The 57671-nt window shown below is 59.0% G+C and carries 49 protein-coding genes, 1 tRNA gene and 1 pseudogene (1 of these 51 running past the window's edge); 18 read left to right on the forward strand and 33 right to left on the reverse strand.

Translation table 11 applies throughout. The features are described from left to right. The 3 genes and pseudogenes from IT444_00005 to IT444_00015 form a co-directional block, all read left to right on the forward strand. Positions 1-247 (forward strand): hypothetical protein (locus tag IT444_00005; GenBank protein MCC7191136.1); only part of this gene is annotated, 247 nt, incomplete at its 5' end. A 3-nt stretch (positions 248-250) separates the two neighbouring features. Next, positions 251-439, forward strand: a complete 189-nt coding sequence (locus IT444_00010; GenBank protein ID MCC7191137.1) for a helix-turn-helix domain-containing protein — start codon at positions 251-253, stop codon at positions 437-439. Continuing rightward, positions 439-1467 (forward strand): annotated as a pseudogene (locus IT444_00015) (site-specific integrase). The gene IT444_00010 and the pseudogene IT444_00015 overlap by 1 nt, the downstream one beginning before the upstream one ends. 224 nt (positions 1468-1691) lie before the next feature. On the opposite strand, the gene IT444_00020 reads toward IT444_00015, so the two are convergent. Beyond that, positions 1692-1765 (reverse strand) — tRNA-Asp (locus IT444_00020). Positions 1766-2129: 364 nt separating this feature from the next. Here IT444_00020 and IT444_00025 point away from each other — a divergent pair. Beyond that, positions 2130-3125: an amidohydrolase family protein gene (locus tag IT444_00025; GenBank protein MCC7191138.1), complete on the forward strand. Its 996-nt coding sequence runs from the start codon at positions 2130-2132 to the stop codon at positions 3123-3125. 20 nt (positions 3126-3145) lie between these two features. Here the strand turns inward: IT444_00025 and IT444_00030 are convergent, their stop codons facing one another. The 14 genes from IT444_00030 to IT444_00095 form a co-directional block, all read right to left on the reverse strand. After that, positions 3146-4345: a Gfo/Idh/MocA family oxidoreductase gene (locus IT444_00030; GenBank protein MCC7191139.1), complete on the reverse strand. Its 1200-nt coding sequence runs from the start codon at positions 4343-4345 to the stop codon at positions 3146-3148. Between the two features lie 151 nt (positions 4346-4496). Beyond that, a complete protein-coding gene (locus IT444_00035) occupies positions 4497-4868 on the reverse strand; it encodes a hypothetical protein (protein ID MCC7191140.1) in 372 nt (123 codons plus the stop codon). A gap of 174 nt (positions 4869-5042) precedes the next feature. Beyond that, positions 5043-5429 carry a regulator gene (locus IT444_00040; protein ID MCC7191141.1) on the reverse strand — a complete coding sequence of 129 codons (387 nt, stop codon included), beginning with the start codon at positions 5427-5429 and terminating at the stop codon, positions 5043-5045. A 111-nt stretch (positions 5430-5540) separates the two neighbouring features. Next, positions 5541-6338, reverse strand: a complete 798-nt coding sequence (locus tag IT444_00045; GenBank protein MCC7191142.1) for a sugar phosphate isomerase/epimerase — start codon at positions 6336-6338, stop codon at positions 5541-5543. Positions 6339-6387: 49 nt separating this feature from the next. After that, positions 6388-7389 carry a Gfo/Idh/MocA family oxidoreductase gene (locus IT444_00050; GenBank protein MCC7191143.1) on the reverse strand — a complete coding sequence of 334 codons (1002 nt, stop codon included), beginning with the start codon at positions 7387-7389 and terminating at the stop codon, positions 6388-6390. A gap of 62 nt (positions 7390-7451) precedes the next feature. Continuing rightward, positions 7452-7907: a hypothetical protein gene (locus tag IT444_00055; GenBank protein MCC7191144.1), complete on the reverse strand. Its 456-nt coding sequence runs from the start codon at positions 7905-7907 to the stop codon at positions 7452-7454. A 20-nt stretch (positions 7908-7927) separates the two neighbouring features. Beyond that, positions 7928-9583, reverse strand: coding sequence for an NADH-quinone oxidoreductase subunit N (locus tag IT444_00060; protein MCC7191145.1), 1656 nt, complete (start codon positions 9581-9583; stop codon positions 7928-7930). Positions 9584-9669: 86 nt separating this feature from the next. Continuing rightward, positions 9670-11235: an NADH-quinone oxidoreductase subunit M gene (locus tag IT444_00065; GenBank protein ID MCC7191146.1), complete on the reverse strand. Its 1566-nt coding sequence runs from the start codon at positions 11233-11235 to the stop codon at positions 9670-9672. A gap of 168 nt (positions 11236-11403) precedes the next feature. Beyond that, the gene (gene nuoL, locus IT444_00070) at positions 11404-13548 is read right to left on the reverse strand and encodes an NADH-quinone oxidoreductase subunit L (GenBank protein ID MCC7191147.1); all 2145 of its coding nucleotides are present in this window, start codon (positions 13546-13548) and stop codon (positions 11404-11406) included. A 101-nt stretch (positions 13549-13649) separates the two neighbouring features. Beyond that, positions 13650-14000 carry an NADH-quinone oxidoreductase subunit NuoK gene (nuoK, locus tag IT444_00075; GenBank protein ID MCC7191148.1) on the reverse strand — a complete coding sequence of 117 codons (351 nt, stop codon included), beginning with the start codon at positions 13998-14000 and terminating at the stop codon, positions 13650-13652. A 63-nt stretch (positions 14001-14063) separates the two neighbouring features. Further along, entirely contained in the window at positions 14064-14630 is a 567-nt protein-coding gene (locus IT444_00080) for an NADH-quinone oxidoreductase subunit J (GenBank protein MCC7191149.1), read from the reverse strand. A 216-nt stretch (positions 14631-14846) separates the two neighbouring features. Next, positions 14847-15320, reverse strand: coding sequence for a beta-hydroxyacyl-ACP dehydratase (locus IT444_00085; protein MCC7191150.1), 474 nt, complete (start codon positions 15318-15320; stop codon positions 14847-14849). Between the two features lie 131 nt (positions 15321-15451). Beyond that, positions 15452-15649: a hypothetical protein gene (locus IT444_00090; protein ID MCC7191151.1), complete on the reverse strand. Its 198-nt coding sequence runs from the start codon at positions 15647-15649 to the stop codon at positions 15452-15454. 157 nt (positions 15650-15806) lie between these two features. After that, positions 15807-16358 (reverse strand): isochorismatase family protein, encoded by a 552-nt coding sequence (locus tag IT444_00095; protein MCC7191152.1) that lies wholly within the window; start codon positions 16356-16358, stop codon positions 15807-15809. A gap of 111 nt (positions 16359-16469) precedes the next feature. On the opposite strand from IT444_00095, the gene IT444_00100 reads away from it, so the two are divergent. From IT444_00100 to IT444_00120, 5 genes are all read left to right on the forward strand, one after another. Beyond that, positions 16470-17057 (forward strand): sigma-70 family RNA polymerase sigma factor, encoded by a 588-nt coding sequence (locus IT444_00100; protein ID MCC7191153.1) that lies wholly within the window; start codon positions 16470-16472, stop codon positions 17055-17057. Between the two features lie 29 nt (positions 17058-17086). Then, positions 17087-17260, forward strand: a complete 174-nt coding sequence (locus IT444_00105; GenBank protein MCC7191154.1) for a hypothetical protein — start codon at positions 17087-17089, stop codon at positions 17258-17260. A gap of 3 nt (positions 17261-17263) precedes the next feature. Next, positions 17264-19297 carry an alkaline phosphatase family protein gene (locus IT444_00110; GenBank protein MCC7191155.1) on the forward strand — a complete coding sequence of 678 codons (2034 nt, stop codon included), beginning with the start codon at positions 17264-17266 and terminating at the stop codon, positions 19295-19297. A 13-nt stretch (positions 19298-19310) separates the two neighbouring features. Then, positions 19311-21098, forward strand: a complete 1788-nt coding sequence (locus tag IT444_00115; GenBank protein ID MCC7191156.1) for a sulfatase — start codon at positions 19311-19313, stop codon at positions 21096-21098. A gap of 152 nt (positions 21099-21250) precedes the next feature. Further along, on the forward strand, positions 21251-25108 hold the full coding sequence (locus IT444_00120; protein MCC7191157.1) for a hypothetical protein: 3858 nt from the start codon (positions 21251-21253) through the stop codon (positions 25106-25108). A 157-nt stretch (positions 25109-25265) separates the two neighbouring features. Here IT444_00120 and IT444_00125 read toward each other — a convergent pair whose 3' ends face one another. From IT444_00125 to IT444_00155, 7 genes are all read right to left on the reverse strand, one after another. Then, positions 25266-26570: a DegT/DnrJ/EryC1/StrS family aminotransferase gene (locus tag IT444_00125; protein MCC7191158.1), complete on the reverse strand. Its 1305-nt coding sequence runs from the start codon at positions 26568-26570 to the stop codon at positions 25266-25268. A 155-nt stretch (positions 26571-26725) separates the two neighbouring features. Continuing rightward, positions 26726-29365, reverse strand: coding sequence for a heparinase II/III family protein (locus IT444_00130; protein MCC7191159.1), 2640 nt, complete (start codon positions 29363-29365; stop codon positions 26726-26728). A gap of 162 nt (positions 29366-29527) precedes the next feature. Further along, on the reverse strand, positions 29528-30457 hold the full coding sequence (locus IT444_00135) for a carbohydrate-binding family 9-like protein (protein ID MCC7191160.1): 930 nt from the start codon (positions 30455-30457) through the stop codon (positions 29528-29530). Between the two features lie 57 nt (positions 30458-30514). Then, positions 30515-31735, reverse strand: coding sequence for a DegT/DnrJ/EryC1/StrS family aminotransferase (locus tag IT444_00140; GenBank protein MCC7191161.1), 1221 nt, complete (start codon positions 31733-31735; stop codon positions 30515-30517). Positions 31736-31834: 99 nt separating this feature from the next. Beyond that, entirely contained in the window at positions 31835-32662 is an 828-nt protein-coding gene (locus tag IT444_00145; GenBank protein MCC7191162.1) for a M55 family metallopeptidase, read from the reverse strand. A gap of 41 nt (positions 32663-32703) precedes the next feature. Continuing rightward, positions 32704-33603 (reverse strand): hypothetical protein, encoded by a 900-nt coding sequence (locus IT444_00150; protein ID MCC7191163.1) that lies wholly within the window; start codon positions 33601-33603, stop codon positions 32704-32706. A gap of 49 nt (positions 33604-33652) precedes the next feature. Then, entirely contained in the window at positions 33653-34534 is an 882-nt protein-coding gene (locus IT444_00155; GenBank protein MCC7191164.1) for an amidohydrolase family protein, read from the reverse strand. Positions 34535-34724: 190 nt separating this feature from the next. Here IT444_00155 and purU point away from each other — a divergent pair, with 190 nt between their 5' ends. After that, positions 34725-35582 carry a formyltetrahydrofolate deformylase gene (gene purU / locus IT444_00160; protein ID MCC7191165.1) on the forward strand — a complete coding sequence of 286 codons (858 nt, stop codon included), beginning with the start codon at positions 34725-34727 and terminating at the stop codon, positions 35580-35582. Positions 35583-35615: 33 nt separating this feature from the next. Here purU and rmuC read toward each other — a convergent pair whose 3' ends face one another. Genes rmuC through IT444_00175 form a run of 3 tightly spaced genes read right to left on the reverse strand, consistent with a single transcriptional unit; the run spans position 35616 to position 38578 of the window. After that, positions 35616-37127 carry a DNA recombination protein RmuC gene (gene rmuC / locus IT444_00165; protein ID MCC7191166.1) on the reverse strand — a complete coding sequence of 504 codons (1512 nt, stop codon included), beginning with the start codon at positions 37125-37127 and terminating at the stop codon, positions 35616-35618. A gap of 53 nt (positions 37128-37180) precedes the next feature. Then, positions 37181-37888, reverse strand: a complete 708-nt coding sequence (locus tag IT444_00170) for a hypothetical protein (GenBank protein ID MCC7191167.1) — start codon at positions 37886-37888, stop codon at positions 37181-37183. Positions 37889-37897: 9 nt separating this feature from the next. Next, positions 37898-38578 (reverse strand): hypothetical protein, encoded by a 681-nt coding sequence (locus tag IT444_00175; protein ID MCC7191168.1) that lies wholly within the window; start codon positions 38576-38578, stop codon positions 37898-37900. A 69-nt stretch (positions 38579-38647) separates the two neighbouring features. Here IT444_00175 and IT444_00180 point away from each other — a divergent pair, with 69 nt between their 5' ends. Continuing rightward, the gene (locus IT444_00180) at positions 38648-39982 is read left to right on the forward strand and encodes a hypothetical protein (GenBank protein MCC7191169.1); all 1335 of its coding nucleotides are present in this window, start codon (positions 38648-38650) and stop codon (positions 39980-39982) included. A 4-nt stretch (positions 39983-39986) separates the two neighbouring features. Here IT444_00180 and IT444_00185 read toward each other — a convergent pair whose 3' ends face one another. Both IT444_00185 and IT444_00190 read right to left on the reverse strand, forming a co-directional pair. Next, positions 39987-41006, reverse strand: a complete 1020-nt coding sequence (locus IT444_00185) for a diguanylate cyclase (protein MCC7191170.1) — start codon at positions 41004-41006, stop codon at positions 39987-39989. A 31-nt stretch (positions 41007-41037) separates the two neighbouring features. Then, positions 41038-42687 (reverse strand): HAMP domain-containing histidine kinase, encoded by a 1650-nt coding sequence (locus IT444_00190; GenBank protein ID MCC7191171.1) that lies wholly within the window; start codon positions 42685-42687, stop codon positions 41038-41040. A 162-nt stretch (positions 42688-42849) separates the two neighbouring features. Between IT444_00190 and IT444_00195 the strand changes: the two genes are divergently transcribed. The 3 genes from IT444_00195 (at position 42850) to IT444_00205 (ending at position 45097) form a co-directional block, all read left to right on the forward strand. Then, the gene (locus IT444_00195) at positions 42850-43476 is read left to right on the forward strand and encodes a hypothetical protein (GenBank protein ID MCC7191172.1); all 627 of its coding nucleotides are present in this window, start codon (positions 42850-42852) and stop codon (positions 43474-43476) included. A 135-nt stretch (positions 43477-43611) separates the two neighbouring features. After that, the gene (locus IT444_00200; GenBank protein ID MCC7191173.1) at positions 43612-44544 is read left to right on the forward strand and encodes an ABC transporter substrate-binding protein; all 933 of its coding nucleotides are present in this window, start codon (positions 43612-43614) and stop codon (positions 44542-44544) included. Between the two features lie 112 nt (positions 44545-44656). After that, entirely contained in the window at positions 44657-45097 is a 441-nt protein-coding gene (locus IT444_00205) for an Rrf2 family transcriptional regulator (protein MCC7191174.1), read from the forward strand. 46 nt (positions 45098-45143) lie between these two features. On the opposite strand, the gene IT444_00210 is transcribed toward IT444_00205, so the two are convergent. The 3 genes from IT444_00210 to IT444_00220 form a co-directional block, all read right to left on the reverse strand. Then, complete coding sequence (locus tag IT444_00210) at positions 45144-46565, reverse strand: cobalamin-dependent protein (protein ID MCC7191175.1); 1422 nt, start codon at positions 46563-46565, stop codon at positions 45144-45146. A gap of 93 nt (positions 46566-46658) precedes the next feature. Beyond that, positions 46659-47777, reverse strand: a complete 1119-nt coding sequence (locus IT444_00215) for a hypothetical protein (protein ID MCC7191176.1) — start codon at positions 47775-47777, stop codon at positions 46659-46661. 33 nt (positions 47778-47810) lie between these two features. Next, on the reverse strand, positions 47811-48956 hold the full coding sequence (locus tag IT444_00220) for a hypothetical protein (GenBank protein ID MCC7191177.1): 1146 nt from the start codon (positions 48954-48956) through the stop codon (positions 47811-47813). Between the two features lie 232 nt (positions 48957-49188). Between IT444_00220 and IT444_00225 the strand changes: the two genes are divergently transcribed. The 4 genes from IT444_00225 (at position 49189) to IT444_00240 (ending at position 54879) form a co-directional block, all read left to right on the forward strand. Then, positions 49189-50262 carry a hypothetical protein gene (locus tag IT444_00225; GenBank protein MCC7191178.1) on the forward strand — a complete coding sequence of 358 codons (1074 nt, stop codon included), beginning with the start codon at positions 49189-49191 and terminating at the stop codon, positions 50260-50262. Positions 50263-50473: 211 nt separating this feature from the next. Continuing rightward, on the forward strand, positions 50474-52369 hold the full coding sequence (locus IT444_00230; GenBank protein MCC7191179.1) for a DUF1858 domain-containing protein: 1896 nt from the start codon (positions 50474-50476) through the stop codon (positions 52367-52369). A gap of 262 nt (positions 52370-52631) precedes the next feature. Further along, entirely contained in the window at positions 52632-53351 is a 720-nt protein-coding gene (ric, locus tag IT444_00235; GenBank protein ID MCC7191180.1) for an iron-sulfur cluster repair di-iron protein, read from the forward strand. Positions 53352-53385: 34 nt separating this feature from the next. After that, positions 53386-54879 (forward strand): hypothetical protein, encoded by a 1494-nt coding sequence (locus IT444_00240; protein MCC7191181.1) that lies wholly within the window; start codon positions 53386-53388, stop codon positions 54877-54879. A 28-nt stretch (positions 54880-54907) separates the two neighbouring features. On the opposite strand, the gene pdxH is transcribed toward IT444_00240, so the two are convergent. From pdxH to IT444_00255, 3 genes are all read right to left on the reverse strand, one after another. After that, a complete protein-coding gene (gene pdxH, locus IT444_00245) occupies positions 54908-55555 on the reverse strand; it encodes a pyridoxamine 5'-phosphate oxidase (protein ID MCC7191182.1) in 648 nt (215 codons plus the stop codon). 123 nt (positions 55556-55678) lie between these two features. Next, on the reverse strand, positions 55679-57451 hold the full coding sequence (locus IT444_00250; protein ID MCC7191183.1) for a cobalamin-dependent protein: 1773 nt from the start codon (positions 57449-57451) through the stop codon (positions 55679-55681). A 163-nt stretch (positions 57452-57614) separates the two neighbouring features. Next, positions 57615-57671: the 3' portion of a hemerythrin domain-containing protein gene (locus IT444_00255; GenBank protein ID MCC7191184.1), read on the reverse strand. 573 nt of this gene lie beyond the right edge of the window; only the last 57 of its 630 coding nucleotides appear in the window; its start codon lies beyond the right edge, outside the window; it ends in the stop codon at positions 57615-57617.

A 57671-nucleotide genomic window follows, 5' to 3' on the forward strand; every position in this document is an offset into this window, starting at 1 on the left:
AGCCAACGAAATAGGGGCAGAGGAAGCGTTTGTTGCGAGCATGGAGAATCCGATTTGGCGTGGGCTGATTAGTACGCTTGCGGCTTCACCCAAGGTTCTGGAGGTCCTGGCGGCCGTGGCGGGAGAGCAGATACCAGAGGAGGAGTTGCGACAGATTCGGGAGAACGTGCCAGAGTTGGCAAAGCTGGGGCGTGAGCGTCAGCAGGCGAAGCGTGAAAAGAAAGTGCCTCGAACATTAGGAGGTTGAGCTGTGGTTCTTGGCGGATTTTTGGGATACACAAAAAAAGAGGTGGCGTCGTGGTTGCGCATCTGCATACGCTCGGTAGAGCGGTTGATAGCGGCTGGTGAGTTGGTGCCGGTGCGGGTTCGTGGCAAAGTTTTTATCACGGTCGAGTCCTTTGAAGCGTACCGCGATCGCCTCTACCGGGGGAGTCGGTAATGATCCAGTACGTCTATCAGCCGTGCCGTGGTAAGTCGTCATTCCGACGATCCGTAGAGAACTATCGCGGGCGGTTCAAGCTGCCCGGTGGAAGGTTGGAGGATGTCACGCTTGGGACTCCCGATAAGCGCATTGCTGAGCAACGCCTTGCTGGACTCGTGCGTGAGCGGATGGATGAAGCAGCGGGCATCCTCGCACCAAAGACAATGCGGGATGCTGCGGTAAAACCGCTGACGGCTCACCTCGATGATTACATTGCCGATCTACGGGCCAAGAATCGGGCGAAGCGGTATTACGAACTGGTCGAAGTGCGGGTCAAGACGCTCATCGCTGAGTGTCGTTGGGAGTTGCCTAAGGACGTTACGCCTGATTCCTTCGTCTCCTGGCGGGCGATCCAGACGAAGGCGGCCAAGACGCTAAACGACTACCTCGACGCTGCTATGGTGCTGCTGAACTGGATGCGGCGGCAAGGGCGGATCGCGGCGAATCCCCTTTCATGCGTCGGTAAGGTGCAGACGGTTGGCCGGGAAGTCGTCAAGCGGCGGGCGTTGACTGATGCGGAGTTCGAGCGGTTGTTGTCGGTATCGGGCGGTCGGAGTGTGGTCTATCTGACAGCCGTGTTAACGGGCTTGCGTCGTGGTGAGCTCCGGGCGTTGCAGTGGGGTGACGTGCATCTCGATGCCCCTAAGCCCTTCATGAGCGTCAGGGCAGCGACAACGAAGAATCGCAAGGGTGCCGTAATCCTTCTCCGCGACGATCTCGTGACAGAACTCCGTGGCCTCTTGGATCGCGGCTATCCGTCACTTCCAGGAGGCCGCGTGTTTCGTGTGCCCAAGCCCGAGACCTTTCGCCGGGACCTGCAGGAGGCTGGTATTCCGATCTATGACGAGCAAGGCCGCAAGGTCGATATGCACGCTCTGCGTCACACGCTGGCCACGAACCTGGCTCGAGGTGGGGTTGCTCCTCGCGTGGCGATGGAGATTATGCGGCATAGCGATATTAAGCTCACCGCCAAGACGTACACCGATGCGGGGCTCCTGCCGATGGCTGATGCGATGGACAAATTGCCTAGGTATGAGGTGTCAAAAAAGCGCTCACAAAAGCGCTCACAATCTGGGGTCGTAGGTGGTCGTGATCTGTCGCAGCTAGTCGCGGTTGGTGGTGGGGCTGAAAGTGAAAAAGCCCTGTATTTACAGGGAAAAAGTCGTGATTTGTCGCAGGCTGTCGCTACCTGTCGAGAGGGTCAGGCAAGCGAGGGCGACGGGGCTCGAACCCGCAACCTCCGGATCGACAGTCCGGTGCTCTAACCAATTGAGCTACGCCCCCAGCCTCGTACAACCCCTTGCGAGGCTGCACGATTCCGAGTCACTAAGTCTAATAGCGCACTGGGCTATGTCAAACCCCCGGAACGTGAGCCGCAGCCACGGATTTAACCGCGGAAGGAGTGTCGAACCGTCTCCCTCAGTGCGATCCAAGGCGCCCTCTCGCTGAAAGCTGAGGCGTCCCCATCCTTGACACAAAGTAATGCCATGACCGGCACAGCGCGATAAACCACTCGCTGCAAGCAGCATCGCAACTTCAGAGCGATAACATCGCCAGCGGTGGGTTTCGGATCTCGGAATTTCAGGATGAAAAGTCGAGAGGCTGCACTTTGCAGAATCACATCGGCTGGTGACACTTATCATCATTGATGCGTATCGACTGCCACGTTCACATTTCCGCCAACACTCCCGGCCGGGGAAAAATGTCCAGTCGGCTGCAGCGCAGTCTCCCCTTTCGCTACATGCGATGGCATTTTGGTTTACGTGGTGATGATCGGGAAACCGAGCAGGCTATCGAACGAATCCTGATCCGAACCGTTGAGGAAACCACGGAACTCGATGGCGTGGTGCTGCTTGCGTTCGATGCGGTTCACACGGATACGGGCAAGATCGATGATGCGAACACTCATTTTTACGTCACCAACGATTACGTCGCAGAACTGGCGACGAGCCATCCCAAGCTCCTGTTTGGAGCGTCGATACACCCCTATCGCAAGGACGCGCCCGCGGAGGTTGAGCGATGCGTCAAGACTGGTGCGGTACTGTGTAAGTGGCTGCCGATCGTCCAGGGTTTCAATCCGGCCGATGCACGATGCCTGCCGCTGTATGAGGCGTTGGCACATTTCGGCCTGCCGCTGCTTTCGCACACCGGCGGCGAGCAATGCCTGCCAAACATCGACAAGACGGTCGCCAGCCCGGTTCTTCTGGAACCCGCGCTGAAGCGCGGCGTGAAAGTCATTGCGGCGCATTGCGGGACGCGCGCCAAGCCGTTCGAGCCTACGTACATCGCCGACTTTGTCCGCATGACCAGGGAATACGAGCATTTTTATGGTGATACCAGTGCCCTGAACCTGCCGATGCGCTGGCACGCATTCGATTATGTCCTGTCCGATCCGGAAATCCGTGCGAAACTCGTCCATGGCAGCGATTGGCCGGTCATCGTGCTGCCATCCCCCACGCGAATCGGCTGGCGGAAGGCGTACGGATTTCTGCGTGACCGCAACTGGCTCCGCCGTGACGTGGCGATTAAACGAAGCATGGGATTTGATGACGACTACTTCCGGCGCGCAGCAAAGGTGCTGCTGCTGCCGAGTGGTAAGGCTGGCAGCGGCACCCGTGATAGTCGCGGAGACACGCCACGTTGAGGCGGGCCGCTCCGGGGAAATCACTTGATCTGGCTCAGTTTGACCGGCGTGCGTTCGCGTGCGGAGACGATCGCGGCGTGCAGGACTTTCTGGGTTTCGTAGGCGTCGGCGAAATCGGGCAGCGGCACGACCGGCTTTTTCCCGGCGATGACATTGAACATGTCGGCGGCCTGGTTAATGAACCCGTGCTCGTAACCGATGATGTGCGCGTCCGGCCACCACGCAGAGGCATAGGGATGTCCGCTCCCGCCGCTGGTCACGTTGATCGAGGTCCAGCCTTGAAGTTTGGGTTCGGCGGTGGCGTCGTAGAATTCCAGCTCATTCATGCGGGGGAAGTGGAATTTAATCGCGCCTTTCTCGCCGTGGATTTCAATGCGGTTGCCGTTCTTGTCGCCGGTGGAAAGTCGAGTCGCCTCAAAGCTGGCGACGGCACCACCCTTGAAGCGAGCAAGGAAAAGCACAGCGTCATCCACGGTGGATTTGCCCTTTTTGCCGCCCTTGCGTGCGCCTTTGCCGGAGATTTCACCGCCCGCTGAGGGGTTTTCGATGATGTCGCGTTCCTTGATGAATGTCTCTTCAATCGCACCGACGACTTCACTGATCTCATCGCCGGTGATGAATCGAGCCATGTCGATGATGTGGGCGTTGAGGTCGCCGTGCGCACCGGAGCCGGCCAGATTTCCCTGGAAACGCCAGAGCAGAGGCGTGCCGGGACCACCCCAGTCCTGGAGATACGCGGCGCGGACGTGATAGATTTTTCCGAGACGCCCTTCCTTGACGAGTTGATGCGCCAGCGCGACGGCAGGCACACGCCGGTAGTTGTACCAGACGAAGGTGAGTGACTTTTTAGCGCGTTTGGCGGCATTCACCATCTCACGGGCGTCGTCGAGCGTGCCCGCCAGCGGCTTTTCGCAGGCAACATGTTTGCCAGCTTCAAGTGCCGCAATCGCCTGATCGCGGTGGACATAGTTAGGCGTGCTGACATCCACGAGCGTGATATCCGGATTGGTCACTACCTCGCGCCAGTCCGTCGTGTAATGCTTCCAACCCCAGCGCGGCGCAAATTTCGCCAAGTCCGCTGCATCTCGCGCCGCGATCGTGTGCATCACCGGCTCCACTGGCAGGTCGAAGAACTTCGCCACCTTCAAATATGCGTTGGAGTGTGTCCGACCCATGAACTTCGAGCCGATGAGTGCGACATTGATCTGTTGACCCGCCATGTGTGTCTCCTGAGTGTGGTGGTATGGACAAGATATCACGGGTGACTCGGAGTGACGAACCAGCCGCGATATTTGGAATTTTCCGTATAAAAAACCGCCGGCGTGGAAGCCGGCGGCTGTTGATCATTTCGCTTGTGGAACGCTGCCTCAATCAGGCAATCGAGTAGCGGCTGCCGCGTTCATCGGCAACTTCGATTCGCTTAAGCTTCTTTTGTTTCACCAGTTTGGTCAGCGCATTGTCAGCGCGACCGCCGCGCCCCTCGTCGGCCCAGTGCTTGTTAACTTCTGCAGCATTCGGCCTGCCGTGCTTGGCTATGAAAGCCAGCACCGACGCCTCGCCGCTCATGCTGAACGAGCCACGTGTACGCCGACCTCGCAGACCGCCTGCCGCGCCGCCAGCTGCCAAATTCAGCGAAGAAAATACCTGATCAATGGCTGCGAGTCGCGCTTCCAATCGCCTCCGCTCGCTGCGCAAGTCGTTGATCATTTTTGACAGTGTTTTAGGATTAACCGTTCGCGCCATAGCCGGATTCCTTATATGTGATTGACAACCCTATCCGTCGCAGGATGTTTTTACCACAATAAAAGTATTGCTCAAACTCCTCCGTTGAGTTATTCAACTATAGTAACACGCCAGCTTGATATCAAGGTAATTACTGTAGTTGTACTCTCATCATACGAAAGAAGGTAGTAACTTTTACGAGTTAGGAACTTTGGCGATGGCGTCGATTTCTATCTTCATATTGGGCGGGAGGACAGATTGCACAGTCGTGCGCGCGGGGCGTACTCCCGTGAAGAATTCGCCATAAACCTGATTGAACCGCTGAAAATCGTTGATATCCGCGAGGTGAACGGTGCATTTAATCACGTCCTCGCGTGTGCAGCCGCCAGCTTTGAGGACTGTCTCAATATGAGAGAGTGTCATTCTGGTTTGCTCTTCGATCGTGCCCGGAATGATCTTTCCTGTTACCAAGTCAATGCCTGCCTGGCCGCTGACATAAAGGAACCCGCCCGCGATAATTCCATCTGAATATGCGCCGGTTGCGGTTTTACGATTCGGATTCACGACCTGTTGCTTGGACATGGCAATCCTTCACTTTCCTAAATTACTATCAGTCCGAGTATCAATCTTTCAATACTATTCCGTATCTCTCATCAGATACGTTGTTATTGTGCATACCTCTGCCGGTAGGTTCTACTTCATCGCTTCAATCTTTTTCATGGCTTGCAGTGTCTTTTCATATGTTGCGAGGTCAACCTCCACCTCGCTGGTTAATGGACCCTGATAGTCGATCGCGTTCAATTCCCGCATGACCGCGGGGAAATCGACCTCCCCTTCGAGCAGCGCGGTCCACTTGCCATTGAGCGGCCCGCCCTTCCAGTCCTTGAGATGGACGAGCTTGGTATGCCGACCGAGTATCCGTACCCAGTGCTGGGGGAACTGGAACACCGCCATATTGCCGGGGTCGAAGTAGAAGCCCACGCGCGAATGGCCGACATCATCCAGAAATCGCTTCATCTCCATCGGGCTAAACAGAAAACCGTTCCACACAAACTCCACTGCGATATCGATACCAAGCTCGTGGGCGGTTTGGGCAGCCTCGCGCAGCGAGGCGACGCCGTTGGCGTAAGCCTCATCGTAATAGAGGTCGGGGCGCAGCCTGCCGAGGGTCAGCAACACGGAGCCGGCGCCAAGTTTCCCGGCCACCCGCAGCCCGCTGCGGATTTCCTTGACTGCCTCCAGCCGTGCCGCGCCGCGGTCCAACGGAGTATTTCCCAGGTGCAGCAGAGCCGCGCTGAAAATATGTACGTTGAGACTGTCGGCACGACGACGAATCGAGTCGAGATCCGCATCGGATGTCGCCGACGAAAGTTCTCCCTCTTTGCGCAACATCACCTCGACGACTTCGTAACCCGCGCGACTTGCTGCGGGAAGAAACTCCTCGAGTCTGGAGTTCCACATGCTGCACTGAGTGACGCCGAGTTTTCGCATGATTGAGCTACTTTGTGGACCTGTGCTTTGCGGCTGCCTGCCCGACGATTTACCACTTCACCTTGGCGATGCCGTTACCCCTGGCCGCCTTGAGGATCGCCTCAGCAACGGCGATGCCTTTAATCGCCTCCGTCGCGGGTGTAATGCACTTGGCCTTGCCTTTGAGGCAATCCAGAAAATGTCTGGCCTGCGTCACGTACATATCGGTGCGTTTGAACTTCCAGAGTTTTTTCTTCGCCCGGCTCGGATCAGCGGTGACGTAGTAGCCAAAGTCGCTGGTGTTGAGCTTGTCATTGGCGAATTCGCCGGGGCCAAAGTTGATGGAACCTTTGGGGCCGAGCAGGTCATGGCAACCGATACTTGCGATGCCCCAGGTCCAGCAGACCATGATCTGATCGCCTGACTTGTATTGGACGACAGCCGTCGCGGTGTCCATCGCTGTATTCGTTGTCAGCTTGATGGATCGGGCGACCACGCTTTCGGGATCGCCGAACATCATGTTTCCAAAGTCGTAGTTATGAACCGCCCCGTCAAAGAGAGGCCCGCCGCTGAGCTTGTCATCGAGAAACCAGGGACCGCCGAACCGGAAGAGTGACGCGATCGCATGACGCCAGAGGATCGGTCGGCCGATCGTCCCGGCCTGCACGATCCTGGCAAGCGTACCCCAGTCGGTATCGAACCGGCGACAGTGCGCGACCATGAGCAGCTTGCGCGTCTTGTGCGCTGCTTCGATCATCTGTCGGCCGTGCGCTACTGAGCGGGCGAGCGGCTTTTCCGTCAGTACATCCCGACCGGACTTCATCGCATCAATCACGACATCGCGGTGGTAGAGCGTCGGCGTGACGCAGACAAGGGCGTCCACCTTCTTGTTTCGCAAGAGCTGTTTGTAATTGCTGTAAACCTCTGCGTCGGGAAACTTTTTCTTGAACCCCTCCTGAGCGCCGGGAGAGGGATCGGCACCGGCGACCACACGACAGGCTCCGGTAGCTGCGAAGGCGTTGACTTGCCCCATGCCCATGCCGCCCAGACCGACGAACCCGATGTTAATCATGATGAAAAGTTCCCCATGAGGATGAGGGTGGAAGGAGAGACGGCGAGCCGCCGTCGTTCATTCTAAGAGCGTGAACCTGCCGCCGCCGTATGGCCGACGACTTCGCGCAGCGATTCGAGTTTGGCAAGCTGCGCCTGATTTTCCGTGAGCATCGCCGCCAGATCGTCGTCGATTTCACTGATCCCCGTGGAATGACTCACCACCCGCTGATACGCGGCGACCTGCCGACTTTTTTCGTTGATCAACAGCGGCATGAGCGACGGCAGCGACAAGTAGTGGTAGTTCGTCACCTCCGGCTGGAATGAGATCGGCTTCTGAGGCAGCTCAAGCCGATTGAGAATTTCCACGATCCGCTCGCCATGCTCGCTGGAAGTATGACTCATGGCTGTGATTTCACGCCATGCGGGAAAGCTCCGAGCCGTAAGGTAGGGTTTGGCTTCGTCGAGATGGCGAAACAGACTGCGCGTCTCGGTCGCCAGCAGGAGATTCAACTCATCGGCAAGCGCGGGGTTATTCATGGTCGTGCAACTATTCCAATTCACCGGCTCGCGGCAACCGATGTCGTCGATGACGCAGCGGACTCAGGTACGGTCGGCACGGAAGCATGCGGTTGATGCAAGGGTGCTCGGTAGATCACCGCCTGCTCACGCGCCATCTGGCCGGGGGCACCGGGGAGGATGCCGGTCCAGAACACCGCTGCCGCGCAGACGGTCATCACCAGCACGCCGCCGAGTCCGGGCAGGAATGCCGGACGGTTTTCACGATCAGGAACAAAGGCCATGTAATAGACCGGCCGGAGATAAAAGTAGAGGCTCAGCAGTGTGTTGATCAGGAGAACGGCGATGAGCACCAGCCCCGCGGAGCCGGCCGCTTTCATAGAGGTGGCCAGATAAATCTTGCCCATGAACCCGCCGAGCGCGGGCATGCCGAACAGAGACAACATGAAAATCGTCATGAACACCACGAGGATGGGCGAGCGACGAATCATGCCGGCATATTCGCGGATGTCTTCGTTGCCGCCGGTATGACGTGCGATCACCGCCGCCGCAGTGAAGGCTCCGAGATTCATGAACAGGTAAACCAGCAGGTAGAAGAGAATCGCGCCGACCACTTGATCCTGAGAGCTGCCGTGCTCACCGGCGGTGAACACCACGAGGCTGCCCGCCATGAGCATGTAGCCGGCATGAGCGATGGAGCTGTAGGCGAGGAGACGTTTGATATTGGTCTGATGGAGGGCGACGAGATTTCCCCACGTCGCGGTGACACCGCCGAGGATCGCCACACCAACGGCCAGACCGTAGTAGAGGGTTGATCCATCGGGTGTCGCTGCGCCGAACTGGGCGAGGACGCGGAGCAGCAGACAGACGGCCGCACCTTTCGATGCGACCGAGAGGAACGTGGTGATTTCCGTCGGCGCGCCCTGAAAGACGTCAGGACACCAGAAGTGCAGCGGTACGGCGGAGAGCTTAAAGGCAAAGCCGGCAAATAGCGCCAGCACGCCCACCGCCAGCAATGGCGGTATCGCATGACCCGCTGAGCCGTCCGGTGACATCTGGAGGCTCAATTCGGTCGTGCGGGAAGCGATGGTCGGCAGATCGAGTGAGCCTGTCACGCCGTAGATCAGCGACATGCCATACACCATGATCGCGCTGGCTGCCGATCCGAAGATGACGTACTTGAGAGAACCTTCAGACCCCTTGCGGTTTTTCTTGCGGAAGCCCGCCAGTGCGTAGCTGGGAAAGGAGGCGGCTTCGGTGGCGATGAAGATTGCCAGCAGGTTATTCGCGGACGCCATCAGGGCCATGCCTGTCGTCGCCCCCAGGAGGAGACAGAGTAGGTCGGGGGAGTCGGCGACGGCGGTTTCATGGCGTGTGGCGACGAGCCATTGAACGATGATGAGGATGGTAAAAAGAATCAGGAGAATCTTGAAGAACTGGCTGAAGGGGTCGATCGCCAGCATGCCTGAAGTCGCGGTGCCGAGGATCGCCCGTCCGGACGCCGCCGGCCCGGACATGCTCAGGCCGGTGAAGATCAGCGCCAGGAAAAGCGAGGTCAGTGCCGCCAGTGTCGGCAGGACGATGCTTTTGCGTTTGATGAAGGGCACAAGGATCACGGCGCACATGCCGATGACCAGCCATATTTCAGGCATGATGTAAGGCAGCGCGGCTCGGACTGGTGTCAGATCAGGATTCACGTGTTTTGCCGTTCTCGTTTACGTGTTCAACCGTACCGTTCGATCAGCGGTCGCCTGTCGCGGCGAACCGAACATTCACGCTCGCATCACCGCATGGTCAAAATCGTCATGATGGAATCAAAGGTCGGCCGGGTCATCTCAAAGACCAGGTAAGGCAGGATACCGAAGACAAACGCGGCAATGCCCAGGGTCGCCATGATGAAGTATTCGCGGCCGGTGATCTTGTCGTAGTGCGAGTATTCGGGCTTTTCCGTTCCCATGTAAACGCGCTGGAACATCCAGAGGATGTAACCGGCGGTGAGCACGACGCCGAAGGCAGCGATGATGCCCAGGGTGTAAGCCCACGAGGTGACGGCTGCGGCGTCCTGCGCACCCAGAGCACCGGCAAGCTCGCCGTTACCCGCAGCACGGAACGTACCCAGCAGAACCATGATCTCACCGATAAAGCCGCAGAGACTCGGCAGGCCCATGCCGGCAAAGAAGCCGACGAGCGACCAGCCGCCGAAGCCGGGGAACTTGAGCCAGATCCCGCCGAAGCGGTTGATTTCGCGGTGGTGGGCACGTTCATAGACGACGCCGACGAGGAAGAACATCATCGCACTGGTGATGCCGTGCGCGATCATTTGGAAGTACGCACCGTCGAAGCCGACGCGAGTCATCACCGCAAGGCCGAGTGTGACATAACCCATATGGCTGACCGAGGAATAAGCGACGAGCTTTTTCCAGTCGCTCTGCGCCATTGCACAAAACGCACCGTAGATGATGGCGATGACCGCAAGCACTGCGACGAACACCCAGAAAAGTTTGGCGGCATCGGGGAAGTACGGATAGGTGATCCGCATCAGGGCGTAACCGCCCATCTTCAGCAGCACACCGGCGAGGATCATGGAAATGGGTGTCGGAGCTTCGACGTGGGCGTCGGGCAGCCAGGTATGGAACGGCACGCCTGGCAGCTTGATGAGGAAGGCGATGAGTGTCAGCCAGAACGCCCATTGAGCAAACTGCCAGTGCGGGCCGCCGTGAGCAAAGAGTGCCCGCACGCTTTCACCCTGGATGACCATCATGTCCCAGGTGTTTTGATGGTCAGCGGTGGCTTCACCCGTGTAGAAGTAAAGGCCGAGCATCACGACCAGCAGACAGATCGAACCGGCGAGTGTGTAGAGAAAAAACTTGATCGCGGCGTACTCTTTCCGCGGCCCACCCCAGATGCCGATGAGAAAATACATCGGCAGCAGCGAGACCTCAAAGAACACGTAAAAAAGGAACATGTCCAGTGAAAGGAACACGCCTAGCATGCCTGTGAGCAGGAAGAGATAAAGAGCCATGAAGGACTGCGTGGCTTTTTCGATGTTCCAGCTCGCCAGCACCACGAGAACCGAAAGTGAAGTCGTCAGCAGCACCAGCGGGAGTGACAGGCCGTCCACCCCGGTGCGGTATTGCGCGTTGATCATGTCGATCCACGAGACGGCGGTGACGTACTGCACACCCTGAAAGCCGCTGCCGTAGTAACCGACGGCGATGTATATCGACATCACCAGCGTCACCAGCGAGGTGACCAGTGCCACCATCTTCGATGTCTGCCTGGGGCTGAGGAGGCAGAGCAGTGCCCCGATCGAGGGGACGAAGATCATCCAGTTAAGCAGCGTGTTCATGACGATTCCTAAGGGGCTATTCGGGAAGGGTTGCCTTTGAGTTGTCGCTACGACAGAGGGTATGAAACATCCGTCCGGATTTCAGTCCCTTGCATCGTGTCGTTCATGGTTCTCTCTGGCTGTCCCTTTCGTTGTTTGTTCTCTGGGTCGCTGTAATGCGATCGACGATCACCGTAATGACAGAACCACCGCCAGCACCGCGAGGGTGACGAGGGTGGCACTGAGGAAGAAAACCAGAACATAGACGCGGATGCGGCCGGGTTGAGTCGCACGGAGGACGTTGCCGCCGTTTTGCACCGCCAGAGCTGCACCGTTAACCGCACCATCGACGAGTTTGTTATCCACCCCGCCGGAGACAACCGCGAAGGCCCGCGTCACCCAGCCGGCGAGATTTACCAGGCCATCGACGATCGTCTTGTCCACCCACGAGCAGATATACGCCACGGTCTTGCCTGCGTGGACGAGGAACACGTCGTAGAACGCATCGAAATAAAGCTTGTTGACTAACCAGTTGTGAATGACGCCGATGCCGGGGATGCGGACGATCCGGGAGGCGGTCTTCAGCCCCGGTGCGTAGATGGCGATGCCCAGCACGAGCATGGCGATCCAGCCCACGCCGTAGCCCAGCCACTTGTGAACGTAATGGATGCCGTGCCCCATCTCATGATCAACGCCCGGTTGGACCCAGTGAACACCCGAATCCCACATCAGAGAGCGAGATTCGTTGATGAGGTTTTGCCAGAACGGCATGATGAACGGCGCGGAAGCGATCGCCAGGATCGCCAGCGCGATTTGCGGTAGGACCATCTGCCACGGTGCTTCGTGGGCGTGGTCGTACAGGTGCTGATCGCGCGGCTTGCCCAGGAAGGTCAGAGCGAAGCTGCGCGTCATGTAAAAGACGGTGAGGAACGCCACGCCCATCGGGAGCCAGAAATAGAGTTTGGCCAACGGCCCCAGCAGGACACCCAGCGCGTCACCGTGGTTCACCGCACCCGCGAGGATGCCATCCTTGGAGTAAAAACCGCTGATACCCCAATCCGTCATCGGGATCGAAGCCCCGGAGATGGCGAGCGTGCAGATGAAGTAACAGGTCATGGTGATGGGCATTTTTTTGCCCAGCCCGCCGTAGTACCGCATGTCCTGCTGATGGTGCGCTGCGTGGATGACGCTGCCGGAGCACTGGAAGAGGCAGCACTTGAAAAAGGCGTGGGTGATCAGGTGATAGAGAGCAAAAGTCCACGAACCGACGCCTAGCCCCAGAATCATGTAGCCAAGCTGCGAGATGGTGGAGTACGCCAGGACGCGCTTGATGTCGGTCATCACCAGAGCCATACACGCCGCGATAACCAGCGTGATGAGGCCGACGGTCGCGACGAAAAGGTGTGCTCCAGGCGTGAGGATGGGGTAGATCCGGGCTGTCAGATAGACGCCGGCAGCGACCATCGTCGCGCTGTGAACGATTGAGGAGACAGGCGTAGGCCCTTCCATTGCGTCGGGCAGCCAGGTGTGCAGGGGGAACTGCGCCGACTTGCCGATGGCTCCGAAGAAAATCCCGATTCCCGCCGCGGTGAGCCAGATCGGTGGGTTGAGAATCGAGAAATTCGGGTCCAGCTCGTGCAGTCGCCGCACCACTGCAGCGAACATATTTCCATCCTGAGCCGTGGCGGGCAGGAGGACGTTGGCTCCCAGATGATAGAAAAGGATGCCGAACCCGATGAGATAGCCCATGTCACCGACGCGGTTCATGACGAAGGCTTTTTTGCACGCCAGTTGCGGGCCGCGTTTCTCAAACCAGAAACCGATGAGCAGGTAGCTCGTCAGACCGACGAGTTCCCAGAAAACAAAGAGCATTATGATCGAGTTGGCGATCACGATGCCGAGCATGCTGAAGGTAAAGAGCGACAGGTAGGCAAAGAAGCGGTTGTACCGCTTGTCTCCTTCCATATAGCCGATCGAGTAGAGATGCACGAGCATGGCGATGAACGTGACCATCGTCATCATCACGATGGTCAGGCCGTCAACCATGATTCCCAGATAGAGCCAGCGTGCCTCACCCGCTGCGGTATTCCCCGCCAGCGGAATCCACGGCACATCGGTCACGATGGGCAAACGATCCGCCACCGGCAGCCCGATCCACTGAATCGCAGCGTAGGCGGCACAGGCAAACGCCCCGCCCATGACGACGAAGGTCAGCCATCCCGCAGCCTTATAAAGCACCCGCCGCGTGAGCAGGATGACGATCATCGAGCTCACCAGCGGCGCGAAGGTCGCGATGAGGAGCAGGTTTCGGATGGACAACTGTGTGGGGGTCATGCTTTTTACGGGAGCAAGGTTCGGGGCCTGAGGCCGGACATCATCAAACGTCCTTGATCTTCACCGCTCGGTACGTGGTCCTGTTTCGCCAAGCCATTTTCTTATCCCTTCATCTCATCCGCCGCCTCAACGTCGATGGAGCTGAAGGTGTTGTAATAATTCAGAAAAATCGCCAGCGCCACCGCAGCTTCTGCGGCGGCCAGGACGATGATGAAGATCGAAAACATCTGACCGTGGATCAAAGGCGTCGCATGTTCGCCGCCGGTCCCCGACCAGCCGAACCGGTTAAACGCCACGAAGTTGATCGCCGCCGCGTTAAGCACCAGTTCCACACCGATCAGGATGCCGATCGCGTTACGTTTGGTCAGGATCGTGGCGACTCCCGCCCCAAAGAGCAGAAACGACACGATGAGAAAGTGCATGAGACCGATTTGTGCAATGGGATGCGTCATGGAGGCGGCTCGAAGGCGGTCTTGCAACGTCTGTCAGGGCTTCCTGGCCCCGCAGTCTGTTGGCTATTTGACCCTTTTCCGTGCCATGTATGCCGCACCGATCATCACGACCAGCAGCAGCACGCCGGCGACTTCAAAAGGAACGACATACTCAGTCAGCAGTCCACGGCCGATCGCGGCCACGGTGTCATGCTGGGCAAACCCCGCGTGCGGCTCAACATCACCCAGTGACGCCCCCCCGCCGGGCAGGGTGTTATGCACCAATGCCAGCAGAAGCAGTCCCGCGAGTATCAGGCCGACAAACGTACCGGCGACCCGCTCCCAGACTGCGGCTTTAAGCTGAAGGAACGGGTCTTTACTCGTGAGCATGACGCCGAAGATGATCAAAATCAGTGTGCCGCCCGCATAAACGATGAGCTGAATTGCCGCCAGAAACTCCGCACTGAGCATGAAATAGAAGCCCGCTGCACCCATGAGCGTCAGCAGCAGGTAAACCGCCATGCGCACGATGTTCTGCGACAAAACGATGGCCCACGCGCTGACCACCGTCAAAGCAGCCAACGCGATGAAAAGTAGCGGAGCGATCGGCGACTGCGCCGCGGAAGCAGTCTGTTGCGCAAGGAAGAGCAAGAGCAAAAACCCTTGAAAAAAACGAGATACCGGATCAGGGCGGAAGAATAACGGCGTGGTGAAACGCGGTCAAACCCCACCACCCCTCACACGGAGGTAATTGCGATTCACTGTCCGCATATCGCAAGAAGCCCCGCCTCGTGTAGTGCCTTCGTTTACGACGCATCGGCACACGGAAACACCCTGGTTACGGATACCCTGAATCAGGAGCGACCGCTAAAACGGCATTCCGATGATCTTTGCCTCAAACACGATCGTACCCCGGAGGAGTCCCTGCGCCTGGCAGATGATGCGGCGAGGTCGAAGATCTATTCCAACCCCCAGCAACACCAGCCGATCACCGGGGACGACCTGACCGCGGAACTTCACCTCCTCCACCCCGGCAAAGCCGACGAAGGCCGTACCCGGCAGCCGCTTGATCGCCACGAAGCTCGCCACTTGCGCCGCCGCCTCGATCATCAGCACACCCGGAAACAGCGGCCGTCCGGGGATGTGTCCGGGTACCCAGAACTCATCAGCACGAACATCTTTGAAGGCAACGATACGCTCCAGATCGTCCGACATGTAGTTGATGCCGTCGATCATCCGCATGTGTCCGCGGTGCGGGTTGGTTTTTTCGATTTCATCCACGCCGAACTGTACGTGGTCCAGGTTGATCTGAGAGATGTCAAAAAGAAGCGGTGGAACCATAAGTACTCACAAAGAGGCTCGCGCCAAGCGTTGAGCGACAGTAAAACGGGTGAATGACTACCGACTACAAGCCGGGAACGCCGTTCCCTGGTTGCACGGGGATCCATTTGTGGCTGTGCCGGTGGCTGAAGTTATTCGCCGCCGGGGTCACCCTCGCCGCTTTCACGGGTTTCGAGGACTTTGACCCGCACATCCTGCGCGGCGTTTTTGATCTCCTGCATCAGCTTGCGCACACGTGTGCCGGCCGCCTTGTTGCCCCCCGCCGCCTTGCGCACGTCATCTTCCGCCGACGCCACCAGGCTCTTAAGCCGTTCATAGGCTTCCAACATGGCAGAACTCCTTTCTATCCAAGGGTACGGTGCCGGGAAATAGCCTAACCGACGGCCGCACACGGCGAAAGCATGAAACAAAATAAAAAATCAGCCGGAAATCACGCACCCGCTCCCCACCTCCGGCTCGATCATCCCCGCTCCGCGACTCTGCCGGTCATTTCACCACATTCAACATGGCTTTGAACAGCGGCGTGCCTGCTTCTCGCACCAGCTCAAAAAGCATCGACTCGACCGTCGTAGGCGCGACGCCCGCTTGAATCAGCCGCTCAATCCCCATTTCCATGTCGAATGGCCGGCGGGAACCGATCGCATCGGTCGTCAGCGCGACGTTGTAGCCGTGCTCCAGAAGATCGAGGCAGGTTTGCAGCACGCAGACATGGGCTTCTACGCCGCAGACGATAACACTGGTGAACTTACCGCGCCGCAGTTCCTCAAGCACGGGATCAACGCAGGCGGAGAACAGCACCTTGTCTTGATTACACAAAGCTCGTGCGATGCGGGGCTGAAGTTCAGGCAGCGTGACGCCCAGACCTTTGCGGTAGTGCTCGGTCACCAGCATCGGCAGGTTGATCGCGTTGGCGCCATCGAGCAGCCGCGCGACCTGCGGAACCAGCGACTGGGCGTTGTGCATGTGCGGAACGAGTTTTTCCTGCATATCCACCACCAGCAAGGCGGCGGACTCCAGTCGAAAACGTGTGGGAGGCATGGCTGGATTCTACAAAACTAAGAGTTGTGATAAATCTGATCACTGGTGAAAAATTCGGGACACGATGTGTGTAACCGACAAGGGACGTAGTGGACAATCGACAATCGGTGATTGAGACGCCAGAATCTTCGTGTGAACGGCCTGCCCACGAACACCGACGAATTGCTCCGTCGTCTGCTCGATCACGACGCCGCCGCTTGGCGCGAGTTGGTGGAGGGCTATACCGGTTTTCTGCTGGCGATGTCTCGGCGGACATTCGCATCCTATGGCGTGCGGACGGATGGCCAGGACTTTGAGGATGCCGTCGCCGACGTCTGGAAAAACCTGCTGGAAAACGATCTCCGCCTTGTCCGTCAGTGCATTGAGCGGGGAAATTTTGTGCAAACGCTCCAGGTGCTGGTGCGTAACCGCAGCATCGACCTGATGCGAAAAAGGCAAAACGCGACGATCGCTCTGAATGAAGGCCACGCGGTCACCCAGCCTGCCGCCGCCTCCACGGAAGCGGATCTGGAGCCTGGCGAACTGGCCAGGGCCATGGGTGAGCTGACCGCACGCGAGCGCACCCTCGTGAACCTGTTTTTTCTTCAGAGGAAAAAGTACCGCGAGATCTCCGCCTTGACCGGTATCCCGCAGAACAGCATCGGCCCGACGCTCGCCCGCGCGGTCGCACGCCTTCGCCAATCGCTCAAGCGTGACTGAGGCTACGATTCGAGATGCAGGATGTCAGCATGAACAAGCGAAAAGAAAAGCCGTCGAATGAATCAGGTGAAAAAAAGATTCTGCCGACCGCCACGAGAAAAACCGGCGGGCCGCGTGGCGGCAAACCCGTCGAAAAGCCGTTGACCCGCGAGGAAGAGGAAGCCCGTGTGCGCGAGCAATTGCGGGCGCTCGGATACCTTTAAGGCGTGCCGGCCCACGAAATCAATCTTTGGGCGTACATCGATCCCACCGGCGGGCTGCCGCCGTCGATCTGGGGTGTTCTGCTGGCTTCCCTGCTGGGTGGTCTGGGTGTTGCGATGGCTCTGCTCAAGCTCTGGGGCCGTCACCTCTGGCGTCTGCTGAACACACACCGAGGGATGGTTGTGCTCCTCGTGCTGCTGGCGGGTGGTATCGTTGGCGGCGTGGCGTTTTTCCGAAAAGCCCAAAATCCCGCCGCCCCCCCTGCCGCTGCCGCAAAACAGCGCGTCGTGATTCTCGCGCTTGACGGGCTTGATCCCGGACTGTGCGATCAGTTCCTGGCCGAAGGGAAACTCCCCAATCTCGCGCGTCTGGCCGGCGAGGGTGTGTACCGTCGGCTGGCGACCGTCACCCCGCCGCAAAGCCCCGTCGCCTGGTCGTCATTCATCACCAGCCGCGATGCCGCTTCACACGGCGTGTTTGATTTCATCAAGCGAGACCCCCGGACTTACCTCCCCGATATCTCGATCGCCGACCGCCGTAACGGCAAGCTCCCGTGGCGCGGCGAACCGTTCTGGGATCACGGATCCATCAGCGAGCAAGGTCTGGTGGCTCTGCGGTTGCCCTTGACCTTTCCCGCGCCAAAGCTCAACGGCCGCCTGCTCGCCGGCATGGGTGTCTGGGATGTACGCGGCACGGAGGGAACCTATGCGTTCTTCTCCACCAGCCCGGTGAAACTCGAAGAGCCTCGCGGCATCATTCTCAACCTTGTCGCAAACGGCACAACGCTACGCGGCGATCTGCCGGGGCCTTATGTCACCGGACAAAAATCCGTCGCAACACAATCCTTTGAAATCGACCTTGGCTCCAAGCCGCAGCCGACGTTGAAAATCCAGGGCAAAACCTACCCGCTGCGACAAGACGGCTGGAGCGACTGGATCAGCGTGGAGTTTCGCTTTGGTGCGTTGAATCTCGAAAAAATCCGAGGCATCACACGCGCCATCCTGCACCATTCCGCCCAGCAAACCACGCTCTATTTCTCGCCGATCAATCTCGATCCGGTCGAGCCTCGGTATGTCATCAGCTATCCGAAGGGATACTCCGCGGAGCTGGACCGACACATCGGCCACTATCACACACGCGGGATGCCGTTCGACTTCCAGGCGCTCAAGGACGGCGTCATCAGTGATGATGAGCTTCTCGATCAATGCCGCAGTGTCACGGATGAAACCGAGCGGATGCTGTTCCACGAGTTGGCCCAGGTAAATCGCGGGATGCTCTTTGCGTATTTCGAGGCGCCGGACATCATTCAGCACATGTTCTGGCGCACGATCGACCCGCAGCATGCGCTGTATAACGACGCCGAGACAGCCGCTCACCGCGACGTCATCTCAGAGCATTACCGTCAGCTTGATGCGCTGGTGGGTCGTGTCCGGGCGGCAATGGGTGATCGCGGTACGCTGCTGGTGATTTCGGATCACGGCTTTGCGCCGTTTCGCCGCGGTGTCCACCTCAACGCAGTACTCCGCAGGCTGGGCTATCTGACACTCAAGCCAGGTGTCGAATCCTCGGAAGATTTTCTCAAGGGTGTGGACTGGTCCAGGACACGCGCTTACGCGCTGGGGATCAATGCTGTTTACCTGAACCTCGCCGGTCGCGAGGGAGAAGGCATCGTCAAACCCACCGACGCCGCGGCACTGTTGGCGCAGATCAAAGCTGACCTTGAAGCGTTCATCGACCCGGTCACGGGAGACAAAGCCATCAAGAACGTAACGATTTTCGCTGAAGGGCGCGAGATATCGGCCAGCGCACCTGATCTGGTCGTCGGTTACGCGAGGGGATACCGCGCGTCGTGGTCCACCGCATGGGGTGGCGTGCCGGTGGAAACAACCCAGACCAATGTGAGTAAATGGAGCGGCGACCACTGCATCGCCGCCGATGAGGTTCCTGGGGTATTCTTTTCCAGTGACCCATCACTGACCGCTCAGAATCTGATGGGTGTCGCGCCGGCGGTCGAGGCTTTTCTGTCAGGCACCCCGTAAAAAGAGGAACATCGTGCGACCTATCGCTACCGCCTTTCTCTTTGTCCTGGCTGTTCTGATCGTCATCGGTATCGGCGTCTGGCTGATGCTGCCCAATCACCCCGGCTCAAGCCACTCCGCCTCCACAACCTCGCGCAGCCGCCAGCCTAACGTCGTCCTTATCTCTCTCGATACTGTTCGCCCCGATCATCTCTCCCTCTATGGCTATGCGCGAAAGACCACGCCGAATATCGAACGCTTCTTCGCACAGGACGGCGCAGCGGTATTCAGTCAGGCTCGCGCTCAGGCTCCCTGGACGCTGCCTTCGCATATGTCACTTTTCACGTCGATGCTGCCCAGTCAGAACGGAGTGGACAGCATTAACCAGGTCTTACCCGACTCCCTCACCACCCTGCCGCAAATACTCCAGACCCACGGCTACCGAACCGCCGCTCTGGTCAACAACGGCCAGATGCGGGCACACTGGGGATTCAACCGTGGTTTTGACGAGTGGCGCGAGTTTGCCGTCGATACACCGCAAGGTGAATGCGGCAACATCACCAGCGAAGCGATCCAATGGATGAGCAGACATCAGTCCGGGGACGCATCCACTGACAAGGGCAACGCTCCCTTTTTTCTTTTTCTCCACTACTACGACGCGCACGATCCTTACGATGCACCTGAGACTTTCAAGAAAGCGATGGGGGCTACGCTCAGCGGAGCACAGTCGCGGGAACTGGCGGAGTCGCACCGATTTCCGGGAAATGATCTGGACGCCAAGGCGAAGGAAAGTCTGATTGCCAGCTACGACGCGCAGCTCGCCTGGCTCGATGACGAGCTGGGCAAACTTTTCGACAAACTGCCGCCGAACACGCTGGTCGTGCTTTTTTCGGATCACGGGGAAGCATTCGACGAGCACGGCTGGACGTTGCACGGAGCCTCGCTGTACGAAGAGGAAATCCGTGTTGCGCTGGCGATGAGGTTTCCCGGCCTGAAGACTTCCACCCGACGCTTCGACGAACAGGTCACGCTCCTCGACGTAGCCCCGACCATTCTTACCGCGTGCGGCTTCACCCTTCCGTCACAATTCACCGGCAACGATCTCCGGCTGCTGCTCGATGACGTGCCCCTGCCGCCGCGACTCGTCCAGATGGAAACCAAGGCGGTGCTGGAGGGCAAAATCGTGTACGGCGCAGTGCTCAACGAGTGGAAGGCGACCTACTCGCTGCTCGACGGCGTGACGCAGGTTTTCAAGCTCCCTGACGAAAGCAAAACCATCACTGGCTCGCAGGGCAGCGGTCAGACGCTGGTGAATTTTCTTCACGACGTGGCGCGCGAAGATGAATACTGGATGATCACCGCTGCGGGTGACGGCGACTTTGAAGTATCGCTCGAAGCCACCGCGGGAAAGTTCGCGCTGTTCATTCCGATCGACTTCGATGCAGAGCGTGACCGCATTGAGCCTTCCGAAGATGGAACACGCATCAAGCTCGTGGTCTATCCGCGCGGAAAACAGCGGCGGATATACCTGAAGCTGTCCGATCCGACGGCGGGTATCCGACTCGACTTCAAACACAACGGCATTCCCTCGCCGGCAGAGGTCCGTCTCGGAGAAAGCGGCTCCTTGCCGACTGCGCTGCCCACGGAGGTGACGCTCGAAACCGACCTCTCCGATCCGGTCATGACAGGCAATGAAACTGTGCGACCCGGCCTGAGCCTCCGCCGTCATAAATCGCTGGGAAAAACAGCCCCGCCGCGCAACACCGCGACCCCGGACGAGGAGACGCTCCGGCAACTCCGTTCGCTGGGCTACACACGCTGACTTTTCCGCACGGGTACCGTATTTTCAACCGTGGATTTCATCGAGCAATGGTCACTTGACGCGCCCGCGCAACGCGGCAAATATGCGTCAATACCCGCCGTCATGGCTGGATGCTCCAACCTGATTTCAATGCTTCCATGAGGATCACTGGCATGAATGTTTCCCGACGCGCGATCCGCGCCGCTCTGCTCGGCCTCTCCGCCGCCTTGGTTTCGCCGCTTTCAGCGCAAGTCGAACCGGGCTGGAACGGCAACATGGCCAAGAATCCCGGCTTCGAGGAGGACTTCGTCAACACCCGCGCTGAAGGCCACGTGCTCTCCTTCAAAGGTGACTGGTTTTACAACCAGCAGGATCTGATTCCCGACTACTGGGCTTTCCCCAAGGGGCAGTCGTGGTCGAGCGACCGGCCGCACAGCGGGAGCAAAGCTCTGAAGCTCGATGCTGGACAGACGGCGGTGCAGACGTTACCCGGCGCGCAATTTCAGGACGGAGGCAGTGCCTGGGCAGGCGCATCGAATTTCCCCATCAAAGGCATTGATGCTGCGAAGTTCAATCTACCGCTGAAGGTCACCGCCTGGGTTCGGGGCGAAGGATTAATCACCATCTCCGCCGGCAAGGGTAACGGCGTGACCGCCAAGGGCGGCGGCGCAGATTGGCAGCTCGTCACCGCCGAGTTACCTGCCGATCAGATCAACCCTGCCGCACAGGTAACGGTCACGCTGACGGGTCCTGGTGAGTTTGACGATGTTTCGATCACAGAAAAACAGAGCGGCGCAGCCAATCTGATTCCCAACCCCGGCTTCGAGGAGGCCGACGCACAGGGCAACCCGACGGGCTGGTCCGCGCAGAAGAAGTACCGTGCGATCGGGCCGACCTATTACGTCTGGACCGACTGGAATCACGCCTTCCGTGACAATCGCGGAGCGGTCAGTGTCGATCCGCTGGTGGCGTTTTCCGGTAAGCAGTCGCTGCGTTTTGATGTGTATCCGGGTGATGAAAAATACATCGAGAGTGACGCCATCGTGCTCAACCAGACCACGCCGGGCGTCATCGAGGTGGGCGTCTATGTCAAGGCTGACCGCGCCAAGCTCATTGATGTCCGTCTGGTCGATCAGGACGGTGCTTCACTCAAGAGCGTCTATCCCACACAGCCCGAATACTCCACCGGAGGCACCGCGACGTACGGTAATGGCACCTTCGACTGGCGCTATGTACGGAAATTCTTTGCCGCACCCTTTGATCAACCCATGAAGAGCGTGCGGGTACGACTGGCGGCACGCGGGTTCAATGCGCACACGCTCGACGACGCAGGAACCCGTGCCTATGCCTGCCAAGTCGGTACGGTCTGGTTTGACAACCTTCACGTCTCCGAACGCGGCAGCACACCGGCAGCGGACGTGAAGTTTTATCCCGCCGCAGCCGTCACTCCGCCGTCACTCAGTGCCGATGTCGATCTGGGAGATCGACTCTACGGATTGAATACGCTCCGCGTCCGACTGCGCACGCCGGGTACTTACAAGGTCAAACTCACGACTACCCTACCGGGCCAGCAGCCGACCGTTACCGAGTCAGTTCCGGTCACCATTGCCGCCAACGCCACGGGTGTCATCGAGACCCCTTACGAGATCAGCCATCTGGCGGGCGATCTATCCGCGCAAGGCTCGCTGAAGGTTGAACTCCAGCGGGACGGCCAGACGATCGCCGCTTCCACTTACGCCTTCAATACCTGGCCGGTCGTCGTGGACTTTGACGTGGCACGCCACTACAACCTGCCCGGTGAAAATCCAGTTACGACGACGATGAACCTCGGCGTCGCTTCGGACACCCTGGCGCGAACCGCGAAGATCGAGCTGGCGCTGGTCCGAGCCGGTGACAACCAGTCCGTTATCGAATCACTGCCTCCCATCACTGATCTCAAAGCTGCGTTTGCTGCATCGCTCGACGGCCTGCCCAAGGCGCAGACGGAGAGTTATGAGTTCAACCTGCCTACTAACGCATGGTGGGCGGATCGCGCACGGCTGCTGGTCACCAAACTCGACCTATCCCGGCTGTCGGTCCACCCGCATGACAACCCGATGCGCGACACCGCGCTGAGACTTCGAGGTCTCGATGCAGCCGGCAAGGTGCTCTTCGAGGATGTCAGCGATCCCTTTGGCCGGATGCAGGCACCGCCCACGCAACCGGCTATCACCAAGGTGGAGATCCGTGAGGACGGCGCGATTCTCATCAACGGCCAGCCGCGCTACATCTTCGGCGCCACGCACCAGAACACGCGGACGACCCATACCCCCGCCATCATCGCGCAACTGGGGCTGACCGGTCACCGTCTGACGCAGGGTATGAAAAACGAGGAAATGGCGGACATGTTCAACAAGTGGGGCTTGTATTCCCTCCAGGCCAAGCCCGATCCGTCCATCGGCGGCACGGCAGTCGTCAGCGAGCTTAACGCGGCGCAGAAAACCGCCTTTGACGCATGGGTCGCCGGCGGGGGAATGAAATATGTCGTCAGCCTCAACACCGGCGGATGGGAAGCGGTGATCGACTACAACAACGCTGCTCTGGTCGAGAAACACAAAGCCTTCAACGAGCAGATCCGCGCTCAGTCCCAGCGCCCCACCGCCATCAGCACCAGCGGCGCGTACAACGCCTGGTGGCTTTCCCACCTGCCCTTCTATGACATCGATCACGCCGAAACGGAAATGTGGGGACCGATGGATTTCAACGTCATCTTCACCCCCTACATGAAGCGTTATCGCAAGGAGCCGACCGCCTGGGTTTATCTCCCGCAGCTTTACGACAACACACCTTTCGAGCGCTATCGCTTTGAGAGCTACGAGAACATCATCCGCGGATCAGCGGGTGTCTCGATGATTCAAGGCATCGGTGATCCGACCTTCAATCGTGGTCTGGCGGGCGAGCTGCGCCACCTTGAAAAGCCGCTCAACAGCCTCGACAAGGCTCCAGAAGTCACCTTCGAGCCGAACGTCTCGCACAAGGTCACCAGCTACGAGGGCAAGACCTATATCCTGGCGACCAATGCCGGCCCGGTGCAGATCGGTTCCTTCAAGTGGAACACCGAGACGAAAAAGAGCGGTAACGCCAGCCACGAAGGCGACACGCATAACCAGTTATGGTTCCGTCCCGCGGGCATCCGCATCCACGGATTCCGCGGGCTGCCTCTGCCTGAACTGGTACGCAAAGGCGACAAAATCGTGCAGTGGGTCTGGATCGATCCCAACGAGACACCCGATTGGGCGATGGTCGCAGTGCGCGGCGACGGACGATTTTCACATGCCGGCGTCATCGGCAAGTTCGACTTCGCCAAGTTCCAGGCGGACTACGGCAACGTCGTCATGTTCTCCGAGCTTGAACACTCCGTGTGGCATGACATCAACTGGGTATTCGACCCGCCCACGTATCAGTTGGCGATCAAACTCATGGGCCAGAAGTGGGCCGACGATATGAAAAAATCCGCCGACGGATACAAAGCCAAGGTGGATGCGACGACCTACAAGGCCGGCGATTTCAAGGTCGTCTCCCCTGATATCGCTGCCGCCAAAGGCAACTGGGTGAAGATCGAGCTTGATGCGGATCAATCCGGTCTGACGGGCAAGCTCGTGGATGGGTTCGCTTATCTAACGCAGAACGGTCGCGCACTGTGGGATTACTCCGTGCTCGAACGTGACGGCAAAGTCGTGCGCGTCTTCTGCGAGGACAGCGTCGGCATCGACCGCGCCCTGCTGGCCAAAGTCCGCATCAACATACCCGGCCTCAAGAAAGGCACGAAAATCCGACCGCTCTTTGAGAACCGTGAATTGACTGCCGAGGACGGCTTCTTCACCGATGACTTCACCGGTGTGGATACCTACGGCTATGAAGCAGGCGGCGTCGAGGGTGACATGCTGGGCTTCGTCAAAGATCCCAACCGCGAACTGCCCCGGATGATGCCCAGCGGCTACGGATACAGCTACGGTCCGACGGCGGTACGCATCTACGAAATCAAACCGTGATGCACCTGACGACCAATCAAGTCGCAATGCCGACTGCGTGAGCTGTGTGAGCTATGTACACGGGTGAGCTATGCGCACGCGCTGCAGCTATGTGCGTTTGACGCGCACTTTCAGCGAGTAGAAGACCAGGGAACATCAACCGCGTGACATCGTGCGATCAGCGATTCACCAATTTGTCCGCCTGAAGCGCGACTTTCTTGAATGCTGCCGCATAGCGTTCGATGGCATCCTTGCGGTCGTGCTTGAACCACGGGATACCCAAGCAGCGGCCGCCCAGCAGCAACGCTTCACTGACGGGCAGTGAACCGAGACTCTGGCGTACATCGCGCTGTGCGAAGGCGATGCGTGTGGGCTTGCCGTCGCCGTACACATCCGCCTGATTGAGCACCGGATGCGTGTGGAGGATCGTGTTGCAGCCGCGACCGGACAAACCGCCCTCAGCCACGACTGCTTCGATGAACTGCGCCACAGGCAGGCCGCCAAGCTCTTCGGGAATGTAGTGACCCAGCGGGTTGTACCAGCCGCCCATGGTCGAGCCTTGTTTTGCGGCTTCCTTGTCGGGGCGATGCGCCCGCAGGCCGGGGACGCCTTCGAGCAGATCCCAGAAGCGGTTCATAGCCGCTTGAATCTCCTTGATTCGGGCGGGGTAGTACTTCAACTGCACGCGACCCATCGCCGAGGCCGTCTGCACCATGCGCAGCTTGTAGCCGCCAAGCGGCAGGCCAGCGAACTTAGCCAGGTGCGGATCCTTGATTTCGCCGGTTCTCTCGTAATGTCCCAGCGCGATGGCACGCTCGTAGATAAGTTGATCGTTGGTCGAAAGCATGCCCGCCTCGCCGATGGCGAAGCTCTTACCCCCCATCATCGACATCGCGCCCACATCGCCGATCGAGCCGCAGAGACGGCCCTTGTAGTACGTTCCGTGGGCGTGGCTGACGTCCTCGATGACCTTCACTCCGTGTTTGCGGGCGATAGCCATGATCGGGTCCATGTCCGCGGGATAACCGCAGTAATGGACAGGCACGATTGCCTTGGTACGGCTGGTGATGCGGTGCTCGATGTCATGGGGATCCATGCAGAGCGAAACGGGGTCGATGTCACAGAAGACCGGCGTCGCACCGAGGGCATAACAGGGCAGAGCACTGGCCCAATACGTCATGCTGGGGACGATGATCTCATCGCCGCGACCGACGCCGCAGCCGTACATCGCCGCCAGCAGCGCAGCCGTGCCATTGCAGTTTCCCAGGGAGAACTTCACACCCTGATATTCCGACCACTCCTTCTCAAATTGTCGCGTGATGTCGGTCCCGCTGAACCGTGCGGTACGCATGACATCGAGAACCGCAGCCTCATCCTCGGCTGTGACAATCGGCCAGTGGAACAGATCGGGGATGAACTGCGGCACAGTCTTGGGGCCGCCAAGAATAGCCAACTGTTCTGATTCAAGCGTCTGTGTGGTCACGGACATTCTCCTTAAAGCAGGTGGAATCAGTCACGTAAAATCACGATTATACCATATCAACGACTAACCACAACCAAATATTTTATACGATTTTACGTTTAACATCAACCCGTCATTCCGCTCTCAAACCCTCGCAACGGTTTTGTCCGAGGGTATCAGCCGTTGAACTCGATCGAGGTCACCCGTCCCGTGCTATTGCGGCGGAAGAGGGTGAACTCGTGATTAATCGTAACATTCCAATCCCTCTGAATCACCTTGCCCGGTGGAGATTGACCTGACACTCTCTCCGCGTCCAGGGCCACAATCAAATCCTTACGGCCATCGGCCAGCTCGACTTCGATAGCCACATCCATGTCACCCAATTCTCTACCGTGCTCGTCATGCAGCGGCAGGCGACGGATCGCACGAAGCTTTGACTCTCCATTATAAGGCTCGACGACGCTGACAAAGCACGACGCCAACGGTGCCGTATCAGCTGTCCGACGAACCATCACTCGCGGGATCCACGCCTCCTTGTTGGGGGAATCAAAGAATCCGATGCTGACCCAACCCTCGCAGAGCGAAGCAGACGCCCCGTGCGTCAGATCGGTGTAGCGCAGACCGATATGCGGCTGTGCCGCCCCGCGAGGCAGGTAGCCGTACTCATCATGAATCTTCCAATCAACCCGCCAGGGGGTTGCCGGCCGGAGATCGGTCTGGAAATTCCGCATCAAGGTGTCGGCGGAGAAAACATCGGCAGGCTTGAGCGTAAGTCCCTGTGTGGTGACGCTGCCAGTGAAGCTGTGCTGAAACTTGGCGTGGTCGCGACCGCCGACGACACGGAAAATATCCACGAGGTAAAAGTCCTGTGGTGAAAGATCAATCGTCGCCAGCGTGCGTTCGTACTGTTTGGGGCCGGGGACTTCCGGTTGACCCGCGTACAACTTAAACGCGATGTCAGCACCCGACACGCGAATGACACGCACCGAATCGGTCAGCCCCCAGAGCGTCGTCCTGCCGGCAGGCATGGTGCGTGCGAAGAACGACTGATCCTGATTGTCGATCACCACGGTGTTGTGTGATGCGGTCTTTCTGTACCAAGTGGATTGAAGCGAGTTCCACCCGCCGTATTGCACAGGCGGGTAGCCAAAGTCGGGCATGAGGTCGAGCCCAAAGGCACAAAGGCCGATATTCATGCCGTCAGCGTGGGAGTGATGTCCGCCGGAGTCATAGTCGATCCACGCAGCGCGGGCGTGTTCATCCGCACCGGAGCGGAGAATCGCCAGATGCCACTCCTGGAGGTTGATGGAGTGCACCTTGAGATTTGGTCCGTGCTGTGCGATGACGTGGGCGACTTGTTTTTCCAGACCATTGGGGTCAGCCTCAAACAGATGGCGTCCCACATGCAGGGAGTTTCCGCCGTTGAGGAGAAAAATGAGCTGGAGATAGGCAAAATCGCCGGTGATTTCGTAAAGCCGATGGAGAAACGCAAACATGGAAGGGTCGATGGGGCTGCCGGATACCGCCATATTCGACGACCGCGCGAAGACACCGCAGTATTGGGTGACCTGTCCGCCGAAGTATCCGCTGTCGCCGGACTGAGGGTAGTACCGCTGCAAGATCCACGTATCGATGTGAAACCGCCAGGTGCGGGCGAGTCTGGGATGTCGGATGAAAAGCTCCCGCAATCGTCCGGGCTGGGAGTATTCGATCTGCATCAGAAAGATTGCGAGGCTCTGAATCGTAAAGCAGGTGTATCCGGATAAACCCTTCTCACCGGTGACGCCATCCACTGCAGTGGCGGTCTTGATTACCTCGTCGAGCATGGCATCGAACTCGGCGCGATTGGCCTCCGCGTCCAGTACCGCTAGTGCAACCATCACTGCGATCTCCTGACGCGGATAGTTGGAATGAATGCGATGCTTTTCACGCAGCGCGGTACGGATAAGCCCTTCCTCGATGTTCGCGCAGACGTCGGCTGGAGTGGCCTTGCTGCGCAACCCGTGGCGAAGGCTCTTTTCCTGAAGGAAACGCGCCGCATCGACATCCCGCTTCAGCGAATCGCGCACCGCGTCGTAGCCCAGGATCATGTCGCGCGTCTCCTCGCAGGCATCGTGCCAGGTGGACACAAAACCATCCGTGCGAACGGTTTCATAAACCCATGACTGCGTCTTGTGGTCGAAACTCGAATAGAGATCGGCGACGCGATCGAGCAGGATGCCAGCCTTGCGCGCATAGAGCGGATCGCCGGTAAGCACATACGCCGTAGTCAACCGTCTGATCCCCTCGACCACGAGCCTTTTCCACTGGCCGTAGATGAGGTAGTAACCGATGAAGCGCCACCGCTCCGCGCCATCACTGCCGGGGGTGACGTAGCCTTCCCCGTCATCAACACCAAAGAAATGCAACGGGTCAGTCGGGTCGGGATGCTCCGTATTAAACAGCAGCGTGCGGTCGGCAAGCTTCGCATCGAAGATGCCCGCTGCGTTTAGACCCGAACGGTGGTACTTCTCAAAATCGTTCTTGGGGAACTGCTCCTGACAGTGCGGGCAGGCCACTTTCCAGGGCATGGTGAACGGATCGGTCTTCCACAAATACATCGTGACGCTGGCTCGGCAACTGGGACAAAAGCCGTTCGACCACACATGCCACGCCCGCGTGATCGTCGGCCCGAACATCATCAACCACAACTCCTCCTCACTCCGCCCAGCCCACGGCGCAGCCTGCGCGACAGCCTCGTCGCGGATCGCCCGCGCCCAGTCATAACGGGAAATGTTCCGCCGAGCGGTATCAATCAGGGCAGAGGGATGAAACATCAGAAAATCCTGTAAAAACAACTATTCCATCTCACGGTGGAGAAAGGACGGCGGCATAGGTTAACCGCGAGTCCTCATCCCGTGAAAATTACTCGTTACGCAGATAGGTAACCGGGATTCATAGCGATACGATGAAAACGCCCCGTCTCATACGGGGCATTGCTATTTCACAAAGATGACATACCCAAATGACCATGTGCAGTGAAACCACGTAAGCGTCGGGTTCCACGCGCCAAGCTCGAAAGTCTCCGGCTTTCCTGCCGCGGTTCCCTGGGCGGGGAGCGCGGGGGTGTAGTTGATCCGATACAGACCGATCCGCATCTGGTCACCGTCTCGTGGCGGCAGACCACGCGGACTCACCGGGCCGGCTGCAACCAGATCGCTCCACGCCACCGCCAGCTCGCATGTCCAGCCATCATCCTCATCGCTCGAATCGTTCAGCGTGCCTTTGACCTGTACGGCCCACTTCGTTTCCTTCGCCTCGAGCAACTTCAGACTCTTCTCAATGTTGAGGTTGTCCATCTTGCGGGATGCCCAGTCCGTCTCCGGGCGGTAGTCCGCGATCGCGGCATCATAAAACTCACCGGCAGGTGAGACCTCCAGCTCCACGTAACTCATCTCGTCGCCATCGGCATCGATAAAAACCTCGGCGGCGTCCTGACTCCACAGCGCGGCGTCGCGCCCCTTGAGCGTGGCGGTGATATTGGAGTCCCGGCAGTCAAAAGCGATGTAGAGATAGCGGTCATCCCATGCGAGCTTCACGTGAGCCTTCTGCGTTTGTTCCACCCCGCTGCGTGTCTCACGTGAGGCAGAAACTTCCGCAATGTCTTTCCACGCTTTGTCGTCGAGCTTGCCGTCGATCTTGATCGCACCATCGTTGACTTTTTTACACATGACGACGGGCGGCGGATATTTGGCGAGCAGCTCGCGCTTGTGCTGGTGAGCAAGCTGGATCATTTCAAGCCGCGCAGCCGGGTCAGTCGGCCGCGCAGGGCCGTCTTCCGTGCGCCGGTCATCCAGCGAGGGCTGCGTGGTCTGTGCCAGAAGTGTCGAAGCAAAAACGGCAATGACGACCGCAATGCGGATAATCACCGGACCTCCTTCATAAACACGATGCATCCTCTGCGATTCGTGAGACCCTTTGCAGTATCAACGACCTGCGGCCTTGTGAATGCCTCTGGCCATGTCGTCCACGTCGGCGACACTCAGCCCCTCGTGGATCGCCAGCGTGACCGATGTGGTGAGTACCTCATCGCAAACAGGGGTCTGCACCTGCGTGTAGTCGTAGGTCCGTTTCGCGATGACTTCAGCCGGCCAGATGCCGCCAGCGAAAAAGTTTTTCGTCTGAAACACCGGCTCGCGGTAAATCGCCTTGGCGATGTAGCCCTTGCCGCAACTGATGCCCTCAGCATTCAGTCGGTTGGCGAACTCATCACGAGACATACCCGCCCGCGACTGATCGATTCGGAACATGTAAAACCAATAGCTCGGCTGCGCGCCTGCGACGGTGCGCGGCGGCTCGACGCCCGGAATACCACGAATCGCATCGCTGAGTCGATCACCCAACTGACGCCGCTTGTTGGCGATCGCATCGAGTCGATCCAACTGCGCCAGCGCGACAGCTCCCTGCAACTCGCTCATGCGATAGTTGGGAGCCAGACAAGTCATCCGCGTGCCCTTGTTGGCGCGGTCGTAGAACTTGTCCGCGAAGTTGTGGCAGTTGTAATAAAGCTGATCGTCGTTGGTGATGCACAATCCGCCGTCACCGCAAGATAGATGCTTGAAGTTGTTGAGGCTGTACGCGCCGACCTGCCCCTCGTTACCGACGGCGCGGCCGTTGTATTTGGCACCCCATCCCTGGGCGCAGTCCTCAACCAGCGCGACATTCCGCCTTTTGCACAACTCGACGATGGGCTTCATGTCGGCGGGATTTCCCGTCAGGTGGACCACGACGACCGCCTTGGTGCGCGGCGTCATCACCGCTTCGATCGACGCGGCGGTGATGTTGTAGGTGTGAGGATCGACATCGGCAAAAACCGGAATCGCGTTCTGATAAAGAATCGCAATGCAGGTGCCCATGTCAGTAATCGGCGAGGTAATCACCTCGCTGCCAGCCTCGACGCCCACTGCACCGATCGCCGCGTGGATGCTTGCCGTGCCTGACGACGTGGCAACCGCATACCGGGCGTTGAGTGCCTGGGCGCCCTGCTTGACCAGCCGCGAGACGTAACCGTCAGGCTGGTTATAGAAAAGGTTGTTCCGCTTCAGCGCGTCGAGCAGATACTCAGCCTCTTTGCCGTCGAAGCGTGCGGGCAAACCGGGAAACGGTGCTGTACGGACGGGTTGATGAGTAGCGGTATTCGTGGACAAGGTCAATCCTTTCCGATTGGTCGAAGGAAGATACTGCTGAACGGACATCCTTTGTCCCCAGCACCACGGAGGCGGAGGGGCGTGAGACAACCCATCAGTTTATCGCACTGGAAGCCAGCCTGTGTGAGGAATGGAATAAATGTCGCGGGCGTCGCCGATACGCCACTGGACGAGGCGGCCGGTTGGCCGACGTACACCGGGAACCTTGGCGATCTGGTCGCACAGTTCACTGCAATTGAACTCAATGCCGACATCGATCGGCAGGGATAGTTTCCAGGGCTTCATCTTCGGCAACTCGCGGAGAGCCGCCGCCATTTCACGCCGTATATTCGCCCGAACCTCCCCCAGCGGGAAAAGCTCACAGGTCGCCCAGCCCGTACCCTGTTTGGTGGCAGCCGTCCGCGCCCAGGGGAACAGACGGCGCGTCTCCTCACAGAGTGCTTCATCGCCGGAGGTGAAAACCAGCGGTGTGCCGTAGTGACCGAAGTACGCCGCGCACTGGCTCAGCTCACCGTGTTCCTGACCGTTGATGAGCAATCGAGTGATGACCCGCGCACGCTGCGTGTGGTCGAGGAAGCCGTTAATCGTTCCCGCCATCGCGTGCTGACCGATGACCGCCACTGCGTTGACCTCAGGCCCGATACCTTCCCACCGCAGCGGATCGCGGCTGTCGATCCAGCATTTCCTGATGCGCTGGTCAACCAGTTCAGGGATGAAGCCCTTGTTGTTATTGCGTCCGTGACCGTCCAGCACGCGCACCTCGGTTGCGCCGCCGTCAAACGCGCCTGCGACCGTCGCATTCAGGTCGAGCGTGAGCTGTTCACGGCCGTAGCGGTACTTAGGTGAGTTGTCATCGGGATCGTAGCACTGGTCCCAGTGATCGATGCCCGCAACGCCTTCCATGTCAGTGAGGATGAAAACAATCATGGGTCTGCTTGCTCGTCGCTGTGGTGTCCGGTTCGATGGTTTCAGAGTCTGACGACGTGGCCGGTTTTCCGCGATTCATTGGCAGCCTCGATGAAGTCGATCACCTCGATCATCTCAGCGTCAGGAATATCACTCCTGCCCTGCGGCAGCGATGACATGATCGCGCTGAGCATGCTGGCGTAATACGGCCGCTGTGGAACCTGGAGGTCGATGTAAGTCGCCCGATTCTGGTCGTGCAGCAGCGCACCGAATGTGCCGTGTCCCTTGCGCGTTCCGCGCACGGTGGCGATGCGGCCATCAGTCCATTCACCCGTGACCAGATCAAAGTCGCTGTTCCTGACCGCGTGTACTTCTTTGAGACCGGTACCCATCGCGGTGATCACCATTTCGACCGCGTGGATGCCGTACCAGAACAAGCCGGGTATCTGCGGAATCTCCGCCATCGGCCCGTGCACGTCGATGCCGAAGATGTTGCCCTTCTTTTCCTTGACTGCCTGGGCAAAGTTATCGGCATAACGCAGAGCCGAGCAGCTCATCACCGGCACGCCGTGCTCTTTACCGAGCTTGAGAATGGCCTCGACATCGCTGCTGTTGATCGTGAACGGCTTGTCGATGTATGTCGGACGGCGGTATTTGACCGTCTGCTCAAATTGCGGACGGTGGACGCGACCATCGATGCTTTCGAGAAAGAGAATATCGCAGGCTTCGGCGACAGCTTCGGGCGAATCGACGATCTTGACGCCCCACTTATCCCGTAGCTCATTCGTAAAACCCTCGACACGGTTGCGCGACAGGTCGATGTCCTGTGAGCCGCCCGGAAAAGCGACCGTCACCTTGCCGCCCGGCACGTGGTGTTCGTTGGTGGGATCGTTGAGGAGTTTGGTAAAGGCCGACACATGCGAGGTGTCTAACCCAATCATGCCAATGCGGAGGTCAGCCATTGTTCATTCTTCCTGGGTGGTGTCCGCGGCAGGCGCGGCGTTAAGGGATTCAGAGCTTCACGAGCTTCTGTGCGTTTTCTGAATAGATTTTGCGTTTTACTGTTTCATCAAGATTTAGAGTCAGCAAAAACTTGTGCAGGTCCTGTTCGTAGTAGTCACGACCAAAGACCAGCTTGTCCTGAAAGCGTGTGAGGAATTTTTTCGCATGATCGGGGTCGCGTTCGAGTGCGTAACGCCCGGAGCCGGCGGAGAGGTCCGCAAAGAGGTTCGGATACTTCTCGAGCATGGCGATGACTTTACCGCCGGGCTTGATCGGACCGCGCGGATACATGGCGGGGTCGGTGTCCGCATCACCGCTGATGTCGCGCCAGAAGCCGGGCGCGTGTCCGATGAAGTTGGTTTGCGGACATGATTCCAGCGCGCGGGCGAGATTTTCCACCGTGCCGCCGTACCAGATCGGCTGATACACGCGATTGCCCTGCGCATCGGGGCACCAGGGCCAGTCGAGATGGAGAACGACCGGACAGTGCAGTTCACCGGCCTTGCGAAACAGCTCGATGCAGCGCGGATCATCGAAGGGCATCATGAACTTCCACTCGCCGCAGACGCGGACGCCGTGGATGCGATAGGCCGCTTCAAAAGCCTTGGGCGCGCTGGCGCGGGCCGGGTGCGGACAATAGCCGACGATGAAGCGGCCGGGGTAGCGGTCGCGCGCCAGCAGCAGGTCGCTCAGGGGGATTCCCTTGTGCGTGCCGTCATCACGGAAGTGCAGCGGGTTGAGCACGCCGTGATAGCCGGGGCTGTCCTCATGCGGCAGGATTTCCCAGGAGAGCAGCCAGGAAACATCAATGCCGTGCGCGTCCATGTCGGCAATGAGTCCTGCGTCATCGCGGCCATGCCAGAATACGTGTTGGTGTGAGTCGATCATCATGGGACGGAAATATTACGGGAAAATGGCTCAGAAAATTTGCAGATGACCCGGATTTCGTATGCAGCATTCCTCCCAACCCACGGGTGCGCGTTTTCCCGGTCGAAAGCCGTCGCCGGTTGTGGAGGCTTCAAGCCATCCTTTATGATCCCTGCTTCATGCGGCAAGTACGCCGCGATCGCCGCCATTCCACATGCAGGACCGCCGATACATTCTCACCATTTCGTGCCCCGACCGCGTCGGCATCGTGGCGGCAGTGGCGGGATTCCTCGCGGCACACAACGGCTGGATCACGGAGGCGAGCCACCATTCCGATCCGTCGAACAACAGTTTCTTCATGCGGCATGAATTGATGGCGGACTCCCTGCCGTTCGGCTTCGATGCCTTCCGCGACAAGTTCCGCCGCATCGCCGAAGAGTTCCGCATGACGTGGAACATCACCGACTCGGCAGTAAAGAAAAAAGTAGCCATCCTTGTCAGTCATCAGGATCATTGTCTGAGCGACCTGCTGCACCGCTGGCGCAACCGCGAACTGGACTTTGATCTGCGCTGCGTGATTTCCAACCATGACGAACTGCGAAAGTTCGTCGAATGGCATAACGTTCCCTACCACCATGTGCCCGTCCCGCCTGAGGCCCGTGATGAAGCCTTCCGCAGGACCGAAGCCCTGATTCAGGAGCACCACACGGACACGATCGTGCTGGCACGATACATGCAGGTGCTGCCCGCGGAGATGTGCAGCCGCCATCTCGGACGCATGATCAACATCCATCACAGTTTTCTGCCGTCATTCGTCGGTGCCCGGCCGTATCACCAGGCCTTTGACCGAGGGGTGAAGCTCATCGGTGCGACCTGTCATTACGTGACCACTGATCTAGACGCAGGCCCGATCATCGAGCAAGACGTGATCCGGGTGGATCACAGCGACACGATCGACGACATGGTGCGGCTGGGGCGGGACGTGGAAAAAGCCGTGCTCGCCCGCGGTCTGCGCTACCACGTGCAGGACCGTGTGCTGCTCAACCAGAACAAGACCGTGGTGTTTCACTGAGTCGAAAACGGCACGTTGCCGAACCTTACCCGATTACGCATCCTCTTCCCGTGCATCCAGCGCTTCAGATGAAGCCAACTCCTCACCGAGCAGTTGCTGAGCTTCCCCTGTCGGCAGAACTTCCACGGAGCGAAGTTTCCGCTCGATTGTCCGGCTCTTTCGTGCGGCGTCCTCCACTTCGTTCGACGCGCCGGCGAGCTTCCTCTGAACCTTATCGAGAATATCCCCGAACTTGCCGAACTCCGCTTTGACCGCACCGAGCAGTTTCCAGACCTCGTTCGACTGCTTCTGGATCGCCAGCGTCCGAAACCCCGCCTGAAAACTCGTCAGCAAGGCGATGAGATTCGTCGGGCCGGCGATCACGACATGATGCTCACGCTGGATCGATTCCAGCAAACCCGGCCGGCGCAGTACCTCCGCGTACAGCCCTTCTGTGGGTAGAAACATGATGCCGAACGGCGTCGTGTCGGGTGGATGGAGATACTTTTCATCAATATCCCGCGCGGAAGCCTTCACCCGCAATTCGAGTCCCTTCACCGCAGCTTCGATGCCTTCCAGATCGACCTTTTCGGTGGCTTCGACGAGCCGGTGGTAATCCTCAACGGGAAACTTCGCGTCGATGGGCATCCACAGCGGCGCTCCGTCGCCTTCGGGATTGGGAAACTTGATGGCGAACTCCACCCGTTCGGACGAACCTTTGATGGTCGGGATGTTTTTGGCGTACTGCTCGATGGGGAAGATCTGTTCGAGCAGCTTTTCGAGTTGAACTTCTGCGAAGGTACCGCGAACCTTGACGTTGCTGAGCACCTTTTTCAGGTCACCCACACCTGTCGCCAGCACCTGCATTTCACCGAGACCCCTCTGCACTTTTTCGAGATGTTCCCCGACGGTTTTGAAACTTTCACCGAGCCGTTTTTCCAGCGTGCCCTGAAGTTTTTCGTCCACGGTCTGACGCATCGCTTCCAGTTTTTTGGCGTTGTCTTCCTGCAACGCAGCGAGCTTCTGCTCAACGGTTTGACGTACCGCTTCGAGCTTCTGCTCGTTGCTCTGGATCAAGTTGCTCAGACGCTGCGAAAAGGCGTCGAACTGCTGCTGCTGACGGCTGGTCATCTCAACCATGCGCTGGAGCGTCGAATCGGTGAACGCCTTAAGCGAGGCCGCCATCTCAGTGCGGCCCTGCGTGGCCGAGAGCTGATTCGCCTCCGTCTGCTTGCTCAACTGCACGGAAAAGGACTCGAGCTGATTTTTCTGCAGCGTCGAGATGCTGGCGACGGATTGCTGGAGCGTGTCATGGATGGAACGCAGCGCACCGGCCAACTCCTCACGAAGACTTCGGGCGGCGGCGGCGGATTCCTCGCGGGACTTGGCAGCTTCATCGCGCGAGGCTCGCTCACTGCGCTCCTGCACCTGCTCGAAAGCCAGCAGGCGGGCTTCCAACTGTGCCGATGCTGCGTCGGGGCCGCGTGCCGAACGGAGCGACCAGACCAGTGCCAGCAGCACCACCAGCAGCAGGATGACAATGACCAGAAGGATGATTTGAGGCATTGCAAACTCCTCAGACAAACTCCATCGCTCCGCGACCGCCTGCGGAGGCTGGACTAAGGTGCCTCGATCAGCTTCATCACTTCGTCGGCGATGATGCGCTGTCCCTGGGCGTTCGGGTGGTTCAGACCATTGGATAGCATGGCGGTGGTGTCCACGCCGAGCTTTGCCATGGATTCCCACTTGGCGAAGACATCGGCGACGGCTGCGTGATGCTTTGCGGCGGTCTGTCGTGCCGCCTGCGCGAAGCGCGCGAGCGTTCCGCCGTGCTGCACCTTCATAAACGCTTCATGGTAGTTGGCAGCACGATGCTCCGAGTGGATCCGGTCGTTGTCGCGCGTGACGAGGAAGTTGGGTGTCAGCACGATGACATCTGCGTGGGTTTCCTTGCGCGTCCGCGCGATGATCTCCGCCAGCGCATGCGTGTAGTTCGGCAAGTAATCGTCACCACGACAGGCGTCGTTGAGGCAATAGCCGACGATCACCAGGTCCGGCTGGTGGCGGATCACATCCCGGTCGAGTCGCGCCAGACCGCCCTGCGAATGGTCACCCGCGATGCCGGCATTGATCATGCTGAACACACAGTCGGGATACCGCTTGCAGAGCATTTTCCACAGCTGATGGTGATAGACCGATTCCTGATCCAGCACGCAATGAGCAAACATGCCGTTCGTCACGCTGTCACCCAGTGCCACGACGAGCACCGGAGGGGCATGAATGTCCGCCGTCTTCTGCGCGATGCGCTGTCGAAAATGAGTAAGCATGGGCCTATTTTACCGGCAAGTCTGATCCGCCCGTTCCAGCAGCGCGAGGTACTCGACATTACCGCGTTTACCTTTGCCCGCCCCGCCGAGGATCGGCGATTCGATACATCCCAAGACGCGCACTCCCAGCGCGGGTAACGACGCCAGCACTTCGTCTGCCACACGCTTTGCGTCGGCAGGATCGAGCACACCGCGGTTGGCGCGAGCCAGCGTCTGACGGTCGGCTTCATAGTGCGGCTTGATGAGCGTGACGATACAGCCGTGACGAACTGCCGATGTAGAAAGTCCCGAAATGGTGCCTGAAGTAGTCGGCTCCGGTGAAGAAGATTTCCGCAGCCACGCGAGCGCAGCGGGAATCGCCCGCTCCTGCCGAGTCCACGCCAGGTCGATCGTCACCACATCGACGCCGGTAAACCCCGCGATCGTCCACGGGTCAGTATGGAGAGCGTTGGTCCGTTCCATCACGATCACGCGCGAATCTTGCCGCAGCTTCCACGCCAGGGTGCCGTAGCCTGTATCGACGGCATAGACTCTCGATGCCCCGTGCTGGAGCAGACAGTCCGTGAAACCACCGACGTTGCAACCCAGATCGGCGCAGACGGCACCGGCGATGCCGTCCCCCCAGGCGTCGAGTGCAGCTTCGAGCTTCAAACCGCCCCGCGAGGCGTATTTTTCCGCGCTGCCGGCCATGAATTCGTCCGCTTTATCCTGTTTCCTGTGGTTCGTGCGGCCACGACCACTTATAGTTAGTCGAGCATTATGACCACTCTCAAGACCGCCCGACGGACGATCGCTGTGACGGCGCTGCTCGCCGCCGCACTCATCGCGCTGCTCGGACTGCCCGCCGGTGCGGACGAATTCGACACCCCGGCAACGACACAGCCTGACAAGCCTGTGCGCAGGCCCGACCTCTTTCGGAAATATTCCCAGATCATCGGACGACATTACGCGCTCTATGAGGGTGACTACGTCTGCGTGCCCAGCTACGACTCGCGCTACCCCAGCTCACGGGGCTTAACGGTCAATGAAGCGGAAAGCCAGCTCACCCGCACCGTCGAACGAACCAACGGCATGGTCGTACAGAGCACGACCATCAAACCCGATCGCGCGGAAGTCGAAGCCTTTGCATTACCTCTGCCGCGAATGGGGGTCGGAGAGTACGGCTGGATCAGGGGCGGAACCGTCGAACAGGTGCTCGGCCCGGCGGACATGATTGTCAAAAATATCGTGCTCATCGATCGTGATGCGCTGACGAGCAGCAAGGAACGCGCCAGGAAACAATCCGACGACAGCGTTGACAGCCGCGACCGCACGAGCAGCTATGCAGAGGCGGAGCGTTACCGTGATGAAATCCTCAACGGCGACTCGTTGAGCAGTCGGACCACGCGCAGCACGAGCAGCTACGCCAATTCGGATGACCTCGACCGCCGTTTTCGTCAGCGTGACGCACTGGTGACGCTCCAGAGTCAGAGCGCGTTCGGCGTCCGGGTGCGTGTGCGCGGCTACGCGACAAGCCGTGTCGTCGAAGGCGGCGAGTGGATTGCCGGCGACAAGCGGCAGGGCGCACAGATCGCGATTATCCGCACGGTACCCGATCCAAAGACCACCGCTGCATCGCAAAGCCGCAACACGACGGTGAAGCGGATTTTCGAGGCGATTCCGCTGAGCGAGTTGAAACTGGGCTTGACGGAGGATCAGTTCGCGCAGTTGATCGAATCGCGCGGCTACGACGAGAAGTCATTTCTGGAGATGGCGCAGGCTGAGCTGCGTAAGAGCGTCAAGGATGGACCGGGCAGGATCGTTGAGACGTTGGAGGCCCGGCGAAAGGATGCCGACGACGCACCAAAGCCGGACGCAACTTCGCAGCCGTCCGTCGATCGCGAGCCAAACAAAGCGGAAGATGCCGGAGACGTTCAAGCTCCGACGACACAACCCGCAATTGATGACGCAGCGCAGAAGTCCGACAAGCCCCGTCGCTGGCAGGATGCGACAGGCGGCGGGAAGAAAAAGGAAACTCCCGCCGACTCAGACAAGCCTGCTGATGATTCGACTCCCAAGCCGAAGGAAAAACCCAAGCGTTGGCAGGACATGTGACCCGTCAACCGGACGTGGTGATTTCTTTCATTCCTGAATAGCTGACTAATCGTGCGCGGCCGGTCTGCTTGGCGCGATAGAGCGCGTGATCCGTCTGGGCGATCAGCGCATCGGGATTGGCGGCTGCGCCGGCGGAGAGCGAGGCAAGCCCCATGCTCATCGTCACCCGGCCGGCGACCGGCGTGTCCTTGAGCATCGTCTCGACGACATGGGCAAACTCATCGGCAATGCGCTGGGCAACCTGGGCCGCGGTGACTTCATCCGTCTGCGGCAGGAGCACGACAAACTCGTCCCCGCCGAACCGTCCCGCAACATCGCTGGCGCGACAGCAATTTTCCAGCACCCGCGCGACATGCTGGAGCAACTCATCGCCCCGCTGGTGTCCCAGCGTGTCATTGAGCAGCTTGAAGCCGTCAAGGTCGATCATGATGCACGACAAGTCCTGGCTGTGGCGCGTCGCTTCGGCGAAGGCGCGCACCAACGCCTGATTGAACGCACGACGGTTCGCCAGTCCCGTCAACGGGTCTGTCGCGGCCACCGTCTCCAACTGCCGCACTGCGCTTTCAAGCTGATTATTTTTCCGGCTCAGATCCTTGAGCGTGCGCGTCAATTCCTCCTGCAGGCGGCTGTTTTCCTGCTTCGTGCGGTAGATCGCCAGATTTTTTTCGACCATCAGCGGGATGGTAAAGAGGTAATCACCGGCCTTGACGATGTAGTCGTACGCACCCTGTTGAATGGCGCGGGCTGCGTTTTCCATGATGCCCTCGCCGGTCACAAGGATCACCGGCAGATCGGGCCGATGCTTGAGGACGTGGTTAAGCACATCCAGTCCGGTGCCGTCCGGCAGATTCATATCGGAGAGCACCGCGTCCAGCTGGGAGATGTCCGCGGTGCGCACTTCCTCAAGCGATGCGAGGTGCTGCACGGAATGCGGGCCGAAATGATCGCGCAAAGTCTCGGCAATGAGACTCGCCGTGTCGGGGTCGTCCTCAACGACCAGCAGATGCAGGCCGGGCGCGGTCATATGGAAAAAATCGGCGGCTGGACGGTACGACTTAACCGGTAAGCCCGCTATCCGCACCATTCATCACCGCCGCTTGCTGCGGTTTTTCACGCGGAAGCGTAAAGTGGAATGTGCTGCCCGCACCGAGTCTGCTTTCGACCCAGATGCGGCCGCCACAGGTTTCCACCACTGCGCGGACGCTCGCCAGGCCGACACCGCGACCGGCGACATGATGCGAGCCGGAGTGCGTCGCACGGCGGTAAAGCTGAAAAATCTGGGGCAGATCAGTTTCCGCGATACCCCGACCCGTGTCGGTGACGCTGAACCGCCAGTCGCCGCCATCGACGCGACTCGAGACGATGATCCGACGCTCCGTCGCATCGAGCATGTACTTGATCGCATTGTCGATCAGGTTTTGGAAAACTTGACGGATTCGCGTGCGCTCCACCATGACCACCGGCAACCGACCGCGCAGCTCCAGCGCGATCCGATGGTCGTCAAGGTCGTAGGCGAAACTCTCAACCAGTTCCTGCACCAGTGCGTGGAGGTCCACCTCCTGACGGCGGCCGGGCTTGCTGCGGATGCGCGAGATTTCCAGCAGGTCGTTGATGAGATCGGTCTGCGCTTTAACGTTGGCGTGGATGCGTTCGAGCTTGTTACAGGCGTCCTGTGCCAGCGTATCCCGATATTTCATCAGCAGCATCGTCGCCATTCCGCCGATGTTGCGCAGCGGCGCGCCCAGGTCATGACTCACCGCGCGGAGAAACTCGTTTTTCTCCGTGATCTCGTGTTCCAGATCACGCTTGGCACGCTCCAGCTCGGCGGTGCGCTGGAGCACCTTGCTTTCGAGGTCGGCATTCGCGCGCACCAGATCAGCCCGCGCGACGCCCAGCTTTCCCGCCATGTCATTGAAGCTCTGCGCCAACTGGCCCAGTTCATCCTGCGAGCGGACCTTCACGACGCCGGGAGTCTGACCTTCACCCAGCCGCTGCGTCGCAGCCACCAGCTCACGCAACGGTCGAGTCCATCGCCGCACCGCCCAGGCGACAATCGGCAACGCCAGGACGCACAACACGCCGGCGACACCTAACTCCGCAGCTTCGAGCTGCGCAACCATGCCCGCGATGTGTCGGTCACGAAGACCGACGATGACAAACCCGCACAGATGCGGGTCGGCAAGCTCACCTGTCGGAACCCCGCCACGCACCGCGCGACGTGTCGGCGGCGTGTCCCACACCGGCGCACGCCAGATCGCCACATCACGTTCCTCGCCCAGCACGAGCGGACGATCCATCGGCGGGGCTTCCGCCACGCCACGCCATTCACAGTAAGACGACCACGCCGGGTGATCGACCACACGCAGATGGACGATCTGATGTTCCGCATCCGTGATCGACACGAATGCGATACGCTTGTCGAGCAGTAAGTTTTCGATGACAGCCTGTGCCTGCGCCTGTCCTGCCGAGTTCATCCGACCCGACAGTGCCGTGGCCGCCGTCTGCGTCACCAGCGATGTGCCTTGTTGCAGGGATTGCTCCCAGGCACGGCGGACGGAAAAGTTCAGCCACACGGCGCAAGCCAGTGTGGGCACGATCACCATCACCAGTGTCCAGACGACGATCCGCCGCTCCAGCGCGTAGCGCGGGCGGACCGCTTCAATCGCGGGTTTGGAAGGAACCGACGCTGCCCCAGGTTGGGTCATCTCCCATGCTCCGATGGGCGGCATCGGCAGTTTGCCGATCCGTATTAAACCTTCGCCGCACCGGCCACCTCGAACCTGACCAGCGGGTCGTTACAACCGGAATGGACCGACGTAACCGGCCCGCATCTTGGGCACGCTGCGCTTTGGTACACTTCTCTGCTCATGCGCCGTCTGGCACCCCTGCTCCTGATCCTGCTGCTCCTCACCGCGTGCAAATCGGTGCGGCCGGTGGCGTCGAACCCGCTGGAAATCGACAACAGCGAATACCAGAGCATTTTTGAAGCAACGCAACTGGTGCTTCGCGAGCAGGGCTTCGCCCTTGACCGGCGCAGCTATCGGCTGGGCGTGGTGGACACGCTGCCGCTGGGTTCACCGACGACGTTCGAGCCGTGGAAACCGTTGAACACGACGCTCTATCAGACCGCTGAAGCCACGGTCAACTATCAGCGGCGCGTGGTGACGGTCACCATCGAACCAGTGCAGCCTGAAGAACCGATTTTGCCGGAGTCGGTCACGGTCGGCGCAGCCACACAACCGACAACTCAGCCGGCCCCCGAAACGTACCTCTTGCGCGTCGAGGTTCAGGTTCAGCAGTTGCAGGTTCCGACTCGACAGCTCAGCGGCACGACGCGCGGGTTGTCAGTGCAGCGAAAGCTCGCGGCAGTCCCCACCGAGATGAGCGAACGCGGCATCACCGACAGCTACTGGGAACCTCTTGGTCGTGACTATTACCTTGAGCAGCGACTGCTCTCCGATATCGTGAGGCGTTCGCTGCGGGTGAAAGGGTGAGACCTGAGCGGTTTCCGACCCGTGGTTGAAAGATAAATCGTCAACCTCGCTGTCGTCATTGTGCACAGGACTTGGGCGACATCGCAGCATCCGGACACCGGATTATTCAAGGATCGCACTCGGTTTTAATTCATCATGGCCACGACCACACCCACCGCTGCCCGCTCGTCCCGCACGCTCCACCTGGGGCACTCGCCTGATCCGGATGATGCTTTCATGTGGTACCCCCTGGCGAACTTCCCCAACGGAACCGGGCCGGGTGGCGGGACATTCAAGCCGCGCATCGACACACGCGGCTATGAGTTCATTCACATCCTCGAAGACATCCAATCACTCAACGACCGCTCGCTGCGCGGCGAGCTGGAGATCACCGCGATCTCGATCCATCAATACCCCTACGTAGCGGATAAGTACGCCCTGACGAGCTGCGGCAGCTCGATGGGTGACAACTACGGGCCGATGATCGTTGCGCCGGCTTCGGGCAAATTGCAGCTTGAAGATCTGACTTCGCCGAAGATCACGATCGCCGTACCGGGCACGCGCACGACTGCTTTTCTCGCGCTGTCGCTGCTGCTGGGCAAGGACACGTTTCGTTACAAGGTTGTGCCGTTCGATCAGATCATCGCGCGGGTCGTAGCCGGCGAGTTCGATGCGGGGCTGATCATTCACGAGGGGCAGCTCACTTACGCCAATGCCGGGCTGCGCAAGCTCGTGGATCTGGGTCAGTGGTGGACAAGCACGCGCGGGCTGCCGCTGCCGCTGGGCGGTAACGCGATCCGGCGCGATCTATCCGGCGGCCGCGATGAGATGCGCCGCGTCTGCACGATTCTTCTCGACTCGATCCGGTACGCTCTGGATCACCGTGATGAAGCGGTGCGCTACGCGCTGGCTTACGCACGCGACATGGGCACGGAACTGGCGGATAAGTTCGTCGGCATGTACGTCAATCAATGGACGATTGACTACGGCGATATCGGCCGACGCGCGGTCAATCAACTCCTCGCGGAAGCAGCACGGGCACACATCACCCCCGACATCGGTACGGTGGATTTCGTCGATCCGATGTAATCGCGTCTCAACGTGTTTTCACGTCGCGCCGCAATGCTGAAAATTCACGATGTAAACGATGTGATTCAGAATTTCTGATTTTGAGCTATACTTATCCGCAAGGACAATCCGAATGCTTTCTCAAACCGTTGAATATGCTCTCCGTGCGGTCACTTGTCTGGCGCAAAATGCTGATCGTCCTCTGACCGCCAAACAGCTATCCGAACTGACCAAAGTTCCGCACGGCTATCTCTCGAAAGTGCTCCAGCCGTTGGCGCGTGGCGGGCTGCTCCGTTCGCAGCGGGGACTGCACGGCGGATTTATGCTCGCGATGCCGCCGGATACCGTCACCATCCTTCGCGTGGTCAACATGGTTGACCCGATCAACCGAATCACCACCTGTCCGCTCAACATCAAATCTCACGGCAAGACGCTCTGTCCCCTGCATCGCAAGCTCGATGATGTGGCGGCCTTGATCGAGCGGGCATTCGGCGGCGTCACCATCGCTGACATGCTCAAACCTTCCAATCATTCCACGCCGCTCTGCGATCTGACGATCGGTCGCTCCTCCTGATACGGTTGGCGCACCGGATCCCTTTTACCCATCCCAACTCTATTTTTCATGAGTGCGTGCCGGCAAGTTCGGCCTGATGCCGCATCGCGCCGCCTGGACGCAACAGCGGATCGCGCAACGCGTAATTCTCTCCGCGGCTCATCTGGTCGAGCATTGCCTTTCCCCGCTTGAGATCGTCGATCGACAGCTTGCCCTCGCGGACCATCTCGACATACGGCTGGATATCGCGCTGGCGGTAGAGGTCGGCAAAGCGACGGTAAAACTCTTCACGCGGCAGCCGCGTCGGCAGCACCGCGTGCAGGCAGTCATAGCAGGTGTAGTCGTCGGTGATCAGCTTATCCTTCATATCACGGTACAGGCCGGTCCCCGGCAACGGTGTGAGTACGGTGAACTGCGTGTGAGTAATGCCGTGTCGCGTCACGTATTCCTGGAGACGGTCGAAGTCTTCGGCTTCCCACTGCGGATCGACGATGAACGCGCCCCAGATGATGACACCCAGATCCTGGAGGATACGAATCGCCCGGTCATTGACGGTGGCGGTGTTTTTCTTGCCGACGGCGGCGAGGGTTTTATCCGAACCTTCCAATCCCAGAAGCATCGCGTACAGACCGACATCCACCCACTTTTTGACCAGCTCCGGATGCCGAACGATGGCATCAGTGCGGCACTCCATGCTGTAGCGTTTGGTGATTCCCTCGGCGCGGATCATGTCGGCGATCCGGGATTCACGGGTATGGTTGAGCATGAAATTATCGTCAACGAAAGTGACGTGGCTGGTCGGAATCTCGCGCAGCTCCTTGAGTACGCGATCGGGTGACATCATGTGAGTGGCGCCGTCGTGAAATTCCCAGACGCTACAGAAATTGCAGCGATAGGGGCAGCCGCGTCCGGTCGCCATCGACGTATCGGGTCGATCAAAGAGGAAGTAATACTGCGAGCGATAGGCAGCGGTCAGGTCTCGACGGGGAATCGCCAGGTTGTCGAGGACGGGAGGCGGCATCATGCGAGGCGGAGGACGAAACGCGCCTGAAGACTGCCTGAGCATGACGCTGCCAAGCTCAGTGAGGTCGCCGCCGTGTGCCAGGGCCTCGACCAAGGCCGCCATCGCTGGCTCACCGTCACCTCGGACGATGGCATCGACATGGGGAGTGAAGAAATCCTCCGGCAGGAGGCTGGCGTGGTGTCCGCCGACGACGGTGAATATGTCGCTGGAGATTTCCTTGACCTGTTTTGCGACTTCAAGCGCAGCGTAAACCTCAGGCGTCAACGCGGTGATACCCACGAGATCGGGCTGAAACTTTTTGACTGCCTCGACCAGGTTCTCACCACAACGAAGATCAATGATGCGTACATCGTGATCGGGTAACGCGCCGGCAAGCATCTCCAGCGCCAGCGGCTCCGGCATTGCCACAAGACGGAAACCGAAGTTTTTCTGTTCAAAGTCGGGTTGGACCAGAAGGATCTTCATGGCGTTTTCCTCATTCGTCGGGCGGAAACTCACGGCCGAACGAGTTGATCCGATCTCGGACAGATGCACGGCTCACAGCACGAACGACGATATTCACTCGCGACGGGTGCGGGCGACTTCCCGCAGAAATGCTTCGGCTTCCTCGTCGGATGCGAATGGGTTGCCAATCGTAAACCACAATCCTTCCGGTCCGACAGCACGGATGATTGCCAGTGCGTCATGGCCGTCTTTGGCCACCACCTGCACGCTTTTCCCCGCAGCGCGGATGCGCTGATAAACCGGAATCCAGTCCGCTGCGGACCCGTGACCGTCGCCATAGATCCACTGCACCGCATCAAGCCGGGGTAATTCCAGCAGCAGATCAAGATGGCGCAGCGCAGCGGGGCCATCGAGATGAAACAGGTTGCGGTCGCAGGCGTCGATCTCCGTGCTGATGTCGGGCAGAACCATCTCCCGCGCGATGTCATGATTGACCATGCACCAGAAGTCGCAGTTGGGAAGGTAAGCACGACCCTGGTGATACACCTGCGTCCAGGTCGTCGAACCCATGCCTGCGGCTGCGACGATCTGGTAGAGGCGGTCGAATGACTCGGTGTAGCCGCGTGTTACCTGACGACCCGCGGCGAGCACAGCGTCGGGACAGTCGAGCAGGTCCATGCAGAGCATTTGCGGGTCGCGCAATCCTGCGAGGATGTCGTAGTTGCCGTGCAGATCGGCAATTCCCACGAGAAAGCGTCCGCGCGACTCCGCCACCGCGCGACGGGTGGCCTCCTCGATCCAACGCCAATACGGCTGGTCGAAGTTCGGCTCGGCGGTCGCAAAGCGGGACCATTCCTCAGGATCGTGAATGACCGGCCGGGACCAGCTCGAATTTCGGGAGAACTCCAGTTCACACCCATACAGCGTGGCGGTCAGCTCCGGCCCAAGATTGGGGTAATACACCGGAAGGCTGTCCCCCAGATGATTGCCCTGCTCGAGCGAGGTGATAGCTCTCTCGATTTGGTAGTCCATGTCGAACCACCTCTCACGTTCGCTCGCGTGAGTTTTTGTCGGTATGGGTTTGGCGTGCTCCTTGTCCGACAACGCCCAGAGCGATACCGGCGGGCGATCCACCACCTGCCCTTTCCACCATGCTTCAAAACGCGCAATGGTCTTATCGAAGTCGGGTTTGAATTCGAGATGTCGTAGCATCGGCACGGCGGTTGAAGACATCGTTAGTAGCCTCGGTTGCAGCCCCAAACGGGCTTAGTTGTATGAACCATGATCGAGGCAGGCCTCGTACATCGCTTCGAGGCTCGCCATCGGCGTGCCAGGCGGAAGGTTGTTGCCTTCCTGAAGAATGAAGCGTCCCCCCCGCTTGATGCCGCTGTTAAGAATGTCCGTGGTTCGCTGGTAAACCTGGCTGGGCGTGCCGCGCAAAAGCAGATCGACCTCCGGCCCGCCGCTAATTTCGACGTCCTCACCCAATTCCTGACGGATACGACCATGGTCGATGGGGAAGCCGGTATCAAAGCTGGATACCCCAAGTTGCTCGTGAATGATGGGGAAAAGATGCGATGCCTTACCGCAGAGATGGATGAGGCGCGGCACATCTGCGCTGACCGAATCAAAATACCGACGATGGTGCGGCAGCACCCGATCGATGTACATCTGCGGACCGATCATGGCACAGGAATCATCAGCGAGGATGTTGGAGACGCTGACCCGGTCGCCCCAGTACGCATAAAAAGTCTTGCGGCGGATGATGGCGGCATCAGTCACAAATCCCAAAAGACGATCAGCGTATTCGGGGTCTTCCACCAGATCAGTCAGAAAATCGCTGCCGCGCAGATTACAGGCCAACGTCACCGGTCCGTCGGTCCAGACCGGCGCCCACGGCGCTAATCGCACCGGACGGCCCTCAAATGTCATCCCTTTGCAAATCGCATCCATTTCTTTCCAGAAGTCGAGGTACTTTTTCAGAAAACCGCTTTCCAACGGGTGATGAAGATCGCGGTCGAAGATGGTGTGCTTGTTCTCTTCGGTCAAAATCGGCTCGGTGGAAGGCACCTGACCCGGCGGGAAATACACCTGCCCTCCCAGGAACGCGGTCTCCGCCACGTTGTAAAGCCGCAGGCCGATGTCCCAGACTTCGGGTAAACCCGTGGGCGCATCGGTGAACTTGTTAAGAGTCGTGCTCAGATAATGCAGGTAGCGCAACTGCACCTCAACATGCTCGCGGGGAATGGACGCGGCACGCTCAAAGGTATGACCAGCCGTATTGAGTGTCGGGTTCATCACGTAAACACGCGGGTTGGTATTCAACCGCACTGGAACGCGAGTGGGACGTCGATCGGCATAGGCTTTCCAGACTTGCGCTTTTTCTTCATTAGTTGGATAAGGCCGGCTCATTCAAACAACTCCTTCATAAGCCGTGATGACGGCAAAAAATGCGATCCGGACAGCCGATCGTCGGCTATCCGTCCGCAGTCCCGCAGAACGACACGGCTGCGAGAATCCGCCCTTGATTCATGGCTGGATAACCCCGATCACTTGTGCCACCCAGCCAACGTGTAATAATAATACATTTAAGTCTCTTTATCCGCTATTATCGGGTAACTCGAAATTTTCCGGAAAATCACACATGGAAATGACCCCTCGTCAACGGTGGCTCGCACTGATGGCCGGCAAGCCGACCGATCGCATCGTCACCGACTATCGAGGCACAACGGAAGTCACTGACCGACTGGTCCGGGAGCTTAACTGTCCCAACCGCGAAGCCCTGTGGCGCAGGCTCCACGCCGATTTCCCCACCAGCGTCAGCCCAACCTGGAAACTCAAACATCACCCCGATGACCCCGAAGCGGATCAATGGGGCATCCGGTATCGGAATATCAACTATGGCACCGGTGAGTACCGCGAGTCGGACCACCACCCGCTCGCTGCAGCCCAGAGCGTGGCGGACATTCATCGCCACCGATGGCCAAGTCCCGATGACTTTGACTACTCCTCGGTGACCACGGGCCTCGAAGAGGACAACGGCCATCGACTCATGATCGGTTCGAGCTATGAGCCGTTTTTGCTTTACGGCTACATGCGCGGCCTCGAACAATCCTTTGAGGACTTGCTGGTCTATCCTGAAATCGCCGACGCCGTACTCGGCCACCTTTTTGATTTTTATTACGAATACAACCGCCGCATTTTTGAGGCTGCCAAGAAAGCGTCACGCGGAAAGATTGATCTGTTTTATCTGGCGGAGGATCTGGGCGGACAGACTGGCCCACTCATGAGTCTGGAGATGTATCGCCGTTATCTGATGCCTAATCAGGTGAAGATGGCTGACCTGGTGCGCTCCTATGACATCCACGTTTTCTATCACACGGATGGAGCGGCCTTGTCGTTTCTGCCGGACTTGATCGATGTCGTGGGTATCGAGATCCTCAACCCCGTTCAATGGCGCTGCCCCGGCATGGAGCGTGATCGACTGGTCCGGGAGTTCGGCAAGAAGATCATTTTCCACGGGGCGATGGACAACCAGCAGACCATGCCATTCGGTACGGTCCAGGACGTGATCGCCGAGGTCAAGGAAAACAAGCGCATCTTGGGTTCCAGCCCGCGCGGCTGGGTCTGCGCCCCCTGCCACAACCTTCAGGCGGTGACTCCCACGGAAAACATCCTTGCGCTTTACGACACGATTTACGAAATCGGTGCCAACTGATCCTCCGCCGTTCAACTGCACCGATTGACGGCTTTCCCCGCCTGCCCGCCAGAGCTGGATACCTATTGTGGATAGATTTGTCCTGATATCTTTGCCTATAGTGTCTGACGCTCACTAGAGCGTCGTAACGGTTTGGTCGGTAAAGCGGGACTGAAAAGTTTTATCTGCTGCATCGAGCGATTCCTTGAAGATAACCGCCCAGGAGAATGTCATGACTGCCGGCAATCCGCGTTTCAAGGTGACCTTGGAAACGATGGTGCCGGACCTGCTCGCGCAACATCCTCAGGCCCGTGAGGTTCTGGACCAGTACGGCTTGAAAGGTTGCGGCGGGCCAATGGGGCCGCACGAAACGCTCCGTTTTTTCGCCCGCGCGCACGGCGTGGGGGAGGCGGAGTTGATGACGAAACTTCAACAGGTCATCGCACCGGGCATTCAGCGGCGCATGACCAGCGAAACACCTGATCCGATCGACTCCATCTACCGCCGCTTCTTCGTCGCCGGCATCGTTGTTGTGCTGACGGCCGGCGCGACATGGGGCGCATACCTGCTTTGGAAGATCGGGTTCGCCAAGAGTTTCACCTCCGTCTCGGTGTTGGAGGTCAACGCCCACGGCCATGCTCAGATTTTCGGCTGGGTCGGACTTTTCATCATGGGGTTTGCGCTCCAGGCTTTTCCGCGCATGTGGCATACACGGCTAGTCGCACCGCCTCTGGCGGGCCTCTCGTTTGTCGTGATGCTGGCCGGTATCGCCATCCGCACGACAGGCATGGCTGCCAACGGCTACTCATGGGCGGTACCCACAGCCATGGTCGGCGGCACGCTTCAGCTGCTGGCGGTGCTGACGTTTGTCACTCAACTGGGGCTGACCTTTCGACAGAGCAAGGCGAGACTTGAGCCGTACATCGGCTTCATCGCACTGGGGATGTTCTGGTTTGCAGCCCAAACCGTGATGTCGATATGGCATACCTGGACCACCATGACCGCGACCTCCAGAGAGGAATTGCTCTGGTACGTCTCCACCTATCAGGCACCGCTCCGCGACCTTCAGGTTCACGGTCTGGCACTGTTCATGATCATCGGGGTTTCCATTCGGATGCTGCCCGCCCTGCTGGGGCTGCCGGAAACAAGTGATCGTCGCGGATGGGTCGTGTTGGTGCTGCTGACCGTGGCGGTCGTCAGCGAGTGTCTGATCTTTCTGGCTTACCGCTGGACACAAAATCATGTTTACGCAGGAATGCTGCTGATCCCCTGGATTCTGCTGGCGACGGGTATCTGTATCGTTGCGTTGCCGTGGAAGCTGTGGCGGCCGTTCTCCGACGAGGAAGCCCGCCGCGACCGCATCGGCAAGTTCATCCGAGCTGCCTACGGCTGGCTGGCGATCTCGCTGACGATGTTGCTGCTGTTTCCTGTTTACCTCTACTTCTGGAGCCGAGGAACCGAATTCAGCCACGCCTATCACGGCGCGATCCGACATGCGATTACCGTAGGCTTTGTCTCGCTGATGATCATGGGTATCGCAGCGAAAGTGGTCCCCACGCTCAACGGCGTGGACCCGCGACGACTCACCGCGCTGTGGGGCCCTTTCATCCTGGTCAACCTCGGCTGCTTCCTCCGCGTCACCACACAGACGCTCACCGACTGGAATCCCTTTTTCTTCCGGGTCGTGGGAATCAGCGGGGTGCTGGAAGTGACCGGTCTTGCGTGGTGGGGTGCTGGACTGTTGCAGATCCTCTGGCGCGGCAGGCAGGAACTAGCAGCCGCGGCTGGGAAAAAACCCGACTCAATCGTCGGCCACCACCGCGTGAGCGATGTGCTGGAGTGGTTCCCGTCAACGATCGATGTATTTCTCAAGCATCGCTTCACGCCGCTGACCAATCCGCTCCTCCGCGCGACATTGGCGCGAGGCGTCACACTGGCGACGGCTACGAGCCTCCACCGTGTTCCGCTGGATCAGCTTCTGGCTGACTTGAACGCGGCAATCCGCGGCCTCGGAAACAACGGCTCCAACGGACCAACAACCTCCGATGGCTGCGAGACCTCACACGCGGAGGCGCAGCCGGTGGATGCGGAATCGAAAATCAAGCTCCCCATCCTTCCCGGTCATTAACCTGCCGATCAACTTTTCTTCATTGAATCAATGCTCATTCCGACGGCGATGCACGCGGAGTCCAGCCTCTGCTGCCTGACCGCGAGGGTGAACATCCCGCACCGATCAAAAGATTCCTCTCTGTATTCGCATGAATCTCCCGCAACGACGTGAAGGGGTGTTTGTTATCTGATAAAAATATCCGTATATCTCTTGTCGAAATATTGCGACAAAAAGTTTTGAGTCGGCAAGTGGAGTTTCACCAACCGAATTGGGAGCGACGATGACAACCATTGACAGCCAAACGATGGTCGGCGCACTGGTGGCTGAGCGGCCGAGCCGTTCGCGGGTGTTTGAGAGCTTAGGTATTGACTATTGCTGTGGCGGGAAAAAATCGCTTGCCGATGCCTGCCGCGCCAAAGGGCTTGATCCGGCATCGGTCATCGCGTTGCTTGCCGCAGTCGAGCCTGCCCCCGCTGACAAAACCGGGACAGACTGGGCGACCGCCGGCCTAGCGCAGCTTTGTGACCACATTGAGCAGACTCATCACGCCTATCTGAAGCGCGAGTTGCCCCGCATGGGAGCGATCGTGCGCAAGGTGGCGGCTGTCCACGGCGAGCATCACTTCGAGCTGCGGGAAATCAACAAGCTGTTCATGGGTCTCTCTGCGGAGATGATGCAACACATGATGAAGGAGGAACACATTCTCTTTCCCATGATCCGCCGACTCGAAACCGCCAAAACCCGGCCCAGCTTTCACTGCGGCAGCGTCGGCAACCCGATCCGGGTCATGGAGCACGAGCACGACAGCGCGGACAACGCCACCGTGCGCATCCGGCAGTTAACCGGAGATTACGCCATGCCTCCCGACGGCTGCGAGTCCTATCGAGCCATGCTTGATGGCTTGGCGCACATGGAAACCGACCTGCATCAGCACATTCACAAGGAAAACAATATCTTATTCCCGCGTGCCATCACTCTCGAAGCGAGGCTTGGCTCGTAAATCCCCACAGATCAAGCAACACAGGAACAGACGCATGCGTAAGAACATCGTGCTGGCGGTCGGAGTCTCTGCGTTATTCACAGGGTCGGCTTTGGCGCAGAGCGATGTCGAGTCGCTCCGGCAGGAGGTCGCACAGCTACGAGCTGCCAATGAGGAGATGCGGCAGCAGATCGACACCCTGATGGCGGATAAGGACCATCAATGGCTGGACCAGCGCCGTGCTGTGGAAGTCAAAGCACTGGTGAAGGAAGTGCTTGCCGATGCCGACACCCGCGCCAGCCTCGCTGACAGCGGGATTACCGCCGGGCACAACAGCGCGGGCTTTTTCCTCGCCAGTGAAGACGGCGCGTTTCTGCTACGTACTTCCGGGTTTCTGCAAATACGGTACGTCGCAGCCTTCCGCGAGTCGTCATCCGTGACCCCAGCGGGTTTTGATACCGGCGAAAACGGACTCCAGATGCGGCGCGTCAAGCTGGCGTTCGAGGGACATGTCGCCAGCCCGAAAGTGCAATACAAAATCCAGTTCGATGTCGATCGCAACACGTCAACCATCGGCACGCAGGACCTGTGGATCGCCTATTCGCCGGTGGAGGAGTTTCGAGTGCTTGGAGGACGATTCGCGGATCGCTTTGCGCGTGAAGCGATGATGAGCGGGAAAAATCTCCAGGCTGCTGATCGCACCGCTGTCGCGCAAATCTGGGCCGGCGGCGATGATTACGTAGAGGGCATCGCTGCTGAGTGGAAGATCGGCGACAACATCATCTGGTCCGGGTCCATCAACGACGGCCTCAACTCAGGAACACCCAACGCGACCGGCGCAACTTCCGGATTTCAAACTGGCGGGCACGATTTCCAGAATGACGCCACCGACTTTGCCCTGACCTCGCGGATCGAGCTGGCACTGATGGGTGACTTCAAGAACAGCTCTGATGCGGAAGCCTGGAGCAGTTCGCCGGACCCGCAGGTTTTTCTCGGCGCAGCGATTCATTACGAGCTGGGTGAAACCGGCGACCGCCAGCGTGCCGCGTCATTCACTGTAACGCCGACGGGAGCGGCTGCGACCACCATCACCTACGACAGCTTCATTCAGTGGACCGCCGATGCGCTGGTGAAATTTCAGGGCCTGAGCGTGATGGGTGCGGTTTACGGCTGGCATATCCAGGATGCCGTCGTCCTGCCGGGCGGTGCGCTGCCGGCCGGCGACACGGGAACACTCGATCAATACGCAGCCACCATCCAGGCGGGCTACTTCGTGATTCCCGACAAGCTCGAGCCTTTCGTGCGCTATGAATGGATCACCGTCGATGACGCGCTGGCTGCCAATGATCTGCACGCGCTGACAACCGGATTCAACTACTTCCTGCGCAAACATGCGACCAAGTTCACGCTCGATGCGGTCTGGGCGATGAGCAATATCAACTCCGTCAACACTCTGGGAGTCGGCATCAGCGGCACCGGCCTGCTGCCTGATGCCTCCGGCGAGGACGATCAAGTCGTCATCAGAGGACAGGTGCAGTTGATCTTCTGATCGTGATAAAAATCACTGCTCGACAGGCTCAAGGCGAGAGACGTTCGAGTCGCCAGGTACGATCGGACTCCAGGCGATAGCGCAGCCGATCGTGCAGACGACTCGGACGACCCTGCCAGAACTCGATCAAATGCGGCAACACGCGGTAGCCGCCCCAGAACGGCGGCAGCGGGACGACACCCGATTGCCCGTACTTCTTTTCCACTTCTCGAAACTGTTTCTTGAGAACTTCATGCGACTCGAGCACTTCACTTTGATGTGACGCCCACGCACCGAGCTGACTGTCGCGCGGTCGCGAGTGGAAGTATTCCTCCGACTCCTGCTGTGTGGTCTGCTCCACCGTGCCTTCGATGCGTATCTGCCGGGCCAGCTCCAGCCAGAGAAAAGTCAACGCCACCTTTGGATTGGCGGCCATTTCGCATCCCTTGGCACTCTGGCGATTGGTGTAGAAAACAAACCCGCGCGGCTCCACCGCCTTGAGCAGCACCACACGAGAAGCCGGCGAACCATCCGCCTTGATCGTCGATAAAGTCATCGCGTTGGGTTCGAGAACCTTGGCCTTGATCGCCTGTGTGAACCACTTCTCGAATTGCGAGATCGGGTCGGAATCAAAATCACGCTCGCGCAGGTCTCCCAGCGCGAGAGTGTAAGCGCGACGTAGGTGAGCCAGAATCATCAACGGCAATTCTCCGTGACATTGTTCCAGATGCAGCCGTTGCGGCTCCTCACTCCAGCTATCCGCCGAAGCGGATCGGCTGAAGCCTGCCGTAAGGCTGACACTGAACGAATCGCCGTCAGATTATCGCGAAGCAGCCGGCGCACACCAGCGACCCACAGTGACCACGGGGCGGCCGGCTGTGACTGCCGCGGAGTCGTTGGTTTCCCGGAACGTCGGCGGCTCATAGGTCCAGCCCTCTTTGAGACGGCGTTCTTCCTGACGAAGTTTATGGAGGATAAACCGGCCGGCCAATGGTGCGATGATTCGTGCCTTGATTCCGGTCTCTCGATACAAGTCGTTCAGCACCGCACCGAGTCGCGCTTTCAGAGCTGCATTGCCGGCAAACCACTGCCTGGCTGCCCAGAGCACGCCCGCATAAGACGTCGCCAGCTCCCTGCCTTCCCAGCGGAACCGATCACGAACGCGGGGGTTCGGGTGGTTTCGATGGCGTTTCCATCCCCGCAGGGTCGTCCTCGCAACGCGGGCAACGCTTGGACCATTGACTTCAAAGTCGCGGGTGAATGCGCGGATGAGAAATTCCGTCTCCATCCCCGCGGGAATGCCGGGGTGTCGGAAATTAAAGCGCAACTGGCCGTGTGTGTCAGCAACGTCATTGCATTCCGGATCGGTCAGCGAACCGTTGGCTTTGTGTTCCGCAAAAAGCGGCGTGCCCGGAATCGGCGTGTAAAGCATGAACTGATGAAACTCGGTGTCGTGCTTGACTGCGTATGCGATCGCATCGTCGATATTGTCGGGGGTGTGGTTTTCCATACCGACGATGCTTGAGCCGAGCACGCGGACGCCGTTGTCCTGTAGTTCGCGTACCAGCGTCATGGTGTCAGCGCCGCTGAGCTTGGCGTACTGGGAGTCCTCCCCTTCGAGGCCCATCCAGACCCAGGAAATTCCCAGGCTGATGAGTTGCTCCATGGAGTAGGAGCGCAGGACGTTGGCGGAGCTGAAGACGTAGAGCGACCAGGCTTTGCCATTGGCTTCCATCAATTCGAGCAGGCGTAGCGCGCGTTTGCGATGAAGGAGAAAGTTTTCATCCATCACGAAAAAGGAGCGGACTTTCATGTCGCGTTCAAGATCGACCATGACCTGATAAAGCTCATCACCGGTCTCGAAGAAGTTGAGGAACTTTCCTTTGCCGCCGAACATCGCCGAGGTCGCGCAGAAGTTGCAACCGACGGGGCAGCCGACGGAGGGGATGAGGGTGGCCGCGGTGTCTCCGGGTTTTTCACCCAGGGCGATTCCCATGCTGCGTGCGCCCAGGCCGGAAATGATGCGAGGATGCTTCAGCGGCTGCTCGTCATCCTCGCCCAGGTAGCGTCGAAACCAACTGACACCCTCGCCGCGGACGATATGGTCCGCGTCGATCCGGGCGTGCAGTTTGGGAAGATTGGCGACGTGACCGCCGACGACGATCTGCGCGTCGGGCTGAATCTCGCGGATGAGGCGGCACATTTCCTTCACCTTGCCGACATTGGGAATGATGGCCCCGATGCCGATCACGTCATAGCGGTTGCGCTTAATCTCCTCGATGAACTGCTCACGAGGCGCAAAATCCAGCAGCGTGCAGGGTGCGGAAATGTTGGCTTGAATCAGCATCAGGCCCCACGAGCGGTGAAACATCCGCAGGGAGAAAGGCCCCTGAACCCGCGTGACCTGATTGTGATACAGCTCCATCGGATTGATGGAGCGACTGCCGTAGTCATCATCCTGCGCGTAAGGCCCGAACACGCTGCAAAGCAGCACACGCGCTTCACTGCCCAGAGGATGACGCGGCCCTGTCGGCGAAAGATCAAGTGCCCGTTGGCCCGTAACGGGCGGCATAACCGGTGCTGTCTGCAACATGGTGTTTTCGATTCGTAACAGAGGGAGGGAAACAGGGGCGGCTCCGACTCGTCATCAACCCTGTCAACGGCTGATGATCCGGCATGAACCGCGGAATCAGGATTGAAGCCCGGAGCAGAGAGAAACTGCTGCTGCTCCGAGCTTCAACCTGCACAACTAAAGGTCACGGTTTTGACTGGGAAGGTTTGGATGCCAGTGGGTCCAGTGTGTTTTTGGGAAG

Source organism: Phycisphaeraceae bacterium, from assembly GCA_020851465.1.
GTDB lineage: Bacteria > Planctomycetota > Phycisphaerae > Phycisphaerales > Phycisphaeraceae > JADZCR01.

Bases quoted from the DNA above. Each gene is read 5' to 3' on its own strand.
- IT444_00025 (MCC7191138.1), top strand. From the start codon at position 2,130: ATGCGTATCGACTGCCACGTTCACATTTCCGCCAACACTCCCGGCCGG.
- IT444_00030 (MCC7191139.1), bottom strand. From the start codon at position 4,345: ATGGCGGGTCAACAGATCAATGTCGCACTCATCGGCTCGAAGTTCATG.
- IT444_00035 (MCC7191140.1), bottom strand. From the start codon at position 4,868: ATGGCGCGAACGGTTAATCCTAAAACACTGTCAAAAATGATCAACGAC.
- IT444_00040 (MCC7191141.1), bottom strand. From the start codon at position 5,429: ATGTCCAAGCAACAGGTCGTGAATCCGAATCGTAAAACCGCAACCGGC.
- IT444_00045 (MCC7191142.1), bottom strand. From the start codon at position 6,338: ATGCGAAAACTCGGCGTCACTCAGTGCAGCATGTGGAACTCCAGACTC.
- IT444_00050 (MCC7191143.1), bottom strand. From the start codon at position 7,389: ATGATTAACATCGGGTTCGTCGGTCTGGGCGGCATGGGCATGGGGCAA.
- IT444_00055 (MCC7191144.1), bottom strand. From the start codon at position 7,907: ATGAATAACCCCGCGCTTGCCGATGAGTTGAATCTCCTGCTGGCGACC.
- IT444_00065 (MCC7191146.1), bottom strand. From the start codon at position 11,235: ATGAACACGCTGCTTAACTGGATGATCTTCGTCCCCTCGATCGGGGCA.
- nuoL (MCC7191147.1), bottom strand. From the start codon at position 13,548: ATGACCCCCACACAGTTGTCCATCCGAAACCTGCTCCTCATCGCGACC.
- nuoK (MCC7191148.1), bottom strand. From the start codon at position 14,000: ATGACGCATCCCATTGCACAAATCGGTCTCATGCACTTTCTCATCGTG.
- IT444_00085 (MCC7191150.1), bottom strand. From the start codon at position 15,320: ATGGTTCCACCGCTTCTTTTTGACATCTCTCAGATCAACCTGGACCAC.
- IT444_00090 (MCC7191151.1), bottom strand. From the start codon at position 15,649: ATGTTGGAAGCCTATGAACGGCTTAAGAGCCTGGTGGCGTCGGCGGAA.
- IT444_00095 (MCC7191152.1), bottom strand. From the start codon at position 16,358: ATGCCTCCCACACGTTTTCGACTGGAGTCCGCCGCCTTGCTGGTGGTG.
- IT444_00105 (MCC7191154.1), top strand. From the start codon at position 17,087: ATGAACAAGCGAAAAGAAAAGCCGTCGAATGAATCAGGTGAAAAAAAG.
- IT444_00120 (MCC7191157.1), top strand. From the start codon at position 21,251: ATGAATGTTTCCCGACGCGCGATCCGCGCCGCTCTGCTCGGCCTCTCC.
- IT444_00130 (MCC7191159.1), bottom strand. From the start codon at position 29,365: ATGTTTCATCCCTCTGCCCTGATTGATACCGCTCGGCGGAACATTTCC.
- IT444_00145 (MCC7191162.1), bottom strand. From the start codon at position 32,662: ATGATTGTTTTCATCCTCACTGACATGGAAGGCGTTGCGGGCATCGAT.
- IT444_00150 (MCC7191163.1), bottom strand. From the start codon at position 33,603: ATGGCTGACCTCCGCATTGGCATGATTGGGTTAGACACCTCGCATGTG.
- IT444_00155 (MCC7191164.1), bottom strand. From the start codon at position 34,534: ATGATGATCGACTCACACCAACACGTATTCTGGCATGGCCGCGATGAC.
- purU (MCC7191165.1), top strand. From the start codon at position 34,725: ATGCAGGACCGCCGATACATTCTCACCATTTCGTGCCCCGACCGCGTC.
- rmuC (MCC7191166.1), bottom strand. From the start codon at position 37,127: ATGCCTCAAATCATCCTTCTGGTCATTGTCATCCTGCTGCTGGTGGTG.
- IT444_00170 (MCC7191167.1), bottom strand. From the start codon at position 37,888: ATGCTTACTCATTTTCGACAGCGCATCGCGCAGAAGACGGCGGACATT.
- IT444_00175 (MCC7191168.1), bottom strand. From the start codon at position 38,578: ATGGCCGGCAGCGCGGAAAAATACGCCTCGCGGGGCGGTTTGAAGCTC.
- IT444_00180 (MCC7191169.1), top strand. From the start codon at position 38,648: ATGACCACTCTCAAGACCGCCCGACGGACGATCGCTGTGACGGCGCTG.
- IT444_00185 (MCC7191170.1), bottom strand. From the start codon at position 41,006: ATGACCGCGCCCGGCCTGCATCTGCTGGTCGTTGAGGACGACCCCGAC.
- IT444_00190 (MCC7191171.1), bottom strand. From the start codon at position 42,687: ATGACCCAACCTGGGGCAGCGTCGGTTCCTTCCAAACCCGCGATTGAA.
- IT444_00195 (MCC7191172.1), top strand. From the start codon at position 42,850: ATGCGCCGTCTGGCACCCCTGCTCCTGATCCTGCTGCTCCTCACCGCG.
- IT444_00200 (MCC7191173.1), top strand. From the start codon at position 43,612: ATGGCCACGACCACACCCACCGCTGCCCGCTCGTCCCGCACGCTCCAC.
- IT444_00205 (MCC7191174.1), top strand. From the start codon at position 44,657: ATGCTTTCTCAAACCGTTGAATATGCTCTCCGTGCGGTCACTTGTCTG.
- IT444_00210 (MCC7191175.1), bottom strand. From the start codon at position 46,565: ATGAAGATCCTTCTGGTCCAACCCGACTTTGAACAGAAAAACTTCGGT.
- IT444_00215 (MCC7191176.1), bottom strand. From the start codon at position 47,777: ATGTCTTCAACCGCCGTGCCGATGCTACGACATCTCGAATTCAAACCC.
- IT444_00220 (MCC7191177.1), bottom strand. From the start codon at position 48,956: ATGAGCCGGCCTTATCCAACTAATGAAGAAAAAGCGCAAGTCTGGAAA.
- IT444_00225 (MCC7191178.1), top strand. From the start codon at position 49,189: ATGGAAATGACCCCTCGTCAACGGTGGCTCGCACTGATGGCCGGCAAG.
- IT444_00230 (MCC7191179.1), top strand. From the start codon at position 50,474: ATGACTGCCGGCAATCCGCGTTTCAAGGTGACCTTGGAAACGATGGTG.
- ric (MCC7191180.1), top strand. From the start codon at position 52,632: ATGACAACCATTGACAGCCAAACGATGGTCGGCGCACTGGTGGCTGAG.
- IT444_00240 (MCC7191181.1), top strand. From the start codon at position 53,386: ATGCGTAAGAACATCGTGCTGGCGGTCGGAGTCTCTGCGTTATTCACA.
- pdxH (MCC7191182.1), bottom strand. From the start codon at position 55,555: ATGATTCTGGCTCACCTACGTCGCGCTTACACTCTCGCGCTGGGAGAC.
- IT444_00250 (MCC7191183.1), bottom strand. From the start codon at position 57,451: ATGTTGCAGACAGCACCGGTTATGCCGCCCGTTACGGGCCAACGGGCA.